This is a genomic window from Kitasatospora sp. NPDC028055, from assembly GCF_040637885.1.
In the GTDB taxonomy this organism is placed as follows: domain Bacteria; phylum Actinomycetota; class Actinomycetes; order Streptomycetales; family Streptomycetaceae; genus Kitasatospora.
Map to the genome: position 1 here is coordinate 1 of NZ_JBEZXE010000048.1, position 57,331 is coordinate 57,331.

49 protein-coding genes and 2 riboswitches (1 of these 51 cut by a window edge) are annotated in these 57,331 nt (G+C 73.3%); of the genes, 30 read left to right on the plus strand and 19 right to left on the minus strand.

The window, feature by feature from the left end:
• Positions 1 to 144 precede the first annotated feature (144 nt).
• From AB0F71_RS32750 to AB0F71_RS32800, 11 genes are all read left to right on the plus strand, one after another.
• Positions 145 to 765, plus strand: coding sequence for a CDP-alcohol phosphatidyltransferase family protein (locus AB0F71_RS32750; protein WP_360242282.1), 621 nt, complete (start codon positions 145 to 147; stop codon positions 763 to 765).
• Positions 766 to 889: 124 nt separating this feature from the next.
• Entirely contained in the window at positions 890 to 3,385 is a 2,496-nt protein-coding gene (locus AB0F71_RS32755) for a mannose-1-phosphate guanyltransferase (RefSeq protein WP_360242285.1), read from the plus strand.
• A gap of 172 nt (positions 3,386 to 3,557) precedes the next feature.
• Positions 3,558 to 4,643 carry a DUF881 domain-containing protein gene (locus AB0F71_RS32760; protein ID WP_360242288.1) on the plus strand — a complete coding sequence of 362 codons (1,086 nt, stop codon included), beginning with the start codon at positions 3,558 to 3,560 and terminating at the stop codon, positions 4,641 to 4,643.
• Positions 4,640 to 4,972 (plus strand): small basic family protein, encoded by a 333-nt coding sequence (locus AB0F71_RS32765; protein ID WP_030062488.1) that lies wholly within the window; start codon positions 4,640 to 4,642, stop codon positions 4,970 to 4,972. The genes AB0F71_RS32760 and AB0F71_RS32765 overlap by 4 nt, the downstream gene beginning before the upstream one ends.
• 232 nt (positions 4,973 to 5,204) lie before the next feature.
• Positions 5,205 to 6,116, plus strand: coding sequence for a DUF881 domain-containing protein (locus AB0F71_RS32770; protein WP_360242291.1), 912 nt, complete (start codon positions 5,205 to 5,207; stop codon positions 6,114 to 6,116).
• A 562-nt stretch (positions 6,117 to 6,678) separates the two neighbouring features.
• Positions 6,679 to 7,221, plus strand: a complete 543-nt coding sequence (locus tag AB0F71_RS32775; protein ID WP_360242294.1) for an FHA domain-containing protein — start codon at positions 6,679 to 6,681, stop codon at positions 7,219 to 7,221.
• A 182-nt stretch (positions 7,222 to 7,403) separates the two neighbouring features.
• Positions 7,404 to 8,096, plus strand: coding sequence for a MerR family transcriptional regulator (locus AB0F71_RS32780; protein ID WP_360242426.1), 693 nt, complete (start codon positions 7,404 to 7,406; stop codon positions 8,094 to 8,096).
• Positions 8,097 to 8,193: 97 nt separating this feature from the next.
• The gene (locus AB0F71_RS32785) at positions 8,194 to 8,670 is read left to right on the plus strand and encodes a bifunctional nuclease family protein (protein WP_030062493.1); all 477 of its coding nucleotides are present in this window, start codon (positions 8,194 to 8,196) and stop codon (positions 8,668 to 8,670) included.
• A gap of 230 nt (positions 8,671 to 8,900) precedes the next feature.
• Complete coding sequence (locus tag AB0F71_RS32790; protein WP_360242297.1) at positions 8,901 to 9,545, plus strand: MerR family transcriptional regulator; 645 nt, start codon at positions 8,901 to 8,903, stop codon at positions 9,543 to 9,545.
• Positions 9,546 to 9,642: 97 nt separating this feature from the next.
• Positions 9,643 to 10,365 (plus strand): ElyC/SanA/YdcF family protein, encoded by a 723-nt coding sequence (locus tag AB0F71_RS32795; protein ID WP_360242300.1) that lies wholly within the window; start codon positions 9,643 to 9,645, stop codon positions 10,363 to 10,365.
• 72 nt (positions 10,366 to 10,437) lie between these two features.
• On the plus strand, positions 10,438 to 11,841 hold the full coding sequence (locus tag AB0F71_RS32800; protein WP_360242303.1) for a DNA polymerase IV: 1,404 nt from the start codon (positions 10,438 to 10,440) through the stop codon (positions 11,839 to 11,841).
• Positions 11,842 to 12,077: 236 nt separating this feature from the next.
• On the opposite strand, the gene AB0F71_RS32805 is transcribed toward AB0F71_RS32800, so the two are convergent.
• Together AB0F71_RS32805 and AB0F71_RS32810 are read right to left on the minus strand one after the other, a co-directional pair.
• Positions 12,078 to 13,568: an MFS transporter gene (locus AB0F71_RS32805; RefSeq protein WP_360242306.1), complete on the minus strand. Its 1,491-nt coding sequence runs from the start codon at positions 13,566 to 13,568 to the stop codon at positions 12,078 to 12,080.
• A 200-nt stretch (positions 13,569 to 13,768) separates the two neighbouring features.
• Positions 13,769 to 14,872, minus strand: a complete 1,104-nt coding sequence (locus tag AB0F71_RS32810; protein WP_360242309.1) for a PRC and DUF2382 domain-containing protein — start codon at positions 14,870 to 14,872, stop codon at positions 13,769 to 13,771.
• 223 nt (positions 14,873 to 15,095) lie between these two features.
• Positions 15,096 to 15,199: riboswitch (glycine riboswitch) on the plus strand.
• A 236-nt stretch (positions 15,200 to 15,435) separates the two neighbouring features.
• Here AB0F71_RS32810 and gcvP point away from each other — a divergent pair.
• Complete coding sequence (gcvP, locus tag AB0F71_RS32815; RefSeq protein WP_360242312.1) at positions 15,436 to 18,336, plus strand: aminomethyl-transferring glycine dehydrogenase; 2,901 nt, start codon at positions 15,436 to 15,438, stop codon at positions 18,334 to 18,336.
• A 155-nt stretch (positions 18,337 to 18,491) separates the two neighbouring features.
• On the opposite strand, the gene AB0F71_RS32820 is transcribed toward gcvP, so the two are convergent.
• The gene (locus AB0F71_RS32820) at positions 18,492 to 18,683 is read right to left on the minus strand and encodes a DUF5999 family protein (RefSeq protein WP_360242315.1); all 192 of its coding nucleotides are present in this window, start codon (positions 18,681 to 18,683) and stop codon (positions 18,492 to 18,494) included.
• A gap of 407 nt (positions 18,684 to 19,090) precedes the next feature.
• Complete coding sequence (locus tag AB0F71_RS32825; RefSeq protein WP_360242318.1) at positions 19,091 to 19,663, minus strand: hypothetical protein; 573 nt, start codon at positions 19,661 to 19,663, stop codon at positions 19,091 to 19,093.
• 375 nt (positions 19,664 to 20,038) lie between these two features.
• Between AB0F71_RS32825 and AB0F71_RS32830 the strand changes: the two genes are divergently transcribed.
• On the plus strand, positions 20,039 to 21,544 hold the full coding sequence (locus AB0F71_RS32830; protein WP_360242321.1) for a glutamate--cysteine ligase: 1,506 nt from the start codon (positions 20,039 to 20,041) through the stop codon (positions 21,542 to 21,544).
• Positions 21,545 to 21,620: 76 nt separating this feature from the next.
• The gene (locus tag AB0F71_RS32835) at positions 21,621 to 22,409 is read left to right on the plus strand and encodes a CPBP family intramembrane glutamic endopeptidase (RefSeq protein WP_360242324.1); all 789 of its coding nucleotides are present in this window, start codon (positions 21,621 to 21,623) and stop codon (positions 22,407 to 22,409) included.
• Here AB0F71_RS32835 and AB0F71_RS32840 read toward each other — a convergent pair.
• The 6 genes from AB0F71_RS32840 to AB0F71_RS32865 form a co-directional block, all read right to left on the minus strand.
• Positions 22,387 to 22,923 (minus strand): HAD domain-containing protein, encoded by a 537-nt coding sequence (locus tag AB0F71_RS32840; protein ID WP_360242327.1) that lies wholly within the window; start codon positions 22,921 to 22,923, stop codon positions 22,387 to 22,389. The two genes, AB0F71_RS32835 and AB0F71_RS32840, sit on opposite strands and share 23 nt — an antisense overlap.
• 99 nt (positions 22,924 to 23,022) lie before the next feature.
• Positions 23,023 to 24,297 (minus strand): MFS transporter, encoded by a 1,275-nt coding sequence (locus tag AB0F71_RS32845; RefSeq protein WP_360242330.1) that lies wholly within the window; start codon positions 24,295 to 24,297, stop codon positions 23,023 to 23,025.
• A 93-nt stretch (positions 24,298 to 24,390) separates the two neighbouring features.
• Positions 24,391 to 25,092, minus strand: a complete 702-nt coding sequence (locus AB0F71_RS32850) for an alpha/beta fold hydrolase (protein WP_360242333.1) — start codon at positions 25,090 to 25,092, stop codon at positions 24,391 to 24,393.
• A gap of 75 nt (positions 25,093 to 25,167) precedes the next feature.
• Entirely contained in the window at positions 25,168 to 26,580 is a 1,413-nt protein-coding gene (locus tag AB0F71_RS32855; RefSeq protein WP_360242336.1) for a sugar porter family MFS transporter, read from the minus strand.
• Between the two features lie 113 nt (positions 26,581 to 26,693).
• Positions 26,694 to 27,413, minus strand: a complete 720-nt coding sequence (locus tag AB0F71_RS32860) for an FMN-binding negative transcriptional regulator (RefSeq protein WP_360242339.1) — start codon at positions 27,411 to 27,413, stop codon at positions 26,694 to 26,696.
• 13 nt (positions 27,414 to 27,426) lie between these two features.
• The gene (locus AB0F71_RS32865) at positions 27,427 to 28,101 is read right to left on the minus strand and encodes a pyridoxamine 5'-phosphate oxidase family protein (protein ID WP_360242342.1); all 675 of its coding nucleotides are present in this window, start codon (positions 28,099 to 28,101) and stop codon (positions 27,427 to 27,429) included.
• Between the two features lie 34 nt (positions 28,102 to 28,135).
• Here AB0F71_RS32865 and AB0F71_RS32870 point away from each other — a divergent pair, with 34 nt between their 5' ends.
• Together AB0F71_RS32870 and AB0F71_RS32875 are read left to right on the plus strand one after the other, a co-directional pair.
• The gene (locus tag AB0F71_RS32870; RefSeq protein WP_360242344.1) at positions 28,136 to 29,473 is read left to right on the plus strand and encodes an aminotransferase class I/II-fold pyridoxal phosphate-dependent enzyme; all 1,338 of its coding nucleotides are present in this window, start codon (positions 28,136 to 28,138) and stop codon (positions 29,471 to 29,473) included.
• A 156-nt stretch (positions 29,474 to 29,629) separates the two neighbouring features.
• A complete protein-coding gene (locus AB0F71_RS32875; RefSeq protein WP_360242347.1) occupies positions 29,630 to 30,832 on the plus strand; it encodes a GDSL-type esterase/lipase family protein in 1,203 nt (400 codons plus the stop codon).
• Positions 30,833 to 30,944: 112 nt separating this feature from the next.
• Here AB0F71_RS32875 and AB0F71_RS32880 read toward each other — a convergent pair whose 3' ends face one another.
• Positions 30,945 to 32,303, minus strand: coding sequence for an NAD(P)/FAD-dependent oxidoreductase (locus tag AB0F71_RS32880; protein WP_360242350.1), 1,359 nt, complete (start codon positions 32,301 to 32,303; stop codon positions 30,945 to 30,947).
• 204 nt (positions 32,304 to 32,507) lie between these two features.
• Here AB0F71_RS32880 and AB0F71_RS32885 point away from each other — a divergent pair, with 204 nt between their 5' ends.
• The 4 genes from AB0F71_RS32885 to purB all read left to right on the plus strand — a co-directional run bounded on the left by AB0F71_RS32885 (position 32,508) and on the right by purB (position 35,742).
• Positions 32,508 to 33,263, plus strand: coding sequence for a HipA family kinase (locus AB0F71_RS32885; RefSeq protein ID WP_360242353.1), 756 nt, complete (start codon positions 32,508 to 32,510; stop codon positions 33,261 to 33,263).
• Entirely contained in the window at positions 33,260 to 33,676 is a 417-nt protein-coding gene (locus AB0F71_RS32890) for a DUF3037 domain-containing protein (RefSeq protein WP_360242356.1), read from the plus strand. The genes AB0F71_RS32885 and AB0F71_RS32890 overlap by 4 nt, the downstream gene beginning before the upstream one ends.
• Positions 33,677 to 33,783: 107 nt before the next feature.
• Positions 33,784 to 34,239 (plus strand): MarR family transcriptional regulator, encoded by a 456-nt coding sequence (locus AB0F71_RS32895; protein ID WP_360242359.1) that lies wholly within the window; start codon positions 33,784 to 33,786, stop codon positions 34,237 to 34,239.
• Positions 34,240 to 34,311: 72 nt separating this feature from the next.
• Positions 34,312 to 35,742 carry an adenylosuccinate lyase gene (gene purB, locus AB0F71_RS32900; RefSeq protein ID WP_360242361.1) on the plus strand — a complete coding sequence of 477 codons (1,431 nt, stop codon included), beginning with the start codon at positions 34,312 to 34,314 and terminating at the stop codon, positions 35,740 to 35,742.
• 23 nt (positions 35,743 to 35,765) lie between these two features.
• Here purB and AB0F71_RS32905 read toward each other — a convergent pair whose 3' ends face one another.
• Positions 35,766 to 37,307: an MFS transporter gene (locus tag AB0F71_RS32905; RefSeq protein ID WP_360242364.1), complete on the minus strand. Its 1,542-nt coding sequence runs from the start codon at positions 37,305 to 37,307 to the stop codon at positions 35,766 to 35,768.
• 313 nt (positions 37,308 to 37,620) lie between these two features.
• A riboswitch (cyclic di-AMP (ydaO/yuaA leader) is annotated at positions 37,621 to 37,803 on the plus strand.
• A 2-nt stretch (positions 37,804 to 37,805) separates the two neighbouring features.
• Here AB0F71_RS32905 and AB0F71_RS32910 point away from each other — a divergent pair.
• On the plus strand, positions 37,806 to 38,771 hold the full coding sequence (locus tag AB0F71_RS32910) for a LysM peptidoglycan-binding domain-containing M23 family metallopeptidase (RefSeq protein WP_360242367.1): 966 nt from the start codon (positions 37,806 to 37,808) through the stop codon (positions 38,769 to 38,771).
• Positions 38,772 to 39,027: 256 nt separating this feature from the next.
• Here AB0F71_RS32910 and AB0F71_RS32915 read toward each other — a convergent pair whose 3' ends face one another.
• The 4 genes from AB0F71_RS32915 to AB0F71_RS32930 form a co-directional block, all read right to left on the minus strand.
• A complete protein-coding gene (locus AB0F71_RS32915) occupies positions 39,028 to 39,753 on the minus strand; it encodes a DUF2470 domain-containing protein (protein WP_360242370.1) in 726 nt (241 codons plus the stop codon).
• A 159-nt stretch (positions 39,754 to 39,912) separates the two neighbouring features.
• Positions 39,913 to 40,323, minus strand: a complete 411-nt coding sequence (locus AB0F71_RS32920; RefSeq protein WP_360242373.1) for a RidA family protein — start codon at positions 40,321 to 40,323, stop codon at positions 39,913 to 39,915.
• A 68-nt stretch (positions 40,324 to 40,391) separates the two neighbouring features.
• Positions 40,392 to 41,141: an IclR family transcriptional regulator gene (locus tag AB0F71_RS32925; RefSeq protein ID WP_360242376.1), complete on the minus strand. Its 750-nt coding sequence runs from the start codon at positions 41,139 to 41,141 to the stop codon at positions 40,392 to 40,394.
• Between the two features lie 37 nt (positions 41,142 to 41,178).
• The gene (locus AB0F71_RS32930) at positions 41,179 to 42,300 is read right to left on the minus strand and encodes a sugar kinase (protein WP_360242379.1); all 1,122 of its coding nucleotides are present in this window, start codon (positions 42,298 to 42,300) and stop codon (positions 41,179 to 41,181) included.
• Between the two features lie 153 nt (positions 42,301 to 42,453).
• Here AB0F71_RS32930 and AB0F71_RS32935 point away from each other — a divergent pair, with 153 nt between their 5' ends.
• The 5 genes from AB0F71_RS32935 to AB0F71_RS32955 all read left to right on the plus strand — a co-directional run bounded on the left by AB0F71_RS32935 (position 42,454) and on the right by AB0F71_RS32955 (position 49,209).
• Positions 42,454 to 43,809: an alanine racemase gene (locus tag AB0F71_RS32935; RefSeq protein ID WP_360242382.1), complete on the plus strand. Its 1,356-nt coding sequence runs from the start codon at positions 42,454 to 42,456 to the stop codon at positions 43,807 to 43,809.
• The gene (locus tag AB0F71_RS32940) at positions 43,809 to 45,461 is read left to right on the plus strand and encodes a D-aminoacylase (RefSeq protein ID WP_360242385.1); all 1,653 of its coding nucleotides are present in this window, start codon (positions 43,809 to 43,811) and stop codon (positions 45,459 to 45,461) included. Before AB0F71_RS32935 ends, AB0F71_RS32940 begins: the two co-directional genes overlap by 1 nt.
• A complete protein-coding gene (locus AB0F71_RS32945; protein ID WP_360242387.1) occupies positions 45,458 to 46,108 on the plus strand; it encodes a bifunctional 4-hydroxy-2-oxoglutarate aldolase/2-dehydro-3-deoxy-phosphogluconate aldolase in 651 nt (216 codons plus the stop codon). The genes AB0F71_RS32940 and AB0F71_RS32945 overlap by 4 nt, the downstream gene beginning before the upstream one ends.
• A 229-nt stretch (positions 46,109 to 46,337) precedes the next feature.
• Positions 46,338 to 47,954, plus strand: coding sequence for an alpha-amylase family glycosyl hydrolase (locus AB0F71_RS32950; protein ID WP_360242390.1), 1,617 nt, complete (start codon positions 46,338 to 46,340; stop codon positions 47,952 to 47,954).
• A 190-nt stretch (positions 47,955 to 48,144) separates the two neighbouring features.
• The gene (locus tag AB0F71_RS32955) at positions 48,145 to 49,209 is read left to right on the plus strand and encodes a hypothetical protein (protein ID WP_360242393.1); all 1,065 of its coding nucleotides are present in this window, start codon (positions 48,145 to 48,147) and stop codon (positions 49,207 to 49,209) included.
• 100 nt (positions 49,210 to 49,309) lie between these two features.
• On the opposite strand, the gene AB0F71_RS32960 is transcribed toward AB0F71_RS32955, so the two are convergent.
• Positions 49,310 to 50,110, minus strand: a complete 801-nt coding sequence (locus tag AB0F71_RS32960) for a (2Fe-2S)-binding protein (protein WP_360242396.1) — start codon at positions 50,108 to 50,110, stop codon at positions 49,310 to 49,312.
• 394 nt (positions 50,111 to 50,504) lie between these two features.
• Between AB0F71_RS32960 and AB0F71_RS32965 the strand changes: the two genes are divergently transcribed.
• The 3 genes from AB0F71_RS32965 (at position 50,505) to AB0F71_RS32975 (ending at position 53,206) form a co-directional block, all read left to right on the plus strand.
• Positions 50,505 to 51,689 carry an ATP-binding protein gene (locus tag AB0F71_RS32965; protein WP_360242399.1) on the plus strand — a complete coding sequence of 395 codons (1,185 nt, stop codon included), beginning with the start codon at positions 50,505 to 50,507 and terminating at the stop codon, positions 51,687 to 51,689.
• A 115-nt stretch (positions 51,690 to 51,804) separates the two neighbouring features.
• Positions 51,805 to 52,296 carry a hypothetical protein gene (locus AB0F71_RS32970; RefSeq protein WP_360242402.1) on the plus strand — a complete coding sequence of 164 codons (492 nt, stop codon included), beginning with the start codon at positions 51,805 to 51,807 and terminating at the stop codon, positions 52,294 to 52,296.
• Positions 52,297 to 52,528: 232 nt separating this feature from the next.
• Positions 52,529 to 53,206 (plus strand): response regulator transcription factor, encoded by a 678-nt coding sequence (locus AB0F71_RS32975; RefSeq protein ID WP_360242405.1) that lies wholly within the window; start codon positions 52,529 to 52,531, stop codon positions 53,204 to 53,206.
• Between the two features lie 292 nt (positions 53,207 to 53,498).
• Here the strand turns inward: AB0F71_RS32975 and AB0F71_RS32980 are convergent, their stop codons facing one another.
• On the minus strand, positions 53,499 to 55,181 hold the full coding sequence (locus AB0F71_RS32980) for a peptide-N4-asparagine amidase (protein ID WP_360242408.1): 1,683 nt from the start codon (positions 55,179 to 55,181) through the stop codon (positions 53,499 to 53,501).
• Between the two features lie 159 nt (positions 55,182 to 55,340).
• A complete protein-coding gene (locus AB0F71_RS32985; RefSeq protein WP_360242411.1) occupies positions 55,341 to 56,243 on the minus strand; it encodes a LysR family transcriptional regulator in 903 nt (300 codons plus the stop codon).
• A 138-nt stretch (positions 56,244 to 56,381) separates the two neighbouring features.
• Between AB0F71_RS32985 and AB0F71_RS32990 the strand changes: the two genes are divergently transcribed.
• A protein-coding gene (locus tag AB0F71_RS32990) for a pseudouridine-5'-phosphate glycosidase (protein WP_360242414.1) crosses the window boundary here: on the plus strand, positions 56,382 to 57,331 show its 5' portion. Its footprint extends 49 nt past the window's final position; only the first 950 of its 999 coding nucleotides appear in the window; its start codon is at positions 56,382 to 56,384; the stop codon falls past the right edge of the window.

Sequence of the window (57,331 nt, forward strand, 5' to 3'; positions counted from 1 at the left end):
GATGGTACTGCAGGGGGGACCCTGTGGGAGAGTAGGACGCCGCCGAACAATCATTCAGAAAAGCCCCCGCCGGGTGAACCCGGCGGGGGCTTTTCTGTTGTAGGGTCAACGTGCATTGTCGTGACACAGGACAGGAGGCCTCGGGTGGAGGTCCAGGAGACGCGGGTCCAGACCGATCGCGTCCTCACCATCCCCAACCTGCTGAGCATGGGCCGGTTGGTCGGCGTCCCGGTTTTTCTCTGGCTCATTCTGTGGCCGGTCTTCGGCGGGCCGAAGAACGACGGGTGGGCGCTGCTGATCCTGATGCTCAGCGGAGTCAGCGACTACCTGGACGGAAAACTCGCCAGGCGGTGGGGGCAGATCAGCCGGGTGGGGCAGCTGCTGGATCCGCTGGCGGACCGGCTCTATGTGCTGTCCACGCTCGTCGGATTGACGTGGCGTGAGTTCCTGCCGTGGTGGGTGACGGCGATTCTGCTGGCCCGCGAGGTCTTCATCGCCTCGTTGCTGCCCATTCTGAACCGGCACGGTTACGGGCCGCTCCAGACGAGTTTCCTCGGCAAGGCCGCGACCTTCAATCTGATGTACGCGTTTCCGCTTCTCCTGCTCGGTGGCATCGACAGCTGGATCGCCCGGCCGGCCGAGGTGGTGAGCTGGGCCTTCATTTGGTGGGGGACCACGTTGTACTGGTGGTCGGCGATCCTTTACGCGGTGCAGGCGCGGCAGATCATCAAGGCCGGCCCCGCGGGCTCGGCGTCCACAGCCTGAGACGTGATCTGAGAGAAGTCCCACGCCGCGCCGGTGCGTCGGACGGGACCTTCCGGGTAGAGAACCCTCTGGAACGGTTTGATGGACCTGCAGGTCCACCACCGCGAAGGAGGACGCACCCGTAATGAAAGCCGTAGTAATGGCAGGGGGCGAGGGCACCCGACTCCGCCCGATGACCTCCAGCATGCCGAAGCCGCTGCTTCCGGTCGCGAATATGCCGATCATGGAGCACGTGCTTCGGCTGCTGAAGCGGCACGGCCTCTCCGACACCGTCGTCACCGTGCAGTTCCTGGCGTCACTCGTCAAGAACTACTTCGGTGACGGCGAGGAACTGGGCATGCACCTCACGTATGCCCATGAGGAGACGCCACTAGGCACTGCGGGGAGTGTCAAGAACGCCGAGGACGCGCTCAAGGACGACTCCTTTCTGGTGATCTCCGGTGACGCGCTGACCGACTTCAATCTCACCGAATTGATCGACTTTCACCGCAGTAAGAACGCACTGGTCACGGTCTGTCTCACCAGGGTGCCGAATCCCCTGGAGTTCGGGATCACGATCACCGACGAGGACGGCCGGGTCGAGCGCTTCCTGGAGAAGCCGACCTGGGGCCAGGTCTTTTCCGACACGGTCAACACCGGTATCTACGTGATGGAGCCGGAGGTCTTCGACTACGTCGCCGCGGGTGAGTCCGTGGACTGGTCGAGTGACGTCTTCCCGCAGCTGTTGAAGGAGGGCAAGCGGGTCTACGGCTACGTGGCCGAGGGCTACTGGGAGGACGTGGGCACCCACGAGAGCTACGGCAAGGCCCAGGCAGACGTCCTGGAGGGCAAGGTCGAGGTCGAGCTCGACGGCTTCGAGATCTCGCCGGGCGTCTGGGTGGCCGAAGGGGCGGAGGTCGACCCGGAAGCGGTGCTGCGCGGACCGCTGTACATCGGGGACTACGCCAAGGTCGAGGCCGGCGTGGAGATCCGTGAGCACACCGTGCTGGGCAGCAACGTGGTGGTCAAGCGCGGTGCCTTCCTGCACAAGGCGGTGGTGCACGACAACGTCTACGTCGGGCCGCAGAGCAATCTGCGCGGCTGCGTGGTCGGCAAGAACACCGACGTGATGCGGGCCGCGCGGATCGAGGACGGCGCGGTGATCGGGGACGAGTGCCTGATCGGCGAGGAGTCGATCATCGGGGCCAACGTCCGGGTCTACCCGTTCAAGACCATCGAGGCCGGCGCCGTCGTCAACACCTCGGTGATCTGGGAGTCGCGCGGCCAGGAGCACCTCTTCGGGGTCCGCGGCGTCTCGGGCATCCTCAACGTCGAGATCACCCCGGAGCTGGCCGTGCGGCTGGCGGGAGCGTACGCCACGACCTTGAAGAAGGGGGCCACCGTCACCATTGCGCGTGACCACTCGCGTGGTGCGCGTGCGCTCAAACGGGCGATGATCTCGGGGCTGCAGACCTCCGCGATCGACGTCCGCGACCTGGAGAACGTGCCGATGCCGGTGGCCCGGCAGCACACCGCGCGGGGGAGCGCGGGCGGGATCTTCCTGCGGACCACTCCCGGGGTGCCGGACTCGTTGGACATCCTCTTCTTCGACGAGCGAGGGGCGGACCTCTCGCAGGCCGGGCAGCGCAAGCTCGACCGGGTCTACGCACGTCAGGAGTACCGGAGGGCGTTCCCGGGCGAGATCGGGGACCTGACCTTCCCGTCCAGCGTGTTCGACTCCTACGCGGGCAACCTGCTGCGGGCGGTGGACACCACCGGGGTCCGGGAGGCCGGGCTGAAGGTGGTGGTGGACACCGCCCACGGCAGTGCCGGGCTGGTTCTGCCCAGCATCCTCGGCCGGCTCGGGGTGGAGACGCTGACCGTCTCCAGCGGGCTGGACGAGGCGCGGCCCACCGAGGACGCGGAGACCCGACGGGCCGGGCTGGCCAGGCTCGGCGAGCTGGTGGCCTCCTCGCGGGCGGCCTTCGGGGTGCGGTTCGACCCGGTCGGCGAGCGGGTCGCGTTCGTGGACGAGCTCGGCCGGGTGATCGACGACGACCGGGCGCTGCTGGTGCTGCTGGACCTGGTCGCGGCGGAGCGGCGCAGCGGGCAGGTGGCACTGCCGGTGACCACGACCCGGATCGCCGAGCAGGTCGCCGCGTACCACGGGACCCAGGTCATCTGGACCACGACCACGCCGGACGACCTCGCGAAGGCGGCCGCCGCCGAGGGCACGGTGTTCGGCGGGGACGGGCGCGGCGGCTTCGTGGTGCCCGAGTTCAGCGGGGTGCTGGACGGTGCCGCGGCCTTCGTCCGGCTGGTCGGCCTGGTGGCGCGGACCCAGCTCACCCTGAGCCAGATCGACGCGCGGATCCCGCAGGCGCACATCCGCCGGCGGGACATCGCGACGCCGTGGGCGGCGAAGGGCATGGTGATGCGTTCGGTGGTGGAGGCGGCCGGCAGCCGGCGGCTGGACACCACGGACGGGGTCCGGGTCGTCGAGGCGGACGGGCGCTGGACGCTGGTGCTGCCGGACCCGGCCGAGGCGGTCACCCACCTGTGGGCTGAGGGCCCGGACGACGAGGCCACCGACGCCCTGCTGGACGAGTGGGCTGCCGTGGTGGAGGGTGCGGGTCGGTGAGGTCCTGAGCGGACACCCCCTGGACGGCGGGGCGTGCGGTTCCATCCGCACGCCCCGTTGTCCGTTTTCACCTCATTCGGAAGGGTCCGTCACTTTCCGTTGATGTGTGTGGCGTGTGTGCAGCTCAGGGGCCGTGCGCAGGGCCCTCCGCCGTCGTGGGACGATGGTCCGCATGCCAGCGACGCCGACACCGAGTGCTCCGAACGGACGGTACAACCGCCCGGACGCCTCGATGTCCCTGCTGACCAACGTGATGGACCACAGCCTGGACGAGGGCTACGCCGAGGCGGCCGCGGCCCGGGGCGGTGAGCACGACAGCCGGATACCCCGGACACTGCGCGGACTGCTGACGCTGGGCGCCGGGCTGGCGCTGGTCGGGGCCGTGGTCACGGTGGGCGCGGTGAACGCGCACAAGGCGGAGCCGACGCTGGCCAAGGAACGGGACGCGTTGATCCACCGGATCAACGACAGCAACGGCTCGGCGGACCACCTGCAGAAGGAGGTCCAGGACCTGCGGCGCAAGGTCGACGACACCCAGCAGCAGGCACTGGCCTCCGGGGACGCCGGTGGCAGCGGCCTGACCGGTGAGGTCGGGCTGGGGGAGGTCACCGGGCCGGGGGTGAAGCTGGTCCTGGAGGACGCGGCCGGCACCGGTGGCGGGGGCAACGTCGACCCGCGGGCCGGGCAGGGCTTCTCCAACAGCGGCCGGCTGCGCGACCGGGACCTGCAACTGGTGGTGAACGGTCTGTGGGGATCCGGGGCGGAGGCCGTCTCGATCAACGGCCAGCGGCTGACCGCGCTGTCCGCGATCCGGGCCGCCGGCGAGGCGGTGCTGGTGGACAACCGGCCGCTGGTGCCGCCGTACAACATCCAGGCGATCGGGGACGGGCCGAAGCTGCTCAGCGCCTTCGAGAACGACATGGCCGGGCAGTACCTGCGCCTGTTGGAGGAGAAGTACGGCATCAAGTCGACGCTCTCCACCCAGAAGAGCCTGACCCTGCCGGCGGCGGTCGGCGTGTCGCTGCGGAGCGCCCAGCCCGTCACGCCCGAGGCCTCGCCCACGGCGTCCGCGTCGGCGTCCGGTTCGGCGACTCCGTCGGCCGGTCCGAGCGGGACGCCGTCGGGCGGCCCGGGAACCTCGGAGAGCCCCGTCGCGTCCGTTTCACCGTCCGCGCCCGGCGCCGGGCCGTCCGCGAAGCGGCGTCCGTCCGGCGGATCGACCAAGACCACCACAGGGACAGGAGCAGCTAGACCGTGATTGCCGTACTGGGTCTCGTGATCGGGGTGGTCGTCGGGCTCTTCGTCCAACCCGAGGTGCCCGACGCCGTCGTGCCCTACCTGCCGATCGCGGTGGTGGCGGCGCTCGACGCGGTGTTCGGCGGCGTCCGGGCGATGCTGGACGGGATCTTCAACGACAAGGTCTTCATCGTCTCGTTCCTGTCGAACGTGGTGGTCGCCGCGCTGATCGTCTTCCTGGGCGACCAGCTGGGTGTCGGTTCGCAGCTGTCCACGGGTGTGGTCGTCGTCCTCGGCATCCGCATCTTCTCCAACGCGGCGGCGATCCGGCGCCATGTCTTCCGTGCCTGAGCCGGGCCGCGAGGCGGCGGAGGAGCGGGCGAAGGCGGCGGTGCAGGAGACCGCCGCGGAGCCGGGCGGGAACGCGGTCGGGAAGGCTCCGGAGGAGCCGCCGGGGAAGGTCGTCGAGGAGGCCGCGGCGGAGGCCGGGGCCGACCCGGTGGAGCCCGGAGCCGCCGGGGAGCCGGCGGAGTCTGAGGCTGAGGCTGAGCTTGAGACCGGGGCGGCGGAGCCGGCTGCGCCGGTGCGGCTGACCAAGGCGGCCGCGCCCGGGCCGACGGCCGAGCCTCGGCCGGCGCCCGCCGCGGCCGGGGCCGACGTGCCGTCGGAAGCCGCGGAGCCGGAGGCGGTCGAGCAGCCCGGTTCCGTCGAGGAGTCGGAGGGAGCCGGGGAGCCGGAGGGAGCCGAGGAGCCGCCCGCCGTGGACCGGCACGCCGGTCGGCGGCGGTTGAAGGCGGCGATCTGGCCGCCGCGGCTGTCGCGCGGGCAACTGGTGGTGGCGCTGCTGCTGTTCTCGCTCGGGCTGGGGCTGGCGATCCAGGTGCGGTCGACCAACGACCACCACAACCAGCTGCGCGGGGCCCGCCAGGAGGACCTGGTCCGGATCCTCGACGAACTGGACAGCCGTCAGCAGCGTCTGCAACAGGAGAAGGCCGAGCTCGAGCAGTCCCTGGGCAAGTTGGAGAACAGCTCCAACCAGGCCAAGGAGGCCCAGGAGCAGACCAGGAAGAAGATGACGGAACTGGGTGTGCTGGCCGGTACGGTCAAAGCCACTGGTCCGGGCATCGTCCTCACGGTCGATGACCCCCAAGGGCAGGTGAAGGCGGATATGCTGCTGGACACCCTGCAGGAACTTCGAGCGGCGGGGGCGGAGGCGATTCAGATCAACGATGTGCGCGTGGTGGTCAACACCTACTTCACCGACCTGTCGGGCGGTGGGGTGCAGATCGACGGGAAGAAGGTCTCGCAGCCCTATCGGTTCACCGTCGTGGGGAACCCGCAGGACCTGACACCCGCGCTGAACATCCCGGGGGGCGTCGTGCGCACCCTGGAGAGCCACCAGGCGCGGGCGACGATCACCCAGCAGCAGAAGGTGGTCGTGGACGCCCTGGTGGATCTGAAGACGCCGCAGTACGCCAAGCCGGCTTCGAAGTGACGGGGCGCTCGACGAACGGCCCGTCACGGGCCCGCGGCACCCGGTGCGGGGTGTCGTCGTCGCGTGGGAGAGACTGGTTCGCACCAGTACGCTCCGTAGCACCAACCGCAGCACCACACGTCGGAGTACCGCTCCAGCAGGCCCGAGCCGCAATCGGGCCCGCAGCCTGTCCGAGGTTCTCACCCTGCCCCGCGGGCGGGTCTGTCACACGCAAGGGGATTCGCCCGTGAGTTTCTTCTCGAAGTTGTTCGGTCGCAACAAGGGTCGCGACGCGGCCGCCGTCGAGGCGCCGACCGCCCGGCACCGCCGGGCGGAGGACGAGCCCGCGGTGCCGGGCATGCGCCCTGCCCCCGAGGCGGGTCAGTACGCCGGACAGCAGCTGTACCGGGACGGTGCCGCGCAGTACGCCGGGAATCCGGCGGGCTACGGCGCGTCGGTTGACCCCTCCGGCGACCCGCGCATAGGTTTCCCGTCAGCACCCTCAACCTCTGGTGGAGGGTTTGCCCCGGACCCGTACGCCGGGCACAACCCGTCGGGTGTGCCGCGCCAGGAGGCTGTGAACATGGCTGGCCCCACTCCGTGCCCCAGGTGCGGCAACCAGAACCCGGCCGCGGCCCGCTTCTGTTCCAACTGCGGTACGGCGCTGCGCGGCGGGCTGCTGCCGGAGGGGGCGGCGGAGACCACCTCGACGATCTCGATCTCCGGCCTGGAGTCCTACGACCCGTCCGCGACCACCGGTACCGGTACCACGCCGGCGCTGTCGGCCGAGGTGCTGTCGGCGATCGACGCGCTGCCGCCGGGCTCGGCGCTGCTGATCGTCCAGCGCGGTCCGAACTCGGGCAGCCGGTTCCTGCTGGACTCGGACGTCACCACGGCCGGGCGTCACCCGCAGGGTGACATCTTCCTGGACGACGTCACGGTCTCCCGCCGCCACGTGGAGTTCCGCCGCACTCCGGCCGGATTCAGCGTCGCGGACGTGGGCAGCCTGAACGGCACCTACGTCAACCGGGAGCGGATCGACGAGGTGCCGCTGAACAACGGCGACGAGGTGCAGATCGGGAAGTACCGGCTGGTGTTCTTCGCCGGCCACAACCGGGGGTACTGAAACCAACGTCGGCAGGAGCCCGAGTGAATACGAATACTCCTTCCTCTTCTCTCGGGGCGGCCAACCCTGCGTCGTCGTCCGGTCCGCAGTCGGACCGCGGCGGGCGCGGGGTGGTCGCGGCCCCCAGGCAGCCGGTCCGTCCGGACCGGCCCGCCGGCCGACGGCGCGGTGGTGACGAACTGCTGAGCATCGGCGCGGTGCTGGCCTTCCTGCGCGACGACTTCCCCGAGGTGACCATCTCCAAGATCCGCTTCCTGGAGGCGGAGGGGCTGGTCGAGCCGCAGCGCACCCCCTCGGGGTACCGCAAGTTCAGCCCCTCCGACGTGGAGCGGCTGGCCTACGTCCTGCGGATGCAGCGGGACCACTACCTGCCGCTGCGGGTGATCCGCGAGCACCTGGACGCGATCGAGCGGGGTGAGGCCCCGCCCGCGCTGCCGGCCGCCGAGGCCCGGCCCGGCCCGCTGGAGGAGGCCGACCGCGAGCTGGTGGCCTCGGCCGAGGTCGCCTCCGGGGTCCGGCTGGGGCGGGCCGAGCTGCTGGCCGCCGCCGGGGCGGGGGAGCCGGAGCTGGCCGAGTGGGAGGCGTACGGGCTGGTCGCGCCGGGCCCGGACGGCGGGTACGACGGGGAGGCGCTCCAGGTGGCCCGGCTGGTGGCCGAACTCGGCCGGTACGGGCTGGAACCGCGGCACCTGAGGGCGATGAAGGCGGCGGCGGACCGCGAGATCGCCTTGGTGGAGCAGGTGGTGGCGCCGCTGCGCCGGCACCGGAACCCGCAGACCCGGGCGCACGCGGAGGCCACCGCACGGGAGCTGGCCACGCTGTCGGTACGGCTGCACGCGGCCATGGTGCAGGCCGGTCTGCGGCCTCGCTCCTAGGCGTGGGGATGCCCTCCGCGGGGCCGGTGCACCGCGCTGACCAGCGGCGTCGGCCCTGCGCTTTCATATCCGGGGTCGGAGCCATAGGGTTGCCTGTGTGAATGAGCTCGACGTCGTGGGTGTCCGAGTGGAGATGCCTTCCAACCAGCCGATCGTGCTGCTTCGGGAGGTCGGGGGAGATCGATACCTGCCGATCTGGATCGGCCCCGGCGAGGCGACCGCGATCGCCTTCGCCCAGCAGGGCATGACTCCGGTGCGCCCGCTGACGCACGACCTGTTCAAGGACGTCCTGGAAGCGCTCGGCCAGCAGCTCACCGAGGTCCGGATCACCGACCTGCGGGAGGGCGTGTTCTACGCCGAGCTGGTGTTCGCCGGCGGGGTCGAGGTGAGCGCCCGGCCGTCCGACGCGATAGCGCTGGCCCTGCGCACCGGCACGCCGATCTACGGGAGCGAGGAGGTGCTCGCGGAGGCGGGCATCGCGATCCCGGACGAGCAGGAGGACGAGGTCGAGAAGTTCCGCGAGTTCCTCGACCAGGTGTCGCCCGAGGACTTCGGGGGCGGCGGCCCGCAGTAGGGTGCCCGTCCGGCGAGGCTGGTCGGCCCTTGAGCGTGCCGTTTTGCCAAAATCCGTCCACCTACCCACACTAGGGGCACGAAAAACCACTCTCCTGAGTGATGTGGTTTGTCTGGCCCGGCGTGGCGATCGTTGACGGGTCATAGGGGACTGCCTACCGTCAGGAGTGGCTGTCCGGGTGGCCGATGCCCGCAGTCGGTTGCCCGCAGCACGAGTGGACGGAGGTAGGCATGAGCAGCACCGGCGATGACGCGGCCGTGGGAGGCCTGTGCGCCGTGCACATGCCGCGCACCGCTCGCACCGTGGCGGACCTGCCCCGGATGAGCAGGTTCCCGGCCGTGCAGCCGGGCCAGCCCGCGATCGAGCGGCTGGCCCCGACGTCCGAACTGATCGGCTTCCGTGGCCCGACGGCCTGCGCGGCGGCCGGCATCACGTACCGCCAGCTGGACTACTGGGCCCGCACCGGGTTGTTGGAGCCCAGCGTCCGCACCGCGTACCCGGCGACCAGTCAGCGGCTCTACAGCTTCCGCGACGTGCTGCTGTTGAAGATCGTCAAGCGGCTGCTCGACGCCGGTGTCTCGCTGCAGAACATCCGGGTGGCCGTCGCCCATCTGCAGGCGGCCGAGCAGGCCGACCTGGCCGGGCTGACGCTGATGTCCGACGGTGCGACGGTGTACGAGTGCACCACGCCGCAGCACGTGGTCGACCTGTTGAAGGGCGGTCAGGGGGTGTTCGGCATCGCGGTCGGAGCGGTCTGGCAGGAGCTGGAGCTGACCCTCGGTCGACTGCACGCGGAGCGGACCGACACCGGCGAGACGCTGGTCGGCGACGATCCGGCGGACGAGCTGGCGCAGCGGCGCAACCGGGCGGTCTGACCGGCAGCACTTCCACGGGGCCGTGGGCCGGAGCGGGGAACCGTTCCGGCCCACGGCCTCGTCGTGTTGCCTGGTGAGACGATCGAGGGAGGGGCACGTGGAGGTCGGCACCGGGATATCGGAGCTGCTGCGGCGTCGGGCCGGCGGGGTGCGGGCGCGGCTGCGGGAACGCCGTACGCAGCGCAGGGTCTTCCAGGCGACGACGCTGCTCTGCTCGCTCGCGCTGGCGCCCAGCGCCTGGCTCTGGTTCGGGGCGGGGGACCGGGTGGGCACCGTGGAGAGCGCGCCCTCGGCTCCGGTGGCGGTGGTCTTCGGCGCCGGGCTGGACCAGGGCGAGCCGTCGCCGTACCTGGAGCACCGGCTGGTGGCGGCGCTCGACCTGTACCGGGAGGGCAAGGTCAAGGCCATCCTGGTGACCGGGGACAACGGGCGGGTCGAGTACGACGAGCCGGACGCGATGTACCGCTACCTGACCGCGCACGGCGTCCCCGGGGACCGGGTGGTGCGGGACTACGCGGGCTTCGACACCTGGAACTCCTGCACCCGGGCGCACCGGATCTTCGGGGTGGACCGCGCGGTGCTGGTCAGCCAGGACTTCCACGTCCGGCGGGCGCTGGCGCTGTGCGAGGCGGCGGGGATCCGCTCGTACGCGGTCGGGGTGCCGGAGCCGCACGACGCCACCTGGCTGTACGGCGGGCTGCGGGAGGTCGCCGGGGCGGGCAAGGCGGCCGTGAACGCCTGGCTGCGGCCGGACCCGGTGTTCCTCGGGCCCAAGGAGGACGGCATCCCGAAGGCGCTGGCGGAGGCCGCGAAGCAGTAACCGGGGGTCGGCGGGCGCGGGGCGTCGGCCGGGTTCGTACGCACTGTCGGACCCGTGCGCGATGATCGGCGGGTGCGATCTCTGCCGAGCATCATCCACCTCGACATGGACGCCTTCTTCGCGGCGGTGGAGCAGGCGGCCAAGCCGAGCCTGCGCGGGAAGCCGGTGATCGTCGGCGGGCTCGGCGGGCGCGGGGTGGTCTCCACGGCCTCGTACGAGGCGCGCCGGTTCGGGGTGCACTCGGCGATGCCGATGGCCCAGGCGCGGCGGCTGTGCCCCAACGCGGCCTTCCTGTCCGGGCGGTTCGAGGCGTACCGGCAGAACAGCGAGATCGTGATGGGGCTGCTGCGCCGACTGTCGCCGCTGGTGCAGCCGTTGAGCCTGGACGAGGCCTTCGTCGACCTGGAGGCCGGTCCGTACGGTCCGGTGCTGTCGGAGGCGGACCACGAGACCGGGGAGCGGCTGGTGCTGGCCCTGGCGGAGGACCTCCGGGCGGACATCCATCGGCTCACCGGGCTGACCGGCTCGGTGGGGGCGGCGGGCTCCAAGCTGATGGCGAAGATCGCCTCCGAGCAGGCCAAGCCGGACGGGCTGGTGCTGATCGAGCCGGGGCAGGAGCGGGCCGTGCTCGGCCCGATGCCGGTCCGGGCGCTGCCCGGGATCGGGCCGGCCACCGAACAGGTGCTGCGGCGGGCCGGGCTGAGCACGGTGGCGGACCTCGCGGAGGCGGGGGAGGCGGAGCTGGTCCAGCTGCTCGGGCGGGCGCACGGCACCGGGGTCTTCCACATGTCGACAGGGCTGGACGACCGGCCGGTGGTGGCCGACCAGGACGCCAAGTCGGTCTCGGTGGAGGACACCTACGAGGTGGACCTGGCCGACCGGGACCGGGTGCTGCGGGAGGTGGAGGCGCTGGCCGGGCGGTGCGTCCGGCGGCTGCGCTCGGCCGGGCGCTCGGGGCGGACGGTGGTGCTCAAGGTGCGGCGGTTCGACTTCTCCACGCTGACCCGCTCGGAGACCCTGGGCGGGCCCACCGACGACGAGGCGGTGATCACGGCGACGGCCCGGCGCCTCGCCGAGCAGGTGGACATCACCGGCGGGGTGCGGCTGCTCGGGGTGGGCGTGGCCCAACTGGCGGACTACACCCAGGAGGACCTCTTCGCGCAGGCGCTGCGGGAGGAGGCGGCGGAGCACGCCGAGGTGGCCGAGGCGGCGGTGGCCGAGGAGGAGCCGGAGGAGGTCGTGGTGCGGCGCTGGATGCCCGGGCAGGACGTCCGGCACGCCGAGCTGGGGCCGGGGTGGGTGCAGGGCAGCGGGGTGGGGCGGGTGACGGTGCGGTTCGAGACGCCGTGGAGCGGGCCGGGGCGGGTGCGGACCTTCGCGGTGGACGATCCGGCGCTGGAGCCGGCCCGGCCGCTGCCGTTGCGGCAGCCGGAGGAACTGGAGCAGCCGGAGGAGCCGGACGCGCAGGGGGACTGAGGCGGGCGGGGGCCGAGGCCGTGGGGGCCGAGGCCGAGGGGAACCGGGGGCGGGGCGCGGGACGCACCGGCGCGGGAACGCGGAACGGCTTGGGAACGCGGAACGGCCCCACCCGGTAGGAGTACCGGGTGGGGCCGCATTCCGTGCCGGGCCCCGGACGGTCGTGATGCCCTCGCGACCGGGCGGAGGCCCGGGCCCGCGCGTCCTGTCCCTGAACGCGGGGGCCGGACGCCTCGTCAGGCGTCGGTCTTGGCCAGCTCGGGGCTGGAGTCCTGCCGGGCCGCGCCGCCGGCGACGGTGGCGGCCGGCTTGGTGGTGCGGATCAGGAACGGGACGGCGCCGGCGATGACGCAGACGGCGGCCGTGACCCAGAACGCGTGCTTGTAGGCGTCCAGCGTGGGCAGCAGCACCGGGATCTTGATCGGGAGCTTCATGGTGTCGCCGGTCAGGATCGCGGTCATCACGGCGGTGCCGATCGCGCCGCCGACGGTGCGGAGCACGGAGTTCATGCCGTTGGCGATGCCGCTCTGCTCGACCGGGACGGCGCCGTTGATGAAGGCGGGCATCGCGGCGAAGGCAAGGCCGATGCCGAGGCCGAAGATCGCGGAGGCGGTGTAGATGTCGCCTTCGGCGCTGTGCCGCAGGGCCAGGTAGGCCATCGCGATCGCGCCGAGGACGCCACCGAGGACCAGCGGCAGGCGCGGGCCGCGGCGGGCGATCAGCAGGGCGCCGATCGGGGCGGCGACCATCGAGCCGATCGCGGACGGCAGCAGCATCACACCGGCGTGCAGCACGGTCGCGGTGAAGCCGTAGTGGGCCAGCTTCTCCGGGGTCTGGGAGAAGTTGCTGATGACCATGAACGAGCCGTACATGCCGAAGCCGATCAGCAGGCCGGCCAGGTTGGTGAAGGCGACCGCCGGGCGGCCCATCATCTTGAGGTCCACCAGCGGGTGGGCGACCTTGGTCTCGATAACGCCCCAGATCAGGGCGACCACCGCGGCGACGGCGAACAGGCCGAGGGTCTTGGTGGAGGTCCAGCCCCAGTGGTTGCCCTGGCTGACCGCGACGAGCAGGGCGGAGAGCCAGGCGGCCAGGGTGAGCGCGCCGAGCGGATCGGCGCCACCCTCCTTGTCGGTCACCGGGTCGGTCGGGACCCGGAAGGCGACCAGGGCGACGGCGAGCAGGCCGAAGGCCAGGCCCATCCAGAAGATCGACTTGTAGTTCCAGTGCTCCAGCAGCAGGCCGGTCGCGACCAGGCCCAGGCCGGAGCCGACACCCATCGAGGCGCTGATGGCGGCGACGCCGCCGGTCACCTTCTGCTTGGGCAGCTCGTCACGGACGATGCTGATCGCCAGCGGCATCACGCCACCGCCGGCGCCCTGGAGGACGCGGGCGACGATCAGCCAGGTGAAGGAGTGGGTGCAGACCGCCAGCGCCGAACCGGCGACCAGGCCGGCCAGCGAGATCAGCAGCATGGGCTTGCGGCCCCGGAGGTCGCCGAAGCGGCCCAGCAGGGGAGTCAGCACGGCGGCGGACAGCAGGTTGGCGGTCATCAGCCAGGTGATGTTCGACCCGGAGACGTCCAGTTCCTTGGCCAGCGACGGCAGGATCGGGACGACCGCGGTCTGCACCACGCTGAACGACAGCATCGCCAGGATGAGGGCCGGCAGGACCCGGGCGTTGCTCTGCTTCTCGGCCGCGGTGGTGGGCTTTACTGCCTCACTCACGGTTGCTTCCTCCCGTACATAGTGAATGAACTCAAGTAACTGTGCGGGGGATAGTTCATGTTGTCAAATATCGAGTGGTTAAGGTTTGGCAAAGTGGGGAACTTCGGGGCACGACCAGGGCCCCGGACCGGGAGTCCGGGGCCCTGGTGGGATCGCTGCGATTGGGTGGGATCAGCGGAGATCGGGGAGTTCGGGGGAGGTCAGGCCAGCGGGCGGAGGGCGGCGGGCAGGGAGCCGTCGGCGGCGTGGACGAGCGGGTCGTCCGCCTCGTCCGGCGCGGTGGCGGCCGTGTCGTCGTGGACCTCGACGTGCTCGCGGCGGAGCTCGTCCCGGACCACCTCCTCCTCCGTGTAGCGCTCCACCACCAGGCGGACCCGCTCGACCGGGGCGAGGTACTTGCGGACCACCGGCCGCTCCTCACGGAGGGTGACCTCTTCGACCGCCTCGGCGATCTCCTTCTCGGTCAGCGAGGCCCGCTCGGCGTCGCTGACCGGAATCCGCTCCACCCGGACCCGCTCGCGGACCACCGGGACGCGGCGCTCGACCTGCTCGCTGGTCACGTACTTGCGCAGCTTCGCGCTGCCCAGCACGTGCCACTCGGTGGTGATGTCCAGCCGCTCCTCGCGGCAGGTGATCTCGACCGGGCCGCTGGGGGCCGAGGAGGCGGCGGTGCCGTTCGCGGCCGGGGTGGTCGCGGCGGGGTGCGGCTTCGGCTCGACCAGGTGGGCGGCGGCCGGCGCGGGGGCGGTGCCGTTGGCGATCGGTGCGGGGGTGCTGAGGGTCCGCACGTGGGCCTCCGTGGCGGTGTCGGTGCTGGTGTGGGTCGTGCCGGTGCTGGTCATGGTGGTCGTGCCGGTCGCGGTCGTGGTCGAGGCCGGGTCGGGGGAGTGGAAGGCGATCGGCCTGGCGGCCGCGGCGGCCGTGGTGGTGCCGAAGTCGAGGTCCGGCCGGTCGTCCCGGGCGGGTTCCGCGGCCGCCGGACGGCCGTCCACGGGGGTGTCGAGGCCGTAGTAGCGGTAGAGCTGGAGCTCCTGGGCCGGCGAGAGGTGCTGGCCCACGCCGAAGTCCGGCGAGTCCTTCACCAGCGACTTGTCGTACGGCACCCGGAGTTCGTCGCCGGAGAACTCGCTCGTGGTGAGCGGGACGAAGGCGTCCCGGCCGAAGATGCCGGTGCGGACGGCCGCCCACTCCGGATGCCCGGTGGCGTCGTCCAGGTACACCTCGTCCACCGTGCCGATCTTGTCCCCGTTGCGGTCGACCGCCTTGTGGCCGATGAGGTCCCTGGGGTCGATGTCGGTCTGCACTCTTTCCTCCAAGCGCTGCGCCTGCGGAACTCCCGCGGGTGAGGCGGTCGGAGCACCCGTCCTCTCCGCCACTTCACACCAAAAGCCATCAATCGGACGTGCGCGACCGGGGTGCGCCGGACGGGCTTCGCGCTGGGCCGTCCGGGGGACGCGCGTAGACCCGGAGTGACCCGACGCACCCGTGATCGGAAGGCCGCCCGCTGGTACCCTGGGCCGCGACCGCCGAGCCCGCTCGGGAGAGTCCTCGACAGTGAAAACCGCTGGTCGGGGCGCCGAAGGAGCAACTCCTCCCCGGAATCTCTCAGGCATCCGTACCGTGCGGGATAGGTCACTCTGGAAAGCAGGGCAGGACCGCCGGCGCGGGAGCCGACGATCACCACCCTCACCGACGGTGCAAGCCGACGGCGCGCCACCGCGCGGCGTGCGGGCGAAGCTCTCAGGTCCCGATGACAGAGGGGGAGGCCTTACGGGTCCGCCCGCCCAGGTCGGTCCGCTGTCCGCAGCGGCGCGACCGGCCGGCGTGCGCACCCCCGCCGGTCCGTGACCAGGAGGCCTCGACCACCATGAACGCCCAGCCGAACGCGGGACGCCACACCAGCGCCTCGACCCTCACCGAGCTTGAGCTGGCCAGCCCCTTCGAGAACCGCCACATCGGCCCCGACGCCGCCGCGCAGGAGAAGATGCTGGCCTCCGTCGGCTACGGCTCGCTGGACGAGCTCGCCGCCACCGCCGTTCCCGAGGCGATCCGCTCCATCACCGCCCTGGACCTGCCCGCCGGCCGTAGCGAGGCCCAGGTCCTCGCCGAGCTGCGCGAGCTGGCCGGCCGCAACCAGGTGCTCCAGCCGATGATCGGCCTGGGCTACTACGGCACCTTCACCCCGCCGGTGATCCTGCGCAACGTCATGGAGAACCCGGCCTGGTACACCGCGTACACCCCGTACCAGCCGGAGATCTCGCAGGGCCGCCTGGAGGCCCTGCTCAACTTCCAGACCCTGGTCTCCGACCTGACCGGCCTGCCCACCTCCGGCTCCTCGCTGCTGGACGAGGGCACCGCGGCTGCCGAGGCGATGGCGCTCGCCCGCCGTGTCACCAAGGTCAAGGGCGGCGTCTTCCTGGTCGACGCCGAGACCCTGCCGCAGACCGTCGCGGTGATCAACACCCGCGCCGTGCCGACCGGCGTCGAGGTCGTCGTCGCCGACCTGTCCGAGGGCATCCCGGCCGAGATCGCCGAGCGCGGCGTCTTCGGCGTGCTGCTGCAGTACCCGGGCGCCACCGGCGTGGTCCGCGACCTCACTCCGGTGATCGAGCAGGCGCACGGCCTGGGCGCGATCGTCGCCGTCGCCGCGGACCTGCTGGCGCTGACCCTGCTCAAGTCCCCGGGCTCGCTGGGCGCCGACATCGCCTGCGGCACCTCGCAGCGCTTCGGCGTCCCGATGGGCTTCGGCGGCCCGCACGCCGGCTACCTCTCGGTGCGCGCCGAGTACGCCCGCTCGCTGCCCGGCCGTCTGGTCGGCGTCTCCGTCGACGCCGACGGCAACCGCGCCTACCGCCTGGCCCTGCAGACCCGTGAGCAGCACATCCGCCGCGAGAAGGCCACCAGCAACATCTGCACCGCCCAGGTGCTGCTCGCCGTGATGGCCTCGATGTACGCCGTCTACCACGGCCCGGACGGCCTGGCCGACATCGCCCGCCGCACCCACCGCTACGCCGCCGCCCTCGCCGAGGGCCTGCGGGCCGGCGGCGTCCAGCTGCTGCACGGCGAGTTCTTCGACACCGTCACCGCCGTCGTCCCGGGCCGCGCCGCCGAGATCGCCGCCGCCGCCCGCGCCAACGGCATCAACGTGTTCCAGGACGGCGAGGACCGGATCTCGGTCTCCACCGACGAGACCACCACCCGCGAGCACCTGGCCGGCGTCTGGGCCGCGTTCGGCGTCCCCGCGGTCGAGGTCGCCGAGGCCGCCGACGCGCTGCCGGCCGCGCTGCTGCGCGAGGACGAGTACCTGACCCACCCGGTCTTCCACAGCCACCGCTCGGAGACCGCCATGCTGCGCTACCTGCGCCGCCTGTCCGACCGGGACTACGCGCTGGACCGCGGCATGATCCCGCTGGGCTCCTGCACCATGAAGCTCAACGCCACCACCGAGATGGAGGCGGTGACCTGGCCGGAGTTCGGCCAGCTGCACCCCTTCGCGCCGGTCGACCAGGCCGCGGGCTACCTGACCCTGATCCGTCAGCTGGAGCAGCAGCTGGTCGAGGTCACCGGCTACGACGCCGTCTCGATCCAGCCGAACGCCGGCTCCCAGGGCGAGCTGGCCGGCCTGCTGGCCGTCCGCGCCTACCACCACGCCAACGGCGACACCCAGCGCGACGTCTGCCTGATCCCGTCCTCGGCGCACGGCACCAACGCCGCCTCCGCGGTGATGGCCGGCATGCGCGTGGTCGTGGTGAAGACCCTGGTCGACGGCGACGTGGACGTCGAGGACCTCAAGGCCAAGATCGAGCAGCACCGCGACAACCTGTCGGTGCTGATGGTCACCTACCCGTCGACCCACGGCGTGTACGAGACCCAGATCACCGACATCTGCGCCCTGGTGCACGAGGCCGGCGGCCAGGTGTACGTCGACGGTGCCAACCTGAACGCCCTGGTCGGCCTGGCCAAGCCGGGCAAGTTCGGCGCGGACGTCTCGCACCTGAACCTGCACAAGACCTTCTGCATCCCGCACGGCGGCGGCGGCCCGGGCGTCGGCCCGGTCGCGGTGCGCGCCCACCTGGCGCCGTACCTGCCGAACCACCCGCTCCAGGAGGAGGCCGGCCCGGCCACCGGTGTCGGCCCGATCTCGGCCGCGCCGTGGGGTTCGGCGGCGATCCTGCCGATCTCCTGGGCGTACGTCCGGCTGATGGGCGGCGAGGGCCTCAAGCGCGCGACCCAGGTCGCGGTGCTGAACGCCAACTACATCGCCAAGCGCCTGGCGCCGCACTTCCCGGTGCTCTACACCGGCCCGGGCGGGCTGGTCGCGCACGAGTGCATCATCGACCTGCGCCCGCTGACCAAGGACACGGGCGTGACGGTGGACGACATCGCCAAGCGCCTGATCGACTACGGCTTCCACGCGCCGACGATGTCCTTCCCGGTGGCCGGCACGCTGATGATCGAGCCGACCGAGTCCGAGGACCTGCACGAGATCGACCGGTTCTGCGACGCGATGATCGAGATCCGCGGCGAGATCGACAAGGTCGGCTCGGGCGCGTGGGCGGCCGACGACAACCCGCTGCGCAACGCCCCGCACACCGCCGCCGCGCTGGCCGGCGACTGGGCGCACGGCTACTCGCGGCAGGAGGCGGTCTTCCCGGCGGGTGTGAACCCGGCGGACAAGTACTGGCCGCCGGTGAGCCGGATCGACGGCGCGTACGGTGACCGCAACCTGGTCTGCTCCTGCCCGCCGCTGGACGAGTACGGCGTCTGAGCGGACGCGCGGTAGGCAACACGCGCGGTGAGCGAGCGGGCAGGGCCCCGGCAGAACGTTTCTGCCGGGGCCCTGCCCTTTGCGCCGGTCGCCGTGTCTCGTGTGATGCCGGGCGCCGTGCCCTGAAGTCGTCGGGCCGGGCCGGGCCGCCGGGCTCAGGCCGCGTGGGCGACCGGGCGGCGCGGGGCGATCACCCGGCCGTCGGGCAGCAGTTCGCCGGTGTCCTCGAACAGCAGGACGCCGTTGCAGAGCAGGCTCCAGCCCTGCTCCGGGTGGCAGGCCACCGGCTCGGCCGCTTCGCGGTCCTCGGACTCGGCCGTCGGGCACTCAGGACGGTGCTGGCACATACGCGTACCCTCGCTTCGCTCTGCGATCCTCCCCGTGGTGCGGTCCCCGGAGGTCGAGCCGTCCGGGGCCGCCGTGGTGGTCGGATCCTGTCCGGGTGCCGGCCGGGTTTGGCCAGCACTCAAGTGGGTAGGACAGGGGGTCCTTCCACGCTGGTTCCCAGTGTCGGCATCTGCGGACGCGCGCGCAGCGATTTCGTGACATGCGCCACAACTCCAGGGCAGAGATCACCCGTTCAGGTGGGGCCGGGGAGAAATGGCGCACCGGTGGGCCACTCGGGGCCTGGCCCGAGCGGGCCATGGCGGATGGCCCGTCCGGGTGGTGGCCGTTCGGGTGATGGCGGCGGGCGGGGTGGGCGCGGCGAAGGGCCGTCGGGCGCGGTGCCCGACGGCCGGTGCGGGGCGTGCCCTCAGGGGGAGCCGAGCAGCAGGGATCCGGCCAGCGGGGCGCGGGCGAGCAGCGGGAGCAGTTCGGCGGCCGGGTAGGCGCGGTGCGCGGTGACGCCGAGCGGGGCCGGGGCCAGTGGGATCAGCAGTTCGGCGGACGGGCCGGCGTCAGGGCTGTGCAGCCAGAGCGCGGTGGCGTACTGGCCGGGGAAGGTGAGCAGTCGGGGCTGGCAGCGGGAGCGGGATCCCTGGGCGAGCTGCCAGGCCTCGCGCAGCGCCCGGACGGTGGAGGAGAGGTACGGGCCGGCGGTGAAGTGGGAGAAGGTGTGGCCCTCGGGGCTCTGTACCACCTCGGCGGCGGCGGCCACGTCCGGGCCGTCCTTGATCAGGAAGCGCCAGCCGGTGCGCCGGGCGGCCGGCAGCTCGGGGCGCGGGCCGTCCAGGACGTGTACCGCGAGCGGGTGCGCGGGGAGTAGTGGGCCGTTCGGGTGACGTAGCGCGGCGGCGGCGGGCTGGCGCAGCGCGGTCTCCGAGTCGAGTGCGCCGAGGACCGCGCGCAGGGCACTCGGTGGGGGCTGGGGGGTCTGCAGGGTCATGGCGGGATCCGCCTCTCCAAGCGAGATCGGCGTGCGAGTGCGGCATACCGGCGCGGCTCGGTGCGTCCACGGTGACGGGGGCCGGCCTTGTCCGGTTGTGCAGGATCGCGGCGCCGGCGCGGTCTCCGCCCTCGACGAGGGACTCGGGGCGGGAGTGGACCGGCCGGAGCGCAGTGCGAACTCAGCGGTTCATCGAACAAATGCGCAGGGTGATCTGTTTATCACAGGCGGTGGCGGCGAGCAAGTCTGCAGATGGCCTGAATTACCGTCAGATGCCTTGCAATGCAAGCCAGTACAAGCATTCGGGTATCGATCTTCGAGGTGGGCATGATGCTGGCACGGTCGACCGGCCGGGTGTCTCAGGAGGAGGGGACCGTGGGCGAGAAGGTCGTGGCGACACGGGCGGATCTGGCGGACCGGCAGCAGTACCGGCTCAAGCTCCAGGCCTGCCTCGACGCGCTCGGGCGGATGCTGCGCGAGGACCGCTTCGACCGGCCGAGGGCCGTGATGGGGCTGGAGATCGAGCTCAACCTGGCCGACGAACAGGGCCTGCCGGTCATGCGCAACGCCCAGGTGCTGAGTGCGATCGGGTCCAGCGACTTCCAGACCGAACTGGGCCAGTTCAACATCGAGGTCAACATCGTGCCGCACCGGCTCTGCGGGCACGTCTTCGAGGAACTGCGCGAGGAGATCGACACCGGCCTGCGGTACGCCGACCGGCAGGCGGCCGAGGCCGGCGCCCGGATCGTCATGGTGGGCATCCTGCCGACCCTGGAGAACGACCACACCGGGCTGGACGCGATGAGCCACAACCAGCGGTACAGCCTGCTCAGCGACCAGATACTGGCCGCCCGGGGGGAGGACATCGCGCTGGACATCGAGGGCGTGGAGCACCTCCAGCTGGAGTCCGTCACGATGGTCGCCGAGGCCGCCGCGACCTCGCTGCAACTGCACCTCCAGGTGACCCCGCAGCGGTTCTCCTCGGTGTGGAACGCCGCCCAGGCGATCTGCGGGCCGCAGCTCGCGCTCGGCGCCAACTCCCCCTTCCTGTTCGGGCGGGAGCTGTGGCGGGAGACCCGTCCGGTGCTCTTCCAGCAGGCCTGTGACACCCGTTCGGCGGAGCTCAAGGCCCAGGGCGTGCGCCCGATCACCTGGTTCGGCGAGCGCTGGGTGGACTCGGCGTACGACCTGTTCGAGGAGAACCTGCGCTACTTCCCGGCGCTGCTGCCGATCTGCGACGACGAGGACCCGCTCAAGGTGCTGGCCTCCGGCGGTGCGCCCAGGCTCGCCGAGATGCGGCTGCACAACGGCACCATCTACCGCTGGAACCGCCCGGTGTACGACGTCTCCGGCGGGGTCGCGCACCTCCGGGTGGAGAACCGGGCGCTGCCGGCCGGGCCGACGGTGGCCGACACACTGGCCAACGCCGCCTTCTACTACGGGCTGGTGCGGGTGCTCGCCGAGCAGCCCCGGCCGGTCTGGACCCGGCTGCCGTTCGAGCGGGCGGACGAGAACTTCCGCCAGGGCGCCCGGTACGGCATCGACGCGGTGTTCCAGTGGCCGCGCCCCGGCCGGGCCGGCCGCGGCGGCGGGCTGCAGACGGTGTCGGCGGTCGACCTGGTGCTCAACGAACTGCTGCCGATGGCCTACCAGGGGCTGGACGAGTGGGGCGTGGAGCCCGCCGACCGGGACCGTTACCTGGGGATCATCGAGCAGCGCTGCCTGCGCCGCACCAACGGCGCCGCCTGGCAGAGCGCCACCTTCCACCGGCTGCGCGAGCAGTACGGCATGGACCGCCCGGCCGCGCTCGCCGCGATGACCAGGCGCTACGCCGAGCACATGCGCGGCGGCGAACCGGTGCACACCTGGCCGGTGGGCTGAGCCCGCCGCTGTGTCAGGATGATCGCCCCGGTCGTCGGCCGACGACCGGGGCGACCGTCCGTCCGCTGGAGCACCCGTGACGACCCGCCCGACCGCGCCGGAGACCGCGCAGCCCGACCGACGCCTGCTCGGCGTGGAACTGCTGGTCGTCCTCGGCCTCTCGCTCGGAGCCAGCGGGATCAGCGCGCTGATCAGCTTCGCGGGCTCGCTCACCGCACCGCTCCAGCTCGGGCAGCAGGTCGCCACCCTGAACGGCTCGCGCGCGCCCGGGCGGCCCTGGCTGGACCTGGTCTGGCAGCTGTACTACATCGGGCGCGGGCTGATGCCGGTGGTGCTGGTCGGCTACCTGCTGGTGCGCGAGGGCACCTCGCTGCGGGTGCTGGGCTTCGACCTGCGGGAGAAGCTGCGCGACCTCGGCCGGGGCGCGGCCGTCGCGGCGGCGATCGGCGGCTCCGGGCTGGCGCTGTACCTGGCCTCGCAGGCGGCCGGGTACAACCTGACGGTGGCGCCCTCCGGACTGCCGGACGTGTGGTGGCGGGTGCCGGTGCTGGTGCTGTCGGCCTGGCAGAACGCCATCCTGGAGGAGGTCGTCGTCCTCGGCTACCTGCTGCGCCGCCTGGGGCAGCAGGGATGGTCGTGGCCGGCGGTGGTGGCGGCCAGCTCGGTGCTGCGCGGCTCGTACCACCTGTACCAGGGGGTCGGCGGGCTGGTCGGCAACATGGTGATGGGGGCGGTGTTCTGCCTGCTGTACCGGCGCTGGGGCCGGGTGATGCCGCTGGTGGCGGCGCACGCGCTGATCGACACGGTGGCCTTCGTCGGGTACGCGCTGCTCGCCGGGCACGTCAGCTGGCTGCCGACCCCGTGACCGGTGATCCCGGCAGGGAATGGCTGCGCGGCGGGCGGGCGAGCAGCCGGTCGACGTGCCGGCGCTCCAGGCCCTGGCCGGGGTCGATCGGCAGCAGCAGGCGGTCCCGGCGCCACTGCGAGCGGCGGACCAGCCGGGACGGGATGACGTCGTCCACCCAGGCGAACGGGCGGCCCTCGGCGTAGCGCAGCAGCGGGGCCCACTTGCGGGCCGAGAACAGCTGCATCAACGGGACGTGCGGGTCGCCGGGTTGGGGGACGTACCCGGTGAAGCGGACGAAGGGCAGCGGGTCCAGGCCGATCGCCGGGGCGATGTGGGTGTTGGCGTGCTCCTCCCAGGTGGTGGCCCAGACCAGCTCGTACGTCCCGGCGAGTTCGCGCAGCCAGGCACCGTGCTCGGCGGAGAGCAGGACGGCGTAGCCGAGCAGGGTGTGGGCGTCGAACCCGGCGTCCGGATGCGGACAGACCGGGTTCAGCACCCCGTCGACGTCCAGGAACAGCAGTGGCTTCGGCACCGGTGGGCCCCCAAGTGGATGGATCTACCTACCCGGTCGGACGAACCGTCGGCCCCGATGGTTGCTTTCCGGCGGGCGCACGCGGGGCGCACAGGGCGCTCACGGCGCGGGCGCGGGTTCTCCGGCGGGCACCGGTGCGTCCGGGGTGCTTCCGCGCGGGTCGCGGCGGGAGAGCCGGCGGATCTGCGGGTCGATCAGGACGACGGCGCTCAGCAGCAGGCACAGCGCGGCGCAGGCCCACAGCGCGCCGGACAGGCCGAGTACGGCCGCGGCCGGGCCGGCCAGCGCGGTGCCGACCGGGGCCAGCGAGTAGGAGCCGAGCTCGTCGTACGCGGAGACCCGGGAGAACATCTCCTCCGGGATCTCCTGCTGGAGCACGACCATCCAGTTGACGCCGAAGACCGTGACACCGACCCCGGACACGAACATCGCGGCGATCAGCAGCGGCAGCGGGGCGCCGGCGGCCAGGGCGAGGGCCGGGGCGCCGAACAGGAACACGCCCCAGTTGCCGACCAGCAGGATCCGGCGGGGGCGCCAACGGGCCATCAGCAGGCCGGTGACGACCAGGCCGACGCCGTACGCGGACATCGCCGCGCCCCAGGCGCCCGCGCCGCCCAGGCGTTCGTCGGCCACCGTCGGCCCGTACACCGACTCGACGGTGTTGATGCAGGCCACCACCACGGCGAACTGCAGCACGACCACCCACAGCCAGCGGCGGGAGGAGAACTCCCGCCAGCCCTCGCGCAGGTCGCGCAGCATGCCGCCGCCGGAGGGGGCGGGCGCGGACTCGGGCTCCAGGAAGAAGCGCAGCGAGGCGGCGATCAGGAAGCAGAGGGCGTCCAGCGCGAGCACCCAGCCGGGGCCGACCGCGGCGGTGAGTGCCCCGCCGAGGGCGGCGCCGCCGATCTGGGAGGCGTTCAGGCCCATCCGGAAGACCGCGAAGGCGCGGGCGGCGTGCTCCTGGGGGACGGCCTGCATGATCATGCCGCCGGCCGCGGGGGAGTAGAGGGCGTAGCCGGCGCCGCCGGCGGCCGAGAGCACCAGCAGCTGCCACAGCTGGACGTTCCCGGCCAGCACCAGGGCGGCCAGGACGGCCTGGGAGGCGCCGCTGAACAGGTTGGCGGCGACCATCACGTGGTGGCGCGGCAGCCGGTCGGCGAGGGTGCCGCCGACCAGCAGGAACAGCACGGTGGGCAGCAGCCGTGCGGCGGTGACGTAGCCCACCTCGGTGGCGCCGCCGCCGTTGCCGAGGACGGCGAAGGCGGTCGCGATGGGGGCCCCGGCGTTGCCGAGGCCGCTGATCACGGTGGCGGCGGTCTGGATGCGGAAGTTGCGGCTCGCCCAGGTGAGGCGGCGGGGGTGTGGGGTCGGCACCCGGGTGACTATGGCCGGAGTCCGTAGCGGTGTCATCCGAATTTCGCACCCGAACCGGTCGGGGCGGGGCGCCGCGGCCGGTGGGGCGGGGCGTCAGCCCAGGTGGCCCCAGAGGAAGGTGAGGGTGCGGCGCCAGGCGATCCTGGCCTGGAGGGCGTCGTAGGTGCCCAGCAGGTTCTCGTCGTTCATGAAGGCGTGCCCGGCCGGGTAGAAGTGGATCTCGGGGCGGACGTCGGTGGCCTCGCCGATCCGGATCGCCGCCTCGTCCACGGCGGTCATCGGGATCGAGCCGTCGAGTTCGCCGAAGTGGCCGAGGACGTGGGCGGTGAGGCCGCGGTAGTCGAAGTCCGGATCCGCCGGGAGGCCGTAGAAGGGGACCACGGCGGCCACCGCGTCGCCGGCCCGGGCCGCCAGCATCAGGGCGAAGCCGCCGCCCATGCAGAAGCCGACCACGCCGACCGCGTCGCCGACCACGCCGTCCAGCGCCAGCAGGTGGTCGACGGCGCCGCCGAGGTCCTCGACGGCCCGTTCGACCGGGAGTTCGCGTTTGAGCCGGGCCGCCTCGGCGCGGTCGTGGGTGGTGGTGCCGCCGAAGAGGTCGGGGGCCAGCACGGTGAAGCCCTCGGCGGCGAAGCGGTCGGCCATGTCCGCGATGTGCGAGGTGAGCCCCCACCACTCCTGCACCACCACCAGGCCCGGTCCGACGCCCTGCGGAGGGCGGGCCAGGTACCCGTGTGCGGTGCGGCCGTTGCTCGGGAAGCTGACGTTCTGCCGAGGACCGCCCTGGTCAGGCATGGCTTCCTCTCGGTGGGTCGGGCCGTTCGGCGGGTCGGGCCGGGTGCGGCGGGGGGAGCGGGAGGGTACGGCCGGTCAGCCCATCTCCTCCAGGGCGCGGCCCTTGGTCTCCTTGATGCAGAAGGCCACGAACGGGATCGAGAGCAGCGCGAAGGCCGCGTAGATGATGTACGTCGCGGAGAGGTTCCAGTCGGCGAGGTCCGGGAAGCTGACCGTGATCGCCCAGTTGGCGATCCACTGGGCCGAGGCCGCGACCGACAGGGCCAGCGCCCGGATCCGGTTGGGGAACATCTCGCCGAGCAGCACCCAGACCACCACGCCCCAGGAGAAGGCGAAGCAGAGCACGAACACGTGGGCGGCGACCAGGGCGGCGGTGGCGTGGGTGTTGTCCAGGGTCGCGGTGTCGCCGGTGCCGTGCCGGTAGGAGAACGCCCAGGCGGCGGTGGACAGTGCGGCCGCCATGCCGATCGAGCCGGCCAGGGCGAGCGGCTTGCGGCCGATCCGGTCCACCAGGGCCATCGCGATCACCGTGCCGATCACGTTGATGATCGAGGTGGAGAGGCTGATCAGCAGCGAGTTGGACTCGTTGATGCCGACCGACTGCCAGAGGAAGGACGAGTAGTAGAAGATCACGTTGATGCCGACGAACTGCTGGAACACCGAGGCGCCGATGCCGATCCAGACGATCGGCAGCAGGCCGAAGCGGCCGCCGAGCAGGTCCTTGGGCCGGGGCTTGTGGGTGGACTCCAGCACCGCGCGGATCTCGGCGACCCGGGCGTCCAGGTCGACGCCCTCGCCCTCGACCTCGACCAGCACCTTGCGGGCCTGCTCCTCGCGGTGGTCGGCGATCAGGAAGCGCGGCGACTCCGGGATGGAGAGCGCCATCAGCCCGTAGACCAGCGCCGGGACGGTCTCGACGCCGAGCATCCACTGCCAGGCCTGGATGCCGCCGAGATGGCCGGTGGACTCGCCGCCGGCGGCCTGGTTGAGCGCGTAGTTGGCGAGCTGGGAGATGGTGATGCCGAGCACGATCGCCATCTGCTGGAAGGAGGCGAGCCGGCCGCGGTAGGCGGTCGGCGCGACCTCGGCGATGTAGGTCGGCGCGATCACCGAGGCGATGCCGATCGCGACGCCGCCGACCACGCGCCAGGTGGCGAGGGCCTCGATGTTCGGCGGGAACATCGAGCCGATGCCGCTGGCCGCGAACAGCACGGCGGCCAGCAGCATGGTGCGCACCCGGCCGAGGTGGTCGGCCAGCCGGCCGGCGACCACCGCGCCGGCGGCCGAGCCGAGCAGCGCGATGGCCACCACGAAGGCGGTGGTGCCGTGGCCCACCGCGAAGTGCTTCTGGATGCCCGTCACGGCGCCATTGATCACGGCGCTGTCGTAGCCGAACAGGAAGCCGCCCATCGCGGCGGCCGCCGAGATGAAGATCACGTGCCCGAGGTGGGCCTCGCCGGAGGCCCGCTGGTGGTGGATTGTGGACACGCGCGCTCCCCGGGTGGACGGGCCCGCCCCGACGGCTGGGCAGGACTCGTCTCACATTCGAGCAGCGCGGCGGCCGCCCCGCCCGAGTTGGGGACCGATCGGGTGAAACGGAGTCAGTCGGCGGCGCGCGCGGTGGTCGTGCGCCGCTCCGTGCGCCGTTCGGTGAGCCGTTCTGTGCGCTGCTGCTGGCGCCGTTCCTGGCGCCGTTGGTGGCGTCGCAGCAACTGGGCGCGGGCGGCGGCGTCCTGGTCACGGCGGAGCGCGGGGGCGTCCGCGCGGGCGGCCAGGCGCCCGGCGATCGCGGCCTGCTCGGCGGCCGGCTTCTTGTCGTCGTACTTGAACTTGGCGCGCACCTCGCGGACCGTCAGGCGGAGCCCGCGCAGGCCGGGCAGCAGCCGGCCGAACTCCGTCCCGCCGGGGACCACCCGGACCTCGGGGGTCTCCGGCTGGAAGTGCGCCAGCTGGCGGTTGAGGATCTCCGCCTTGCCCTCGGCGGACTCCACCACCTCGGCGGTGCAGTGGAAGTGCACCGAGGCGTAGTAGCTGGTGGGCGTGCCGGGCTCGCCGCGCCAGTGGCCGGGGGCGAAGGCGTAGCCGTCGGTGACCGCCAGGGTGACGTTCGGGTCGGCGCGGACGGCGGCCAGCAGCGGATTGGGCGCGGCGAGGTGGAGCAGGATCTCGGCGCGCTCCTCGTCCAGCAGGAAGTGGGTGGGGACGAGCACCGGGCCCTCGTCGGGGCCGCCGTTGGCGGCGAGCAGGCCGAAGTCGCGGCCCTCGGCCAGCCAGGCGCGCCACTCCTCCTCGTCGCCGCGGTCCCAGGACCTGATCAGCATCGGAGGGCCTTCCTCAGCGGGGGTAGCGGCGCATGTGCGCGGGCAGCGGGATGGTCGGGTCGTGCGGCTCGGGGGCGCCGTAGGCGGTGCTGACCGGGACGAGGCCGGACCAGTACGGCAGGTCGGCGTCGGCCGGGTCGTCGCCGGCGTCGTCCGAGCGGGTCTTCGCCGAGACCTCATCCAGTTCCAGCCGGATCACGGCGGTGGCGGCGAGCTCCTTGGGGTTGGCCGGGCGGATCTCGCCGGAGCGGCCGGGGACGACCTGGTCGACCAGCGCGGCCAGCGCGACGTCCAGCTCCTCGGGGTCGGTGACCTGGTACGCGGTGCCGTGGGCGACCACCGAGCGGAAGTTCACCGAGTGGTTGAACGCGGACTTGGTCAGCACCAGGGCGTCGACGTGGGTGACCGTGACGCAGACCTGGAGGCCCTGCTCGTCGGCGGCGCCGCGCAGCGGGCGGCTGCCGGTGGAGCCGTGGACGTAGAGCCGGCTGCCGACCCGGGCGAAGACCGTGGGCAGGACGACCGGGGCGCCGTCGACGACGAAGCCGAGGTGGCAGAGGTAGGCCTCGTCGAGGATGGCGTGGATCGCCTCCCGTTCCCAGGTGGCGCGGTCCTTGTAGCGGGTGGGGGTGGTGCGCGGGGTCCGGGCGTAGTCGGTGCTCTCGGTGTTCGTCGGCGTGGTCGACATGACAACCTCTATGTACTAGTGCATAATCTGCTTTGTGCTAGGAGACTATCCGCTGAAAGGGCGACGCGCCAGCGAAATCGCGGCCCACATCGAACAGGGCGTGAGCAGCGGACAGCTCGCGCCCGGAACCCCGCTGCCCCCGCTGCGCGAGCTCGCGGTCGAACTCGGCGTCAACCCCAACACGGTGGCCGCCGCCTACCGGCTGCTGCGCGACCGCGGCGTGATCGAGACGGCCGGCCGCAAGGGCAGCCGGATCCTGCCCCGGCCCGCGCTCACCACCCGCGACCAGATCCGCATCCCGGTTCCCGAACGCGCCCGCGACCTCTCCACCGGCAACCCCGACCCGGCGCTGCTGCCCGATCTCGCCCCCGCCCTCGCGGCCGCCGCCGAGGCCGCCAGGGCCGAGCCCGTGCTGTACGGGCAGTCGCGGATCGACCCAGGGCTGCTCGAACTCGCCCGCAGCTCCTTCGAGGCCGACGGACTGCCCGGCGGCCCGATCGCCGTCGCCTCCGGCGCACTGGACACCATCGAGCGCACGCTCGTCGCCTGGCTGCGCCCCGGCGACGCGGTGGCGGTCGAGGACCCGGGCTGGGGCAGCCTGCTCGACCTGCTGCCCGCGATGGGGCTGCGCCCGCTGCCCGTACGGCTGGACGACGAGGGGCCGCTGCCGGACTCGCTGGCCGCGGCGCTGGCCGACGGGGCCCGTGCGGTGGTGGTGACCAGCCGGGCGCAGAACCCGACGGGTGCGGCGCTCGGCGAGGCGCGGGCCGCGGCGCTGCGGGCCGTCCTGGCCGAGTACCCCGGGGTGCTGCTGATCGAGGACGACCACGGGCACGGCATCGTCGACCAGCCGTACCGGCCGCTGGTCGGCGCGGGGCCGCGGCACTGGGCGGTGGTGCGCTCGGCGGCCAAGGCGTACGGGCCGGACCTGCGGGTGTCGGTGATGGTCGGCGACGAGGAGACGGTCGGGCGGGTCGCCGGGCGGCTGCGGCTCGGCGCGGGCTGGGTCAGCCACCTGCTGCAGCGCACCGTCGCCGAGCTGTGGCGCGCCGACGCGGCGCCGGCCGCGAGCGTGGCCGCCGCCTACCGGGAGCGGCGGGACGCGCTGCTGACGGAGCTGGCGGCGCGCGGCATCGAGGCGCACGGGGCGAGCGGGCTGAACGTCTGGGTGCCGGTGCCGGACGAGACCTCGGCGCTGGCCGCCCTGGTGCAGCGCGGCTGGGTCGCGGCGCCCGGGGCCCGGTACCGGATCCAGTCGCCGCCCGGGCTGCGGTTCACCGTCGCGGGACTCGACCGGGCGGGCGCAAAAGAGCTGGCCGGCGATCTGGCAGCGGTCCTGGGAACGGGCGGTGCCGACACCCGGCTGGTCTGAACCCGTCGGTAACGAAGCGGGAAACCTGCTGCACGTACCTAGCGGTAACCGGCGCGGCCATGCCATCTTTCGTGCGCCACCGGCCGGCGGCCTTCCCTCACGTACGCGTCTTCCCGCCCCCATCCCGCGGGGAGACCGAGCCGCAGGAGTTCCGCCGTGCCCGAAAACAGTTCGAGCCGCACCAGCAGCACCCCTGGACTCGGCCGTCGACTGCTCACCGCAGCCGCCGCCCTGCCGCTGACCCTGGCGGGGCTGGCCCTCGCCGCGCCCGCCTCGGCGGCCCCGGCCGCGCCGGCCGCCGTGCCCGCCGGACCGACCGCGAGCGTCACGCTCGGCGACAGCTACATCTCCGGCGAGGCCGGCCGTTGGAAGGGCAACTCGGCTGACTCCGGCGGGAACCGGACCGGCACCGACCGCGCCTGGAACGGCAGTTCGTACGACCCCTCACTGGTCTACGGCGCGACGGCGGCCAGCGGGTGCGACCGCTCCGACGTCGCCGAGGTGCTCGGCGCCCAGGGCGTCGCCCAGAAGCAGATCAACCTGGCCTGCTCGGGCGCCGTCACCGGCAATGTCTTCCGCGCCGCCAACGGCGGGCAGTCCCTCAAGGGCGAGGCCCCGCAGGCCGACCAACTCGCCACCGTGGCGGCCCAGAACAACGTCAAGCTGATCACGCTGTCGATCGGCGGCAACGACCTCGGCTTCTCCGGGATCATCTCCAACTGCGTGCAGGACTACCTGATCTGGTACTCGTACTGCCACAGCTCGGCGCAGTCCCAGATCGACTCCAAGATGCCCGCCGCGATGGCCGGGGTGGGCAAGGCGATCGACGAGATCCGGGCCGTCATGACCAACGCGGGCTACGCGCGCTCCGACTACCGGCTGGTGCTCCAGTCCTACCCCTCGCCGATCCCGCGCAGCGCCGAGATGCGCTACCCGGAGAGCGGCTGGAGCCGGTCGGACACCGGCGGCTGCCCGTTCTGGGACGGGGACGCCGACTGGGCGCGCGACTCGATGGTGCCGCAGATCTCCAAGGCGCTGGCGGGGGTCGCGGCCGCAAAGGGGGCGCAGTTCCTGGACCTCTCCAACATGCTCCAGGGCCGTGAGGTGTGCTCCACCGCCGCGCGGCAGCCGAGTGCGGGCTCCGGCCCGTCCGCGACCACCAGCGAGTGGGCGCGCTTCCTGGACGGCGGCCTCAACACCAGCCAGGGCGCGCTCCAGGAGTCGATGCACCCCAACTACTACGGGCAGCAGGCGCTGGGCGCGTGTCTGGGGCAGCTGTGGACCCGGCCGAGCGGCAACTACGCGTGCAACAACACGGCCGGGCGGGACGCGAGCGGGATGTACCTGACGGCGGAGTGAGGCGGGCGTGCCGCCGCCCCTCGCCCGGAGTGTGCGGGCGGGGGGCGGCGGTGCGGTGCTCGGTGCGCTGCTCCGGTCGGTGCTCGGCTCAGCCCTTGACTCAGTTCCCGGCTCAGCCCTTGGCGAGCAGGGACTGGGCGTGGGCGCGGACCTGATCCTTCGTCAGATAGGCGTCGGTGTACTCGAAGTCCTGCAGTCGGGCGGGCTGGCGGGCCAGGAAGCCGGTGCGGACGAAGTCGTCCCCGGCGGTCGCGTTGAGCAGCCAGTTCGCCCCCACCCGGAACTTCGCCGCATTGGTGCGCATCGCCATCAGGTGGTAACCGCGGGCCACCAACTGGGCCGGCACACCGCGCAGTTCGATGCCCACCGGCTTGGACACCGCGTCCTTGCCGCCGAGGTCGACCACCAGGCCGAGGTCCTTGTGGTAGTACGGCGCCAGCGGCTGGCTGCGCAGCGAGGCGATCACGTTGTCGGCCACCGCGCGGCCCTGGCGGGCCGAGTGCTGGGCGGTCGGCGGGCAGACCGCGCCGTCGCCCTTGGCCAGGTCGGGGACGGCGGCCGCGTCGCCGAGCGCGAACACGCCCTCGAACTGCGGCACCCGCATCTCCGCCGTCACCGCGAGCCGGCCGCGGACCGTCTCCGCGTCCAGGGTGCCGATCAGCGGGCTCGCGGCCACACCGGCCGTCCAGATCAGGGTGCGGCAGGGGATCACCCGGCCGTCGGTGAACTTGACCGTCTCGGCGCCGACTTCGGCCACCGAGACGCCCAGCGACACCTCGATGCCGCGGCCGCGCAGCACCTCCAGGGCCGCCGTGCCGAGGGCGTCGCCCAGTTCGGGCATCAGCTTGGGGGCGATGTCGATCAGGTGCCACTTGATCTGGCGGGCGTCCAGGCGCGGGTAGCGGCGGGCGGCGGCGGTGGTGAGGCGTTGCAGGCAGGCGGCCGTCTCGGTGCCCGCGTAGCCGCCGCCGACCACCACGAACTGCAGCCGGGACTCGCGCTCGCGCTGGTCCAGGGTGGCCGAGGCGAGGTCGAGTTGGGCGATCACGTGGTCACGGACGTAGGCCGCCTCGGCGAGCGTCTTCATGCCGCGGGCGTAGTCGGTCAGGCCGGGGATGTCGAAGGTGCGGGTGACGCTTCCGGGGGCGAGCACCAGGGCGTCGTACTTCTGCGCGACCACCTCGTCGGTGATCTTGCGGACCACGCACACCCGGGAGGCCGGGTCCACGCCGATGGCGCCGCCGGGGACGATGTGGGTGCGGCGCAGGCTCCGGCGCAGGGAGACCGCCACAGATTGGGGGGTGAGGACGCCGGCCGCGACGTGGGGGAGGAGGGGGAGGTAGAGCTGGTAGCTGAACGGCGTGACCAGCGTGATCTCGGCCTCCGACGGCGAGAGCTTGCGTTCGAGGCGGCGGGCGCACTCCAGGCCTGCGAAGCCACCGCCCACGATCAGGATCCGAGGTCGTTCCATCGCTCATCCCTTTGCCGTACAGGTCGTACCGGAAGGCCCCCATTACTGTCCGCCACACTCGCACGGAGCAGCGGGGGCTGCCACCGGGGTGGGGCGGAGGGGGGAGGAGGGGCGGATGGGGGTTCAGGTCGGGGGCCGGGGCGGGGCGGGAGGCGCGGACCGGTGCGTACGGGGGCGGGGCGGGGCACCGATAGGCTGTCGGTCGTGCTCCCCGAGGTGACGGCGATCCGGTACGTGACGCCACTGCGAGAAGGCGGCTCGATGCCGGGCCTGGTCGAGGCCGACGACCGGCGGCTGTACGCGCTGAAATGGGTCGGCGCCGCGCAGGGCCGGAAGGCGCTGGTCGCGGAGGTGCTGGCCGGCGAGCTGGGGCGGCGGCTGGGCCTGCCGGTACCGGAGCTGGTGACCGTCGACCTGGACCCGGTGCTCGCGCGCAGCGAGCCGGACCACCAGATCCAGGACCAGATGCGGGCCAGCGGCGGGACCAACCTCGGGATGGCCTTCGTCAGCGGGGCACTGAACTTCGACCCGCTCTGCTTCGAGGTGGACCCCGAACTGGCCGGGCAGGTGCTCTGGTTCGACGCGCTGATCGGCAACGTCGACCGGTCCTGGCGCAACCCCAACCTGCTGGTGGCGACCGGCGGGCTGCGCCTGATCGACCACGGCGCGAGCCTGATCTTCCACCACAACTGGGCCGGTGCCGCGGGCTGGGCGCGCCGCCCGTACGACGCCTCCGACCATGCGCTGCTGCGCGCCCGGCCGGACCTGGCGGCGGCGGACAAGGCGCTCGCGCCGATCGCGGAGGAGGCCGTCGAGGCGGCGGTGGCGCGGATTCCCGAGGTGTGGCTGGTGGACGAGTTCGGTTTCGACTCGCCCGAGGACGTGCGCGCCGCGTACCGCGCCCAGCTGACCGCGCGACTGGCCGGTCCGCGGGACTGGCTGCCGGAGGTGTCCGCATGACCGAGCCGCTGCCGGCCGCGCTGCCGGCCGTCGTGGAGCTGCACGACTACGAGTACGCCGTGATCAGGGCGGTGCCGCGGGTCGAGCGGGGTGAGTGCGTGAACGTCGGGGTGCTGCTGTACTGCCGGAAGAGTGCCCACCTGGGCGCGCGGACCCACCTGGACCAGGCCCGGCTGCTGGCGCTGGACCCGGTCGCGGACGTCCAGGGGGTGCGCCGGGCGTTGCAGGGGATCGAGGCGGTCTGCCTGGGCGGGCCGCAGGCCGGTCCGGCGGCCGCGGACAGCCCCGGGCAGCGGTTCCGCTGGCTGACGGCGCCGCGCAGCGCCGTCGTCCAGCCGGGGCCGGTGCACACCGGGCTGACCGCGGACCCGGAGGCCGAGCTGCGGCGGCTGTTCGACCAGCTGGTGCTCTGACCCCGCCGCTGCGCCCCGGCCCCGAACGGGTGGCTGTGAGGTGGCTCGCCGACGGTTGCCGTGGTCAAAGCTTGAGTTACTGAAGCACTCGGCCGTACGCTGGCCCCATGGGTTCGATCTCGACGACGACCGTACCGACCAACGCCGAGCTGATGGAGGCGTTGGCCGCCGTCGGTGCCGCGTACTTCCAGGACTTCGCGGCGGCCGCGGCCCGGCACGGGCTGTCCTCCTCCCAGGCCAAGGCGCTGGGCTCGGTGCAGGAGCCGGTGCCGATGCGCGCGCTGGCCGGGCGACTGGGCTGCGACGCGTCGAACGTGACCGGGATCGTGGACCGGCTGGAGACGCTGGGCCTGGCCAACCGGGAGGCGGCCGCCGGTGACCGCCGGGTGAAGATCGTGGTGATCACGGCCGAGGGCCGGGAGATCCTCAACCGGATCCGCGGCGAGATGGCCCGCACCCACCAGGCCTTCGAGGCGATGACCGACGAGCAGCGGATCGCCCTGCACTCGATCTGCCGGCAGGTCCTGCCGGTGCTGGCCGGCCGGACGGTTGCGCCGCAGTAGCGCCAAGGCTCTACGGGCGTAGCGCGTTGGCGGCTGCAGGGGGCGTGACCTCGGCTGTTAGGCTTGCGAAGCGTGAGCGCGAAGCCCCAGATCCCCAATGTCCTGGCCTCCCGGTACGCCTCGGCGACCCTGGCCCAGCTGTGGTCCCCCGAGCACAAGGTGGTCCTCGAGCGCCACCTGTGGCTCGCCGTCCTGAAGGCCCAGCAGGACCTCGGTGTCGAGGTGCCCGCGAATGCCGTCGCCGACTACGAGCGGGTGATCGACCAGGTCGACCTCGGCTCGATCGCCGCCCGTGAGCGGGTCACCCGCCACGACGTGAAGGCCCGGATCGAGGAGTTCAGCGAGCTCGCCGGCCACGAGCAGATCCACAAGGGCATGACGTCCCGGGACCTGACCGAGAACGTCGAGCAGCTCCAGATCCGCCAGTCCCTGGAGCACGTCCGGGACCGCACGGTCGCCGTCCTGGTGCGCCTGGCCAAGCTGTCCGCCCAGCACTCCGAGCTGGTCATGGCCGGCCGCTCGCACAACGTGGCCGCGCAGGCCACCACCCTGGGCAAGCGCTTCGCGTCGATCACCGACGAGCTGCTGGTCGCCTTCCGCCGCCTGGAGGAGCTGATCGCCCGCTACCCGCTGCGCGGGATCAAGGGCCCGGTCGGCACCGCCCAGGACATGCTGGACCTGCTCGGCGGCGACACCCAGAAGCTGGCCGAGCTGGAGCGCCGGGTCGCCGGCCACCTCGGCTTCGACCATGTGCTGACCAGCGTCGGCCAGGTCTACCCGCGCTCGCTGGACTTCGAGGTGCTCACCGCCCTCGTCCAGCTGGCCGCCGCGCCGTCCAGCCTGGCCAAGACCATCCGCCTGATGGCCGGCCACGAGCTGGTCACGGAGGGCTTCAAGGAGGGCCAGGTCGGCTCCTCCGCGATGCCGCACAAGATGAACACCCGCTCCTGCGAGCGCGTCAACGGCCTGGCCGTCATCCTGCGCGGCTACGCGTCGATGACCGGCGAGCTGGCCGGTGACCAGTGGAACGAGGGCGACGTCTCCTGCTCCGTGGTGCGCCGGGTCGCGCTGCCGGACGCCTTCTTCGCCTTCGACGGCCTGCTGGAGACCTTCCTCACCGTCCTGGACGAGTTCGGCGCCTTCCCGGCCGTGATCGAGGCCGAGCTGGACCGCTACCTGCCGTTCCTGGCCACCACCAAGGTGCTGATGGGCGCGGTGCGCGCGGGCGTCGGCCGGGAGACCGGCCACGAGGTCATCAAGGAGCACGCCGTCGCCTCGGCGCTGGCGATGCGCGCCGGCGCCCGGGAGAACGAGCTGCTGGACCGCCTCGCCGCCGACGAGCGGATCCCGCTGGACCGGGCCGCGCTGGACGCGCTGCTCGCCGACCGGCTGTCCTTCACCGGTGCGGCCGGGGCGCAGGTCGCCGAGGTCGTCCGCCAGGTGGAGGCCGTCGCGGCGGCCTACCCGGAGGCGGCCAAGTACGCTCCGGGTGACATCCTCTGACACTCCGTTGAACTGACCTGGCGTCAGTTCTCCGACGAGGGCCCTGCCGCCGTTCCGGTGGCGGGGCCCTCGTGCGTCCGGGGGCGGCCCGGGTCGAGCGGCGGGGTGGTGGTGGCGCAGGGCCAGTCGCAGTTCGGCTCGGCCACCGGGCGCTCCTCCTCCGGCGCCAGCACGTTGCCCCGGACGGTGGCGAAGGCGATCAGCCCGCCGGCGGCCAGCAGGCCCGCGCAGATCAGCATCGCGGTGTGGAAGGCGGAGTCCACCGCGGACGGCACCCGGTAGGCGTCGCCGCTCAGTCCGGCCAGGGCCGGCAGGGCGGCCACCGCGAGCAGGCCGGCCGCGCGGGCGGCGGCGTTGTTGACGCCGCTGGCGATGCCCGCGTGCCGCACCTCGACGGCGGCCAGCACGGTGGCGGTCAGTGGTGCGACCAGCAGCGTCATCCCGGAGCCCATCACCGCGACCGCGGGCAGTACGTCCGCCCAGTAGGAGGAGCCGGGGCCGGTGCGCAGCATCAGCAGGACCCCGGCGGCGCACAGCAGCGGGCCGACGGTGAGCGGGACGCGCGGGCCGATCCGCTTGCCGAGCCGCCCGGCGCGCGCGGACAGGGTCAGCATCAGCAGCGTGATCGGCACCAGGGCGAAGCCGGAGACCAGCGGGGAGAAGCCCGAGACGATCTGCAACTGCACCACCAGGAGGAAGAACACCCCGCTGAACGCCGCGTAGACGCAGAGGGTGACCAGGTTCACGGCGGTGAACAGCCGGGAGGAGAACAGTCCGAGCGGCAGCATCGGGTCGGGTGCGCGCCGCTCGACGGCCACGAAGGCGGCGGCCAGCAGCAGCCCGAGCGCACCGGTGACCCAGACGGCGGGGGACAGTCCCTCCCCGGCGGCGGTGAGCGCGTAGGTGACGGCGCCGAGCGCGAGGGCGGCGAGCAGGGCGCCGGGTACGTCGAAGCGGCCGGTGGCGGACTCGTCCCGGCTCTCCGGGACGTAACGGGAGGTCACCGCGATCACGGCGGCGGCCAGCGGCAGGTTCAGCAGGAAGATCCAGCGCCAGCCGGGGCCGTCCACCAGCCAGCCGCCGAGGAAGGGGCCGACGGCCGCCGACACCCCGCCCAGGCCGGACCAGAGGCCGACCGCCGCCGAGCGGTCGTCCGGGTGGAAGACCGCCTGGAGCATGGCGAGCGAGCCCGGGGTGAGCAGCGCCCCGCCGATGCCCTGGACGGCGCGGGCGGCGATCAGCACGTGGATGGTCGGGGCCGCGGCGCAGGCCGCGGAGGCGACGGCGAACCAGACCACGCCGATCAGGAAGACCCGGCGCCGTCCGTAGCGGTCGCCGAGGGCGCCGCCGAGCAGGATCAGACCGGCCAGGGTGAGCAGATAGGCGTTCAGGGTCCATTGCAGGGAGGCGAGGGAGGCGCCGAGGTCGGCGCCGATCCGCGGCAGGGCGACGTTGACGACGGTGCCGTCGAGCATCGCCATGCTGGAGCCGAGCACGGTCGCGAGGAGTACCCAGCGGCCCTGCGCGGTGCCCAGGCGCAGAGTGCCGGCTTGAGAGGTGGCCACGGGCCGAATCCTGCGCCCGCCGGGGCGCACGTGACAAGGGTCACCGGGTGGTGTGTCGGTCGGTGGCGGTGCGTGAACGGACGGTCGCACGGGGGTGGTGCCCGCGGCGCAGGGTGGTGGATCAGTGGCGCCGGGTGAATGGATCGTGCACTGATCGTGCAGGGGATCATCCGGAGGGTGACGGCGGCGGTGCAGTTTGTTGCCGATTCAAGAGATCGACATTGCTTCACCCGAACGGATGAGTTTTAGTTCAGCGACCGCCCGGCCAGTCCGGACGGATCCACCGGGTGGAACGCCGAGTCCTGCCGCTGCCCGGTGGCTCGCACCGAACTCTGTACGGCAGGAGCGGGGGACCCACAGGTAAGTCGCCGGACCGGAGTTCGCGCCTTTTCGGGCGCGGACCACCAGGGCCGGCTTGGGGTGAAGCCGCGCATGCGGCCGGGCAACTCCAGCCCGAACCCGACAGCTCACCTCGCAGGCGTCGGAGAGGAAAATTCCATGCCTGCACAGGCTCGTCGTATCGCCCTGCCCCGTGCCGCCCGCATCGGCATCGCCACCGCCGTCACCGGCGCCTCGTTCGTCCTGCCGCTCGTGACCGCGATCAGCGCCCAGGCGCACACCTCCCCGGCGGCCACCACCGCTCCGGCCGCCTCCGAGGCCGCCGCTCCGGCTGCCGCCCCGGCCGCCCAGCAGAGCTACCGCGTCGTCAGCGGTGACTCCCTGTCGAAGATCGCCGACGTCAAGCACGTCGAGGGCGGCTGGCAGGCGCTGTACGAGCAGAACCGCTCGGTGGTCGGTGCCAACCCGAACCTGATCTTCCCCGGTCAGCAGCTGACCCTCGCCGGTCACGCCGCTGACGCCGCGAAGCCCGCTGCCCCGGCCAAGCCCGCCGCTCCGGCGAAGCCCGCCGCTCCGGCCGGCCAGGACACCTCCGCCGCCGCGGACACCCAGGTGCAGGTCCGGACCGAGGCCGCCAAGCCCGGCGCCCAGCTGCAGACCCAGGTTCAGACCGCCGCCCCGGCCCAGGCCGTCACCGCCGCCCCGGTCGCCGCCACCTCGGGCTACGTCGCCCCGCTCGCCAACCCGGTGCTGGGTGAGGCCTACGGCGTGGCCGGCTCGATGTGGGCCTCCGGCCACCACACCGGCCAGGACTTCGTCGCCGCCACCGGCACCCCGCTGCGCGCCGTCGCCAACGGTGTCGTGGTGAAGGCCGGCAACGGCGGCGCCTACGGCAACGAGGTCGAGATCAAGCTCGCCGACGGCAAGTACGCCCAGTACGCGCACCTGTCCTCGATCGGCGTGAGCATCGGTCAGACCGTCACCGTCGGCCAGCAGCTCGGCCTCTCCGGTGCGACCGGCAACGTGACCGGCCCGCACCTGCACTTCGAGATCCGTACCGGTCCGGAGTACGGCTCGGACATCGACCCGGTCGCCTACCTGCGGGCGCACGGCGTCGCGCTCTGACCCTGCTGGTCCTTCCGCAGGAACGTGTGAACCACCGCTGATGCGGGGCGAATCGACCGCCCGGGATGGTCATGTCGGGTGACCGCTCGACCGGGTGATCGCCGCACCAGTGGACCTGGGCGCGGGACACGCCCAAGGCCGGCCGGCCGTACGGGGATACCTCTCGTACGGCCGGGCCGGCCGCTGCCGTTTCCCGGCTCGGGGAGCGGGTTGGGGTGGGCGGGGGTCAGTTCCGGCGGGCCGGGGTGGGCGGGGGTCAGTTCCGGCGGGCCGGGAGGTCGTGTTCGGCGGCGGTCAGCAGGTCGTGCATCCGATGGCCGAAGTCCTCGGTGTCGCGGGCGGGTTCGGGGAAGACCAGGCGGACGTCGCGGTGGCCGTGCGAGTGGTCCAGACGCAGCACCAGGCCGTGGCGGTCCAGGGCGAGCGGGCGGACGTCCGGGCCGTGGGTGAGCAGCGCCGGGTCGAGCAGCCGGGTGAGCAGGTCGAGGGCGTCGGCGTGGTCGTCGGCCAGGTGGGTGAGCAGGGCGGCCTCGTGCCGGGCCAGCGGGTCCGGGGCGGCGAGGGCGAGGTCGGCGGCGGTGAGCGCGCCGGTGCCGTACGGGGTGGCGAGGACGGCGTGGGCGACGTCGACCCGCAGGTGGACGCTGAGGCCGTCGTCGGCGAGGTGGGCCAGGTGCAGCCGGCCGGCCAGGGTGAGCCGGGCGCGGATGCGGTCGCGGACCGCCACGGGGGAGACGTCGGTGACGTCGAGCACGACGGCCAGGCCGTCGGTGGCGGTGGCGCTGGCGAGGGCCGCGACGAGCGGGGCGTCCAGCGGGGCGCGCAGGCGCAGTCGGGAGCCGTGGACGGAGACCGGGGTGTCCAGGTCGTGGCGCTCGCCGAGGGCGCGGACGGTGAGCGAGGAGGTCGCGCTGAGCAGGCTGCGGACCCGTTCGGCGGTGGTGGGCTCGGGCACCTCGGCGTCGCCGGCGGTGAGGCTCATGGACGGACCTCCTGTTTGTTAGGTGAGCCTAACCTAATCTCCCTCTGGAGGTGTGACAAGTGGGCGCGTGGGGACGTGGAGGTGTGAAGGGGGGCGGAGATGCGGCGAGGGTCCGGACGCGTGGTGGCGTCCGGATCCCCGGGGCGTCGTGGTGGCGGGTCAGGCGATGACGGCCTGGGCGTCGATCTCCACCAGCATCGGCTCCTGCGGCAGTTCGACGAAGATCGTGGTGCGGCACGGCTTCACCCCGCCGGGCTTGACGTTCTCCTCGATGAACTCGGCGTAGACCTCGTTCATCAGCGGGAAGTCGGCGCGCTTGGTGAGGTAGACGCGGAACATCACCACGTCCTCGATGGTGGCGCCGCCGGCCTCGACGATGGCCTTGACGTTCTCCAGGGTGCGGCGGGTCTGCGCCTTCACATCGCCGTGGTGGAGGTACTCGCCGGTCGCCGGATCCTGCGGGCCCTGGCCGGAGACCTGGAGGATCGGGCCCTTGCGGACGCCCTGGGAGAACATCCAGGCGGGGGCCGGGGCGCCGTCGGTGCGGATCTCGATCTTGTCGGAGGACATCGGGGTCGGGGCTCCTTGCGGTGGTGAAGGTTAGCTGACGGTTCGTCAATTGTGGTTGGGGCGGTTCGTCAATTGTGGTCGGGGCAGCCGCAGTCGGCCGACACGGCCCGGGCCGTCGCGAGCAGCTGCGGGAGCAGGTCCAGCACCTGCTCGTACGGGAGGACGACGTCCGGGACGGAGATGGAGGCGGCGGCGACCACCCGGCCGCTGGCGTCCCGGATCGGGGCGGCGACGCAGTTGATGAAGGCCTCGTGCTCGGCGTGGTCCTGCGCCCAGCCCTGGGCGGCGACCTTCTCCAGCTCGGCGAGCAGCGCCTCGGGCGTGGTGAGGGTGCGTTCGGTGTGCGGGGTGAAGTCGATCCCGGCCACCACCCGGCGGCGTACGGGCAGCGGGAGGTCGGCCAGCAGGACCTTGGAGACGGCGGCGCTGTGCAGGGCGGCGCGCAGGCCGATCCGGGAGTACATCCTGACCGGGTGCCGGGAGTCGAACTTGTCGATGTAGACCACCTCGCCGCCCTCGTAGGCGGCCAGGTGCACGGTCTGGCCGGTGGCGGAGTTCAGCTCGGCGAGGTGCGGGGCGGCGATCCGGCGGACGCCGCGCTGCTCCAGGGCGAGGCCGGACAGGGCGAACAGGCCGGCGCCGAGGTGGTAGCGGTAGGCCGCGTCGCGGTAGACGAACCGTTCCTCCTCCAGGCTCTGGAGCAGTCGGAGCACGGTGGTCTTGTGCACGCCGAGGACCTCGGCCAACTGGTCGAGGGAGCGTTCGCCCTCGCCGAGTTCGGCGAGGATGCGCAGGGCGCGGGTGACGGTCTGACTCATCGGGCTCGTGCTCCGGTCGGGTGGCGGGGGTCGGTGCTCATTGTGCCGGGGCCCGGTCGGCGCGCGTCCCGGCCCTCCGAAGCCAGCGGCGGGCGGCGGGCAGGGCCGGGGAGTCGATGTCCTCGGCGCTGACCCGGGTGGCGGCCCAGTCGGCGGGGGAGGCGTCGAGCAGCGCGGTCAGCACCGGGGCGGGCGGCAGCTCGGCCTGGTCGCCGTGCGCGGTCAGCGCGCAGGCCGCGCTCAGGTGGCCCAGCCGCAGCCGGCGGCGCTGGTCCAGGGCGCGGAGGGTGCCGGCCAGGTAGCCGGCCGCGAAGGCGTCGCCCGCGCCGGTCGCCTCCACCACCTCGACGGTCAGGGCCGGTTCGGCGACGGCGGTGCCGTCCCGCTCCAGGGCGGTGACCAGCCGGGCGGCGTCCTTGACCACCACGGTGGCGGGCGAGGGGAAGCGGCGGCGCAGCGCGGCGGGCTCGTCGGTGCCGAAGGCGGCCTGGGCCTCGTCGGCGCCGAGCAGCAGCAGGTCGGCGGCGTCCAGCAGCGGCGGCAGCACGGCCGGGTCGCGGTCCCGCCAGAGCGCGGGGCGCCAGTTGAGGTCGAAGCTGACCAGCCGCCCGGGGCGGCGGTCAGCGAGCAGGGCGCGCAGCAGGGCGAGGCAGTCGTCGGAGAGCGCGGCGGTGATGCCGGACAGGTGCAGCAGGCGGGCGCCGGTCAGCAGGCCGGCGGCGGCCGGGTCGGTGAGCAGTGCGGGGGAGAGGGCGGCGGCCGCGGAGCCGCGCCGGTGGTAGTGCAGCCGGCTGCGGCCGGGGCCGAGGTCGTGCCGGTGGCCGGTGGTGCCGCCGACCTCCTTGAGGTAGAGGCCGGTCGGGCGGTGCGGGTCGACGGCGACGCCGGAGACGTCCACGCCGCGGGCGGCGAGCTCGGCGAGCAGGCGGCGGCCGAAGCCGTCGTCGCCGACCCGGCTGATCCAGGCGGTCGGCACGCCGAGCGCGGCCAGGGCCCCGGCCACGTTGGACTCGGCGCCGCCGACGGACAGCCGGAAGGTGTCCACGGACTCCAGCGGGCCGGGGCGGTCGGGCAGGAGCACGGCCATCGACTCGCCCACGCACACGGCCGTCGGGGGAGGGCCGGGGCAGTCGGGCCCCGGGTGGTCCTGTGGCGGCATCTGCTGGGCTCCTCGTCTGCGGCGGCGGTGTGTCGACCTTGGACGGTGGGGTTCGACTCCGTTGACCGTGATCCGGCGCCGATGCTAGAACCGTGGTGCCAGCATGTGCAACCCTCGTTGCACATGTTGCAACATGGCGGATGGAGGAAGACGGTGGAGCAGACCTTCGCGGGCAGTGGCACCTCCGCGAGCAGGGGCACCTTCGCGAGCAGCGGCACCTTTGCGAGCGGCGCGGACGGGCCCGGCATCGCCGAGGGGGCGGTCGCGGCGCTGGCCGACGAGACCCTCGACTGGCGGTTCAAGGCCGCCCCACCGGCGAGTTGGGGCCGGACCGTCCGAGACTGGCTCGCCACCGGACCGACCCTGTCCTCCCTCGGCACCCCGCTGCTCACCCTCGACGGAGCCGCGCTCGACCACAACGTCCGTACCATGGCCGACTGGTGCGCCAAGGCCGGCGTCGTGCTCGCCCCGCACGGCAAGACCACCATGGCGCCCGCGCTCTGGCAGGCCCAACTCGCCGCCGGCAGCCACGGGATCACCCTCGCCAACCTGCCCCAGGTGCGGGTCGCCCGCGCCTTCGGCGTCCAGCGGATCCTGCTCGCCAACACCCTGCTCGACCCGGCCGGACTCGCCTGGCTCGCCGCCGAACTGACCGCCGACCCGGGCTTCGGCTTCCTCTGCTGGACCGACTCCACCGAGGGCGTACGGCTGATGGACGAGGCGCTGCGCGCCGGCGGGGCCGAGCGGCCGGTCGAGGTGCTGGTCGAACTCGGCGGCCCGGGCGGGCGGACCGGCGTGCGCGGCGTGGACGCCGCCGTCGAGGTGGCCGCCGCCGTGCTGCGCGCCCCCACCCTGCGGCTGGCCGGCGTCGGCGGGTATGAGGGCGCCCTCGCGCACGACGCCACCGCCGAGGGACTGGCTGCCGTCCGCGGCTACCTGAAAGCGCTCGGCGAGCTGCACGGCCGGCTCGCCGGGGCCTACCCGGACGGCGCGCCACCGGTGGTGTCGGCCGGTGGCAGCGCCTACTTCGACCTGGTGGTCGAGGAGTTGGCCGCCCTGCCGGAGGCACTGGTGGTGCTCCGCTCGGGCGCGTACATCGCCCACGACGACGGGTTCTACCGGGGCATCTCCCCGCTCGCCCGGGGCGGCGGGCCGATCCCGTTCCGCGGTGCGCTGCACGGCTGGGCCCGGGTGGCCTCCCGGCCCGAGCCGCAACTCGCGCTGCTGGACGCGGGCAAGCGCGACCTGCCCTTCGACGAGGGCCTGCCCGAGCCACAACTGGTGCGCGGCGGAGTGGCGTTGACCGGTACGGCGGCCCGGATCACCGCGCTCAACGACCAGCACGCCTTCCTCCGCGACGCGGGCGACCTCGCACCGATCGGCGCGGTGCTGCGGCTCGGCGTCTCCCACCCGTGCACGGCCTTCGACAAGTGGACCGCGATCCCGGTGCTGGACTCCGCGGACGCGGCCGAGCCGAAGGTCACCGGGTTGGTCAGGACGTTCTTCTGATGACGACGGGGGAGAGAGCGACCGTCTCCGCGGGCGTGACGGTCGTCAAGGGTGCGACCGTGTTCAAGGGGGCCACGGTCGTCGACGGGACGGGCGCCGACCGCTACCGGGCGGACGTGCGGATCGCCGACGGAGTGATCACCGAGATCGGTGCGGGCCCCGGTGGAGGCGCCGTGGTGGACGCCGACGGCCTGGTGCTCGCCCCCGGCTTCATCGACATGCACGCCCACTCCGACCTCGCCCTGTTGCTCGAACCCGAGCACCCGGCCAAGGTCACCCAGGGCGTCACCTGCGAGGTGCTCGGCCAGGACGGCCTATCCTACGCCCCGGTGGACGACACCACCCTGCCCGCGCTGCGCCGCCAACTGGCCGGCTGGAACGGCGATCCGGCGGGCTTCGACTGGGACTGGCGCGACGTCGGCGGGTACCTGGACCGGATCGACCGCACCCGGGTCGCCGTCAACGCCTGCTACCTGGTCCCGCACGGCGCGCTGCGGATGCTCGCCATGGGCTGGGACAACCGCCCGCCCACCCCGGCCGAACTCGACCGGATGCGCCAGGTGTTGGCGCAGGGCCTGCTGGACGGGGCGGTCGGCATGTCCAGCGGCCTCAGCTACACCCCCGGGATGTACGCCGACACCGCCGAGCTGGTCGCGCTGTGCACCGTGGTCGCGGCCTACGGCGGCTTCCACGCCCCGCACCAGCGCTCGTACGGGAAGGGCGCTTTGGCGGGCTACGCGGAGATGGTGGAGATCGCCCGGCGGTCCGGCTGCGCGCTGCACCTGACCCACGCCACGATGAACTTCGGCGTCAACCGGGGCCGGGCCGGCGAGTTCCTGGAACTGGTCGACCGGGCGCTCGCGGACGGCGTCGACCTCACCCTGGACAGCTACCCCTACCTGCCCGGTTCCACCACCCTGGCCGCCCTGCTGCCGAGTTGGGCGACCGAGGGCGGCCCCGGCGCCACCCTGGCCCGGCTCGCGGACCCGGCCGCGTGCGAGCGGATCCGGTACGCGATGGAGCGGACCGGCAGCGACGGCTGCCACGGCGTGGTCGCCGACTGGGCGACCGTCCAGATCTCCGGCGTCCGCGCGGCCGACCTCGCGCCGACCGTCGGCCGGACGGTCGCCGACCTGGCCGCCGAGCGGGGGGTCGGGGGGACGGAGGTCTTCCTCGACCTGCTGCGCCGCGACGAGTTGGCCACCACCGTCCTCCAGCACGTCGGGCACGAGGAGAACGTCCGGGCGGTGATGCGCCACCCCGCCCACACCGTGGGCAGCGACGGGCTGCTCGTCGGGGCCCGGCCGCACCCGCGCGCCTGGGGCACCTTCCCGCGCTACCTCGGCCACTACGGAAGGGAGTTGGGCGTGCTTACCCTGGAGCAGGCGATCACCCGGATGACCGGCCGGCCCGCCGCCCGGCTGGGGCTGGACCGGCGCGGCCGGATCGCCCCCGGGTACCACGCCGACCTGGTGCTGCTGGACCCCGAACGGGTCCGGGACACCGCCACCTTCGAGCAACCCCGGCTGCCCGCCGAGGGGATCGAGTACGTGTACGTCAACGGCACCGCCGTCGTCCGGCAGGGTCGCACCACCGGCGCCCGGCCCGGGCGCGCCCTGCGCCGCGCCGATCGAGGAACGGTGGCCCGATGAACGCCACGAACGCTGTGCACAGCACGAACGCACTCTCCGAGCTGCGGAACGACCCGGTGATCGCGGTGGTCCGCGCACCCCGGATCCCGGACGCCGCCGCACTGTGCGCCGCACTCGCCGAGGGCGGCATCAACTTCACCGAATTCACCTACACCACACCGAAGGTGACGGATCATCTGGAACGTGCCTCGGCGGCCGGGTGGCGGGTCGGCGTCGGCACGGTGCTGACCGCCGAGCAGGCCGGGCGGGGGATCGATGCCGGGGCCTCCTTCCTGGTCACCCCCGGCTGCCGGCCCGAGGTCGCCGAGGTCGGACGGGCGCGCGGGGTGCCGGTGGTGCTGGGGGCACTGACCCCCACCGAGGTGGCCCGGGCGGTCGACCTGGGGGCGGCCGCCGTCAAGATCTTCCCGGCCCGGTCGTTCGGCCCCGGCTACTTCAAGGACCTGCGCGGCCCGTACCCCGACGTGCCGTTGGTGGCCTCGGGCGGGGTGAACGCGGGCAACGCGGCCGAGTTCCTGGCCCAGGGGGCGCTCGCGGTCTGCGCGGGGACGGACGTGGTGCCCCCGGCGGTGGTGGAGGCGGGGGGCTGGGCGGAGATCACCAGGCGGGCCCGGGCGTTCACCCGGGCCTGCGCGGCGGGAACGTAGCGGCTCCTGCGGAGCGGGGTTCGCGCCGGGTCGGCCCGCGATCGGAGCGGGGGTCGCGCCGGCCCGGCCCGCCATCGGCCCGGCGGCGGTCCGGCGGCGGTTCGGTGAAGGTGCACGGCGGGCTGTCGGGACGGACGGGATCGGACGAGAATCGATGGCACCCGGATCACCCCGGGCCCCTCGGCCACCGGCCCGGGCGGCCCCCGGACCCGACAGGAGGACCCGCCCCATGACCTCGACCCGCCCCGGCCCCGACTGGTTGGCCGACGCCGTCCTCTACCAGATCTACCCGCAGTCCTTCGCGGACTCCGACGGCGACGGCATCGGCGACTTCGCCGGCATCACCGAGCACCTCGACCACCTCGCCTGGCTGGGCGTGGACACCGTCTGGCTCAACCCCTGCTTCGCCTCGCCGTTCCGCGACGCCGGGTACGACGTCACCGACTACCTCACCCCGGCCCCGCGTTACGGCCGCACCGAGGACCTGGTCGCGCTGGTCGAGGCCGCGCGCGGCAAGGGCATCCGGATCCTGCTGGACCTGGTCGCCGGGCACACCTCCGACCGCCACCCCTGGTTCCTGGCCTCCGCCGAGGACCCGGCCGACCAGCGCTACATCTGGTCCGACCGGCCGGTGGACGGCTTCGTCGCCTCGCCCGGGAGCCGGCCGGGCTGGTACCGGCCGAACTTCTTCGACTGTCAGCCGGCCCTCAACTTCGGTTACGCGCGCTCGAGTTCGTCGGAGCCGTGGCGGCAGCCGGTGGACGCCGAGGGCCCGCGCGCCAACCGGGCGGCCCTGCGCGACATCATGGCGCACTGGCTGGGCCTCGGCGTGGCCGGCTTCCGGGTGGACATGGCGTACTCGCTGGTCAAGGACGACCCGGGCCGGGTGGAGACCGCCAAGCTCTGGACCGAGCTGCGCGACTGGCTGGACCGCACCCACCCCGAGGCCGCGCTGTTCGCCGAGTGGGGCGAACCGGCCGCCGCCATCGCGGCCGGGTTCCACGCCGACTTCTTCCTGCACTTCGGCGGGGACGACCACGGCCTCCCGCTGCGCTCGCTGTGGAACAACGGCGGTGGGACGGTCGAGGAGTTCTGGCAGCAGGGCCCGTGCTACTTCGAGGCCGAGGGGCGCGGCACCCCGCGGACCTTCCTGGACGCCTGGCGCTCCGCCGCCGAACTCACCGAGGGCAACGGGCACATCGTGCTGCCCACCGCCAACCACGACTTCTCCCGGCTGGCCACCGCCCCGCGCTCCGGGGAGCAACTCGCCCCCGCCTTCGCCTTCCTGCTCACCTGGCCGACCCTGCCCGCCGTGTACTACGGCGACGAGATCGGCATGCGCTACCTGCCCGGACTGCCGGACATCGAGGGCAGCGCGCTCGGCCCGCGCTTCAACCGGGCGGGGTCGCGGACCCCGATGCAGTGGACGCCGGGCCCCTCGGCCGGGTTCTCGACGGCCGCGCCCGAGCGGTGCTACCTGCCGCCGGACCCGGACCCGCACCGCCCGGACGTGCTCTCCCAGCGCGCCGATCCGACCTCGCTGCTGCACACCGTCCGGCGCCTGATCGCGCTGCGCCGCGCCCACCCGGGGCTGGGCGCCTCCGGCGGGGTGGAGGTGCGGCAGGCCGGGTACCCGCTGGTGTACGTGCGGTCCGGGCGATACCTGGTGGCGGTGAACCCGCGCCGGGAACCGGGGACGGTCCGGGTGGCGGACCTCCCGGGCGGGGGTGCGGTGCGGCCGCTGGAGGTGCAGGGGGTGCGGGTCGTGGACGGCGAGCTGCGGGCCGAGGGGTTCTCGTACGGGGTGTTCGAGCTGGGTGAGCCGGGTCTGGTCGGGCCTGAGTAGGGCCTGAGCCAGGCCTGAGCCGGGCCTGGGTCGGGCCGCCGGGGCGTTCTTCGGCGGCCCGGCTTCCGGGCAGCTTTCGATCCGCGTCTGATAGTTGTAAGCTACATCCATAGATGGTTGCATTTGCCACCGGTATTGGTTGTATTTGCCATCGTCATCGAAGAGATCGCCGGAGGACGGTACGAACGCCATGAGCACACCCCAGACCCCCACCGCAGCGCCCACCCCGGGCCACTCGCTCAAGCACCTCGCCGTCCACCTGCTCACCCCACTGCTGATGTGCCTCGGCATGGCCCTCGCCTACCAGGGAGCCTTCCACCAGCCCGAGCCCCACCACCTCAAGGTCGCCGTGGTCGGCTCCGGCCCCCAGGCCAAGGGGCTGGCGCAGACCATCCAGGGCAAGGCCGGTGCCGCGCTGGACGTCCGGACCGTCGCCGACCGCCCCGCCGCCGAGCAGCTGCTGCGCGACCGCGACCTGGTCGGCGCCTTCGTCCCGGACGCCAGGACCCCCGAGCTGATCGTGGCCAAGGGCAACTCCGACACCTCGGTGGTGGCCGCCACGGCGGTGTTCACCAACGTCACGGACAAGCAGGGCGTCCCGCTGCACGTCACCGACCTGACCACCCCCGCCGAGGGCGACCCGACCGGTCAGGGCCTGTTCTTCCTGCTGGTCGCGCTGAGCATCGGCTCCTACGCCAGCGTCGCGGTGATCGGCGCGGCCGGCGCCGGGCTGCCGATGCGGATCCGGGCCCTGGTGGGCGTGGTCGTCTCGCTGGTGGTCAGCGTGATCGGGATCGCCACCGCCGGGCCGCTCTTCCACGTGGTCGATCACGACTACGCCGCCGTCTGGGCGCTCGGCTGGCTCTACTCCGCGGGCATCGTGCTGATCGGCATCGGCCTGCACAGCTTCCTGAAGAAGTGGACCACGCTGACCCTGATGGTGCTGTTCGTGATGCTCAACTTCACCTCCTCCGGCGGCATCTACCGGCCCGAACTGCAGAACGGGTTCTTCGGGGCCCTGCACGGCTTCTGGACCGGGGCCGGCTACCTGGAGGGCGCGCGCGACATCCTGTACTTCGACGGCGGTGCCGGCCTCGGCGGGCACGTGCTGACCCTGGTGGTCTGGCTGCTGCTGGGCGGGGTGGCCCTGGTCGCCGCGACGGCGTACGAGGGCCGGGGGCGCCGCGCGGTGGCGGCGCGGACCGAGGCCGAGGCGGAGGCCGAGGAGGAGATGGAGGAGGCGGTCGCGGTCTGAGGACCGTACGCCCGAAGGGACTTCACCCGGTGCGAGGGCATCGGAACCGGGTGGGGAACAAGCGGCCCGTACCCGGCTCTGGACAAGCCGGGTGCGGGCCTCAGGCGGTGCCGGGCGGCTCCCGGCGGGCCGGCGGCCGGGTGAAGCAGCAGTCCCCGCAGAGCCCGGCGCCCGGGCCGATCCGGTAGTAGAGGCAGCAGCTCGTCCGGCGGAACGCGGCCCCGCGCGGGCCGGTGCGCAGCGTGCCGGAGCCCGCCAGTGGCGGACGGTCCAGCAGCTGGGTGACCAACTCCCGTGCCGGGAGTGACTCTCGGGCGCTCAGTACCCGGAGCGTCCCGGCCAGCGCGGAGGCCGCGTTGCCGCGCAGCAGGCGTGCCGAGAGCGGCACGGCGGCCCGCACTGCTGCGGCCAGTGGCTCCAACTGCCCGATCAGGACGGAGCGGTGGAGCTGATCGACGAGTTCCCCGGGCTCCGGGCGGACCGGTTCCGACGGCGTCCAGAGGTCGATCGGTCCCTGGTCCGGGATCCGCACCCAGGCGCGCTCCAGGGTCGGGACCGTCCCCAGCAGGACGGCCGAGCCGATGCCCACCGACCAGAAGCGGGCGGCCAGGCCGAGGTGCAGGATCGAGGCGGCGACCCGGAGTTCGGCCGTGCCCAGGCGCTGGGCCACCACCTGGATCCGGGCGGCGAGCGGCGCGTCCGGGCCGGTGCCGTACAGCTCCGGCAGCGGGCGGAAGCCGGGTGGCGGGGGGCCGGCGGGGGCGGTGTCGAGGGCGAAGTACGGTCCGAGGGCGGCGAGTCGGGCGTAGTCGGGCTGCTGTCGTCCGGCCTGCGGCTGTTCGGCCGACGGCTGTTCGGCCCGCGGCTGTTGCGCCTGCGGCTGTTCGGACGCGGGGTTCAACGGCCCTCCCCGGTAAGGTCGTTGAACCCCGCGCCGGCTTCGGTCGGCCCGGGCGGGATCGGGCGGTCGGGGTGCATCTGGTCCTCCAGGGGGCCGAGGTTCGGGCGGCTGGTGACGCCCCGCCCCGGTCGGAGGCCGGAGGTCGGCGCCGGAGGCCCCGGTCGGGCGGTGGTCAGCCGGGCACGGCGGCCGCTGCGCCCGTCGTGCGGATGAACGCTACCGCGCCCTGGCGTTCGGAGATCCACGATGCTCGGCCCTCCGGTGCGGGGGTTGGTCCGACGGCATCCAGTCTGGCCCGGCCGGGCCGCCCGGACCTCCCGCTGCGGAGGGGAGTCGCCTCCTACGCGGGGAGGAGCGGGCCTCCCCCGGGAGAGCTGCCCGTAGGCTCGGCGGTGTGCGCACCGACCGTCAGTCCCGCCCCGCCCGGCGCCGCCATCGGCCCGCCGTCGCGGCCGCCCTGCTGCTGCTCGCGCCCGTCCTGCTCGCTCACCCGGGGGACCGTGCGGCGGCCCTGCTGCTCGCCCTGACGGCCGCGCTCGCCGCCGTGGTGGCGCTGCTGCCCTGGCCGCTCGGCAGGGTCACGCTCGCCGCCGCGGCGGCCGGCGCGGCCGGGGTCTCGCTGCTGGTGGACCTGGGCTACCCGGGGCCGTACCGGCTGCCCGTGTTCTGGCTGCCCCTCGAATGGCTCGCGCTGCTGGGCGTGTTGTACCGGGCCGTCCGCCGGCTGCCCGAGCGCTGGGCCGGGCCGGTCGGCGGGCTGGTCGGTCTCGCGGCCGTGGTGCTCCCGTTGCGCTCCGTGCTCCGGATGCCGCAGGGCGGCGCGGCCGGGCCGGTGAGCGGCGTGCTGTTCTCGCTGCTGCCGGTGCTCGGGGTGGCCGGGGCGGGCCTCTACCTGCGGGTGCTGGAGGTCCGCCGGGAGCGCGCCCTCGAGCGGGCGCGGCGCGAGCAGCGGCTGGACGTCGCCCGGGGGCTGCACGACTTCGTCGCCCACGAGATCACCGGCATCGTGCTGGAGGCCCAGGCCGGCCAACTCCCGGGCCAGGAGCCGGCGGAGACGGCCGTCCTGTTGCGCCGCCTGGAGGAGGCGGGGCTGCGGGCGCTCGACTCGATGGACGAGATGGTCGGTGCGCTGCGCGAAGGCCGGGCGACGGCCGGAACCACCCGCCGGGTCGGGCTGGCCGACCTGCCGGAGCTGGTGGAGCGCTTCGGTACGACGGGTGGCCCGCGCGCCACCGTGGAGCTCGCCCCGGAGGCCGTCGGACTGCTCGCCGCCGAGGCCGAGGCCACCGCGTACGCCGTGGTCCTGGAGGCCCTGACCAACGTCCGCCGACACGCCCCGCAGGCCACCGCGGTGACGGTCCGGGTGGCCGCCGAGCCGGACGGCCGGGCGGTACGGGTGACCGTCGGCGACACCGGCGGGCCGGCCGCCCGACGGCCCCGGCTGCGCCGCCGCCCCGGCGCGGGCGGTACCGGGCTGGTCGGCCTGGCGGCCCGCGCCGCCGCCCACGGCGGCACCCTGACCTCCGGCCCGTTCGGCCCGTCGGGCTGGCAGGTGTGCTGCACCCTGCCGGGGCGGTAGCGAGGGGCGCCCTCGGGCTTTCCGGGGGACGGTCGGGGCGCTATGTTGAACACGTTCAAATCGTTCTCGGGACCGTTCTCGAGACCGTTCTCAGGGTCGTTCTCAGGGGGTAGGGATGAGCAAGTTACTGCCGGCGCAGCCCGGTTTCGCGGTCGGGGCCGCGTTCGCCGACCGGTCGGGGGAGCCGCGTACCGGCCCCGTCCGCGGCCGGGTCAGACCGAGCGGGCGGATCCTCGTCGCCCTGGCCGGTGTCGCCTGGGTGCCGTATGCCGTCGCGGGCCTGTCGTCGAGGCCCGACAGTGCGTGGTTCTGGGGCCTGTACGTCGGATTCCTCACGATGACCGTGCTGCCCCTGGCCGTACCGCGCGAGCCGAGCTTCCGGCGTGCCTGCCTCGCCGTCGGCTGGTTCCAGTTCGGCATCGAGGCCGTCTGCTCGGTGCCGTACGTGCTGCTCCCGCTGCCGGTGTTCGTCTTCGCCTTCCCGTCCGGCGTCATGCTGCTGCTCGCCGGCCGGCGCGACCGCGGCTCGGTGGGGACGGTCTTCGCCGCCCTGCTCGTGGCGGGCCCCATCGCGCTCCTCGCGCGCGGCGGGTGGACGCAGATCTAGGGCCCGGGCTCCCGCCGGCGGGGGCGGCCGCGACGCCGGAGAGGGAGACGGCTCCGCCGAGGCTCAGGCCGGTCGCCCCAGCCAGGAGCCCGCGCCGGGTGACGGAGGGGGTGACGGGCGGACGTCCGCTGGAAGCGCTCATGGCGGTCGGCTTCACCGGGCGGAGGTGAACCGCGCCGGACCGGCGGCGTGAGTTTTCCCGCGCGCAGGTCGGTGCGGGAGACTGCCCGGTGTGACGAGTGCGAACGGTGAGTACCCGCGGGTGATCCGGGTGTTGGTCGCGGACGACCAGGAGGCCGTCCGGCGGAGTGTGCGGCGGATCCTCGACGCCCAGCCGGACATCGAGGTGGTGGGCGAGGCCGTCGACGGGGTCGCCGCGCTGGAGCTGGCGGCCGAACTGCGGCCGGACGTCGCGCTGGTGGACATCCGGATGCCGCGGCTGGACGGGCTGGAGGTGACCAGGCGGCTGTCCGGCTCGGTGCGGGTGGTGGTGCTGACCACCTTCGACCTGGACGAGTACGTCTACCCGGCGCTGCGGCACGGCGCCTCCGGTTTCCTGTTGAAGCGCTCCGGCCCGGCCCTGCTGGCCGAGGCGGTGCGGGCGGCGGCGGACGGGGAGAGCCTGATCAGCCCGTCGGTCACGGTGCGGCTGCTCCAGCACGTGACGGCGCCGCGGCGGCCCGCGCGCCCGGCCGGGGCGGGGGTGGCGGTGCCGTTGACCGAGCGGGAGGTGGAGATCGCCGGTCACGTCGCGGCGGGCCGCACCAACGCCGACATCGCGGCCCAACTGTTCATCTCCGCGGGCACGGTGAAGACCCACGTGGCCAGCATCCAGCGCAAGCTGGGCGTGTCGAACCGGGTCGGGATCGCGGTGCACGCCTGGGAGGCGGGGTACCCGGTGCCGCGGTAGCGGACGGCAGGACGCGTCCACGGAGCGAGGGGAAGCTCCGTGGACGCGGGGAACCTGCGAGGTGGGGGTGGCCTCCGGACGTCACGTCCTCCGGCCGGTAGTTCGATCGTCGACCGAGGTAGTACCAGCGGCAGACCCTGATCCGTCTCGACCTGTCGCCACTGCCTCCTGCGGTCGAACTTCCTTCAGCTACCTCGCAGGTCCACCTCCATCATGCGCCTCCTACGAGCCGTGCACCAGGGGTGAACGGCCCGAAATCGGGCGGATTTCGCAAGTCGGGGCAGGGAGCGCCTCAGGGCTTAGGCCACCCGTCCACGAAGCTCAGCGTCCGGTGGTACGGCCCGTCCGGTCCGGTGCTGCGGTAGTCCTCGGTGCTGCTGCCGGTCCGGACGGTGCGGTCGCCGTCGTGGCGGGTCGCGGTGGGTCGCAGGGTGTGGTCCACGGTGCTGCGCCCGGTGACGTGGCCGCCGGTCGCGGTGGTGGCCTCGCGGTGGTAGCCGAGGTCCATCGCGGTGTTCTGGTCGGTGTTCCCGGCCGCGTCGTGGGTCACCTTGTAGGTGACGTCCAGCGGTTCGCCCTCGTGCACGGTGGTGGTGCGGTGCGGTCCGCCGCCCCAGGTGGCGGTGGTGCGGGTGAGGTCGGTGCCGTTGTGCAGCGTCACGTCGTTGCCGCTGTCGTGCAGTTGCTGGGCGGAGCTGAACGTGAGGTCGTCGCGGACCTCGGTGGTGATCCGGCCGTGCGAGGTCTGCACCCAGCCGCGGGCCAGGTCGTGCCGGGCGGCGGTGACGGTCCAGTCGCCGCTGCCGCCGCCGTGGTCGGCGAGCTGGGTGGTGACGGCGGCCTCGGGGGCGACCCGGTGGTCGGTGAGCTGCCCGGAGGTACGGGTGGCGCCGTGGTCGACCTCGGCGAACAGGTTGACCTGGCCGGTCCAGACGTCGTTGCTCTGCGCCTCGGCGGCGTTCACCGCGATGCCGACGCGGTGCGGCCGCCCGTCGAGCAGCAGGCCGACGTACGGGGTGAGGTCGAGCCGGTAGGCGGGCAGGTCGAAGGCGAAGACGCCGGGGACCGGCCGCCACAGCAGCGGGTCCCAGCCGCCGGTGTAGATCACCGGGTACGGCCAGACGGCGCCGGCCACCCGGCCGTCCACGGTCAGCCTCAGTTCGCGGAACGGGCCCTTGCCGCAGGCGCCGATCGACGGGTTCGCGGCGACGAAGGCGTCCGGCGCGGAGGCGTAGGCGAACTCCTCGCAGGCGCCGCCGCCCCGCGCGTACACCTCGGCGGTGAGCCCTTGCAGGTTCTGCGGGAAGGTGAGGTCCCCGGCAGTGCCCGGGGCGGCCTGGGTGAGCGAGAACGGGCCGGTGGTGAGGACCTGGTCGGCGCCGTGGGCGGCGGGCCAGCGGTCGTTCGCGGTGTAGAAGGTCAGGCTCGCCGAGACCTGGTAGACGCCGGTGTAGGTGGCGTCGGTGACGTTGGCGAGGTCGAGCGAGAACGGCTGCGGTCCGGCCGCGAACAGCGGGGCGTAGCGGGTGAGGTCGCGTTCGACGTTCCACTGGATGCCGTCGTGGGACGGCTCCGGGGTGGAGGACAGCAGGACCTCGACGCCGCCGACGCGGACGCTGAAGATCCGGTCGAACTGCCGCCCGGCGACCTGCCCGTGGAGGTCCAGGACCACGGCGGACCAGGGGCCGGCGCAGTCGGCGGGCGGGGTGAGGGTGGTGGTGTACGGGGTGTCGGGCGGGTTGCCGTAGCCGTTGCGGAACTCCCGGTCGTGCATCACCTCGACGGTGCAGGAGCGGGTGTCGGGGCGGGTGAGCGGCTTGGTGGCGGTGACCGGGTCGTGGTAGTCGCTGCCGAAGTCGGCGTGGGCCGGGGCGGCGGCGGTCAGGGTGCCAGCGAGGGTGAGGGCGGTGGCGCCGAGCAGTCCGGCGAGGCGGCGCAGCAGGGGGCGCGGGGAGCGCCGGGGGAGCAGGGCCAAGGTGGGTCCCCGGGGTCGGGCGGCCCGTCGGCGCGCGACGGGCCGGGTGGGTGTCCCGGGCATCCTTCCGGCGGTGGCATGTGACCGTCAAGAGTTGCTTTCGGGCCCTCCGGCGGGGGCGTCGGCCGGGTCCGGCGGGGGCGGGGGCGGCGGTCGGGCCTACCACTCCTCCAGGGCCGCGGCCTCCTGGCGGATCAGGTTGCGCAGCGTCGCCAGCGGGGGTCGGCGGTCGTCCGTGCGCCACTGCATCTCCAACGGCAGGGTGGCCCGGCCGTCCAGCCGTACGGTGGCCACGTCCTCGGTGAGGTGGCCGGTCATCGAGCCGGGCACCAGCGAGAAGGCGCGGTTGCGGGCGAGCAGGTAGAGCCGGGAGCCGACGATCCGCGGCGGGCTGACCAGCACCGGCGGGTCGACGCCGTGCTCCGCGCACAGGCCCAGCACGTGGTCGTAGTACCGGGGGTGCTGCTCGCGCGGCCACAACAGCAGGGGCAGGTCGCGCAGTTCGGCCAGCCGCAGGGCCGTCCGGCCGGCCAGCGGGTGGTCCCGGCCGAGGGCGACCCGGACCGGCTCGTCGGCGATCCGCTCCAGCCGGTAGCCGGGGACGTCCTCCAGGAAGCGGCCGAGGCCGATGTCGGCGAGCTCCCCGGCCAGGGTGGCGGAGACCTGGCCGGTGTCGACGGCGAGTTCGGCGGTGTCGAGCGCGGGCAGCTCCTGTTCGGCCCGGCTGACCACGGCGGGCAGCAGCCGGTTCACCACGCTCGGGGAGGCGACGATCCGGGCCGTCCCCAGCCGGGACTCCTCGTGCAGCCGGACCCGCGCCAGCATCGCCCCGGCCTGCTCCAGCAGCCTCGCGCTCTCGGCCGCCATCACCTCGCCCGCCTCGGTCAGCGCGACCGAGCGGCGGCTGCGGTCGAACAGCTCGACACCGACCGTCCGCTCCAGCCGGGCGACCTCCTGGCTGACCGTCGGCTGCGAGATGTGCAGCCGCTCGGCGGCCCGGCCGAAGTGCAGCGTCTCGGCGACCGTCAGGAAGACCTCAAGCTGTCGCAAGGTGAAGCCCATGCGGGTCATCCTAGTGCGAACCAATAGTTGAGCGGCTATCGGAAACCCCAGGACTCATTCTGGTTTCCGATCCGAACCGTCCATACGCTGAGCGTCACGTTGCCCCACCGCAGTGGCATCTCACAGGAAGCTCCCGCCATGACCGGACAGCCCGCCAGCACCCCCGCCATCCAGATCTCCGAGGAGGTCGCCCAGGCCGTCGCCGACGGGCGGCCCGTGGTCGCCCTGGAGTCGACGATCTTCACCCACGGACTGCCGCGCCCCCGCAACCTGGCGGTCGCGCTGGAGGCCGAGCAGCAGCTGCGTGCGGCGGGCGTCGTCCCGGCCACCATCGGCGTGCACGCGGGCGTCCCCACCGTCGGCCTGAGCACCGAACAGATCACCGAACTCGCCGCCACCGACGGCCTGGACAAGGTCAGCCTGCGCGACCTGCCGGTGGTCGCCGCGCTCGGCCGGCACGGCGGCACCACCGTCGCCGCCACCGCCTTCCTCGCCCACCGCGCGGGCGTACGGGTCTTCTCCACCGGCGGCCTCGGCGGCGTCCACTTCGGCGCCGCCGAGAGCTTCGACGAGTCCGCCGACCTGACCACCCTGGCCGCCACCCCGGTCACCGTGATCAGCGCCGGGGTGAAGTCCATCCTCGACATCCGGGCCACCCTGGAGCGCTTCGAGACCCTCAACATCCCGGTCATCGGCTACCGCACCACCAAGTACCCCGGCTTCTACGTCACCGACTCCGGCCACGAGACCAACTTCGCCGTGCAGTCCGCGGCGGAGGCGGCCGCGGTGATCGACGCGCGCGACCGGCTCGACCTGCCGCAGGCCGTGCTGATCGCCAACCCGGTCGACCCGGCCAAGCAGCTGCCGCCGGAGGAGCTGGACGGCATCCTGGCCCGCGCCTGGGCCGAGGCCGAGCGCCGGGGCATCACCGGCAACGCCTCCACCCCGTTCCTGCTCGACCACATCCAGCGCGACACCGGCGGGCGCAGCCTGGAGGTCAACGTCGAGGTCTACCGCGGCAACGTCCGCCTCGGCGGCGAGATCGCCACGGCCCTGGCGGCCCTGGTCGGCACGGCCGGCGGGGCCGG

Excerpts from the sequence above, each read along its gene's own strand:
- AB0F71_RS32945 (WP_360242387.1), top strand. The coding sequence starts at position 45,458 with ATGAACGCCACGAACGCTGTGCACAGCACGAACGCACTCTCCGAGCTG.
- AB0F71_RS32825 (WP_360242318.1), bottom strand. The coding sequence starts at position 19,663 with ATGACCCTGCAGACCCCCCAGCCCCCACCGAGTGCCCTGCGCGCGGTC.
- AB0F71_RS32890 (WP_360242356.1), top strand. The coding sequence starts at position 33,260 with ATGACCGAGCCGCTGCCGGCCGCGCTGCCGGCCGTCGTGGAGCTGCAC.
- AB0F71_RS32860 (WP_360242339.1), bottom strand. The coding sequence starts at position 27,413 with ATGCTGATCAGGTCCTGGGACCGCGGCGACGAGGAGGAGTGGCGCGCC.
- AB0F71_RS32755 (WP_360242285.1), top strand. The coding sequence starts at position 890 with ATGAAAGCCGTAGTAATGGCAGGGGGCGAGGGCACCCGACTCCGCCCG.
- AB0F71_RS32850 (WP_360242333.1), bottom strand. The coding sequence starts at position 25,092 with ATGCCTGACCAGGGCGGTCCTCGGCAGAACGTCAGCTTCCCGAGCAAC.
- AB0F71_RS32920 (WP_360242373.1), bottom strand. The coding sequence starts at position 40,323 with ATGTCCTCCGACAAGATCGAGATCCGCACCGACGGCGCCCCGGCCCCC.
- AB0F71_RS32775 (WP_360242294.1), top strand. The coding sequence starts at position 6,679 with ATGGCTGGCCCCACTCCGTGCCCCAGGTGCGGCAACCAGAACCCGGCC.
- AB0F71_RS32930 (WP_360242379.1), bottom strand. The coding sequence starts at position 42,300 with ATGCCGCCACAGGACCACCCGGGGCCCGACTGCCCCGGCCCTCCCCCG.
- AB0F71_RS32790 (WP_360242297.1), top strand. The coding sequence starts at position 8,901 with ATGAGCAGCACCGGCGATGACGCGGCCGTGGGAGGCCTGTGCGCCGTG.
- gcvP (WP_360242312.1), top strand. The coding sequence starts at position 15,436 with ATGAACGCCCAGCCGAACGCGGGACGCCACACCAGCGCCTCGACCCTC.
- AB0F71_RS32925 (WP_360242376.1), bottom strand. The coding sequence starts at position 41,141 with ATGAGTCAGACCGTCACCCGCGCCCTGCGCATCCTCGCCGAACTCGGC.
- AB0F71_RS32820 (WP_360242315.1), bottom strand. The coding sequence starts at position 18,683 with ATGTGCCAGCACCGTCCTGAGTGCCCGACGGCCGAGTCCGAGGACCGC.
- AB0F71_RS32880 (WP_360242350.1), bottom strand. The coding sequence starts at position 32,303 with ATGGAACGACCTCGGATCCTGATCGTGGGCGGTGGCTTCGCAGGCCTG.
- AB0F71_RS32760 (WP_360242288.1), top strand. The coding sequence starts at position 3,558 with ATGCCAGCGACGCCGACACCGAGTGCTCCGAACGGACGGTACAACCGC.
- AB0F71_RS32915 (WP_360242370.1), bottom strand. The coding sequence starts at position 39,753 with ATGAGCCTCACCGCCGGCGACGCCGAGGTGCCCGAGCCCACCACCGCC.
- AB0F71_RS32950 (WP_360242390.1), top strand. The coding sequence starts at position 46,338 with ATGACCTCGACCCGCCCCGGCCCCGACTGGTTGGCCGACGCCGTCCTC.
- AB0F71_RS32955 (WP_360242393.1), top strand. The coding sequence starts at position 48,145 with ATGAGCACACCCCAGACCCCCACCGCAGCGCCCACCCCGGGCCACTCG.
- AB0F71_RS32985 (WP_360242411.1), bottom strand. The coding sequence starts at position 56,243 with ATGGGCTTCACCTTGCGACAGCTTGAGGTCTTCCTGACGGTCGCCGAG.
- AB0F71_RS32970 (WP_360242402.1), top strand. The coding sequence starts at position 51,805 with ATGAGCAAGTTACTGCCGGCGCAGCCCGGTTTCGCGGTCGGGGCCGCG.
- AB0F71_RS32865 (WP_360242342.1), bottom strand. The coding sequence starts at position 28,101 with ATGTCGACCACGCCGACGAACACCGAGAGCACCGACTACGCCCGGACC.
- AB0F71_RS32910 (WP_360242367.1), top strand. The coding sequence starts at position 37,806 with ATGCCTGCACAGGCTCGTCGTATCGCCCTGCCCCGTGCCGCCCGCATC.
- AB0F71_RS32940 (WP_360242385.1), top strand. The coding sequence starts at position 43,809 with ATGACGACGGGGGAGAGAGCGACCGTCTCCGCGGGCGTGACGGTCGTC.
- AB0F71_RS32895 (WP_360242359.1), top strand. The coding sequence starts at position 33,784 with ATGGGTTCGATCTCGACGACGACCGTACCGACCAACGCCGAGCTGATG.